General features: G+C 73.3%; 39 protein-coding genes and 2 tRNA genes (2 of these 41 only partly in view). 20 read left to right on the forward strand and 21 right to left on the reverse strand.

The window, feature by feature from the left end; translation table 11 throughout:
• Positions 1 to 266, reverse strand: the start of a protein-coding gene (locus ACIO9K_RS21395) for a fatty acid desaturase (protein ID WP_400331968.1). The gene continues 868 nt to the left of window position 1, outside the view; only the first 266 of its 1,134 coding nucleotides appear in the window; the start codon lies at positions 264 to 266; its stop codon lies off the left edge, out of view.
• A 401-nt stretch (positions 267 to 667) separates the two neighbouring features.
• Here ACIO9K_RS21395 and ACIO9K_RS21400 point away from each other — a divergent pair, with 401 nt between their 5' ends.
• A complete protein-coding gene (locus tag ACIO9K_RS21400) occupies positions 668 to 1,864 on the forward strand; it encodes a ricin-type beta-trefoil lectin domain protein (RefSeq protein WP_363622718.1) in 1,197 nt (398 codons plus the stop codon).
• 25 nt (positions 1,865 to 1,889) lie between these two features.
• Here ACIO9K_RS21400 and ACIO9K_RS21405 read toward each other — a convergent pair whose 3' ends face one another.
• Positions 1,890 to 2,354 carry a nuclear transport factor 2 family protein gene (locus ACIO9K_RS21405; RefSeq protein ID WP_400331971.1) on the reverse strand — a complete coding sequence of 155 codons (465 nt, stop codon included), beginning with the start codon at positions 2,352 to 2,354 and terminating at the stop codon, positions 1,890 to 1,892.
• A gap of 215 nt (positions 2,355 to 2,569) precedes the next feature.
• Between ACIO9K_RS21405 and ACIO9K_RS21410 the strand changes: the two genes are divergently transcribed.
• Positions 2,570 to 3,367: a DUF2785 domain-containing protein gene (locus ACIO9K_RS21410; protein ID WP_400331974.1), complete on the forward strand. Its 798-nt coding sequence runs from the start codon at positions 2,570 to 2,572 to the stop codon at positions 3,365 to 3,367.
• A 61-nt stretch (positions 3,368 to 3,428) separates the two neighbouring features.
• On the opposite strand, the gene ACIO9K_RS21415 is transcribed toward ACIO9K_RS21410, so the two are convergent.
• A complete protein-coding gene (locus ACIO9K_RS21415; protein ID WP_400331977.1) occupies positions 3,429 to 4,517 on the reverse strand; it encodes a hypothetical protein in 1,089 nt (362 codons plus the stop codon).
• A 431-nt stretch (positions 4,518 to 4,948) separates the two neighbouring features.
• Positions 4,949 to 6,133: a serine hydrolase domain-containing protein gene (locus ACIO9K_RS21420; RefSeq protein ID WP_400331980.1), complete on the reverse strand. Its 1,185-nt coding sequence runs from the start codon at positions 6,131 to 6,133 to the stop codon at positions 4,949 to 4,951.
• A 353-nt stretch (positions 6,134 to 6,486) separates the two neighbouring features.
• Between ACIO9K_RS21420 and ACIO9K_RS21425 the strand changes: the two genes are divergently transcribed.
• Complete coding sequence (locus ACIO9K_RS21425; protein WP_363622727.1) at positions 6,487 to 7,410, forward strand: hypothetical protein; 924 nt, start codon at positions 6,487 to 6,489, stop codon at positions 7,408 to 7,410.
• A 290-nt stretch (positions 7,411 to 7,700) separates the two neighbouring features.
• Positions 7,701 to 8,360: a polysaccharide deacetylase family protein gene (locus ACIO9K_RS21430; protein WP_363622729.1), complete on the forward strand. Its 660-nt coding sequence runs from the start codon at positions 7,701 to 7,703 to the stop codon at positions 8,358 to 8,360.
• A 102-nt stretch (positions 8,361 to 8,462) separates the two neighbouring features.
• Here the strand turns inward: ACIO9K_RS21430 and ACIO9K_RS21435 are convergent, their stop codons facing one another.
• A complete protein-coding gene (locus ACIO9K_RS21435; RefSeq protein ID WP_363622731.1) occupies positions 8,463 to 9,275 on the reverse strand; it encodes a hypothetical protein in 813 nt (270 codons plus the stop codon).
• Between the two features lie 194 nt (positions 9,276 to 9,469).
• On the opposite strand from ACIO9K_RS21435, the gene ACIO9K_RS21440 reads away from it, so the two are divergent.
• Positions 9,470 to 9,540, forward strand: a tRNA-Cys gene (locus ACIO9K_RS21440).
• A 386-nt stretch (positions 9,541 to 9,926) separates the two neighbouring features.
• Here ACIO9K_RS21440 and ACIO9K_RS21445 read toward each other — a convergent pair.
• From ACIO9K_RS21445 to ACIO9K_RS21455, 3 genes are all read right to left on the reverse strand, one after another.
• Positions 9,927 to 10,613, reverse strand: coding sequence for an esterase/lipase family protein (locus ACIO9K_RS21445; RefSeq protein WP_400331985.1), 687 nt, complete (start codon positions 10,611 to 10,613; stop codon positions 9,927 to 9,929).
• 338 nt (positions 10,614 to 10,951) lie between these two features.
• On the reverse strand, positions 10,952 to 13,351 hold the full coding sequence (locus ACIO9K_RS21450) for a hypothetical protein (protein ID WP_400331992.1): 2,400 nt from the start codon (positions 13,349 to 13,351) through the stop codon (positions 10,952 to 10,954).
• Positions 13,352 to 13,354: 3 nt separating this feature from the next.
• Positions 13,355 to 13,426: transfer RNA gene (locus ACIO9K_RS21455), tRNA-Gln, on the reverse strand.
• Between the two features lie 109 nt (positions 13,427 to 13,535).
• Here ACIO9K_RS21455 and ACIO9K_RS21460 point away from each other — a divergent pair.
• The 3 genes from ACIO9K_RS21460 to ACIO9K_RS21470 are packed head-to-tail and all read left to right on the forward strand — an operon-like array spanning position 13,536 to position 16,282.
• The gene (locus ACIO9K_RS21460) at positions 13,536 to 13,922 is read left to right on the forward strand and encodes a hypothetical protein (RefSeq protein ID WP_400331995.1); all 387 of its coding nucleotides are present in this window, start codon (positions 13,536 to 13,538) and stop codon (positions 13,920 to 13,922) included.
• 48 nt (positions 13,923 to 13,970) lie between these two features.
• Positions 13,971 to 14,825, forward strand: a complete 855-nt coding sequence (locus ACIO9K_RS21465) for a glycerophosphodiester phosphodiesterase (RefSeq protein ID WP_400331998.1) — start codon at positions 13,971 to 13,973, stop codon at positions 14,823 to 14,825.
• Positions 14,822 to 16,282 carry an MFS transporter gene (locus tag ACIO9K_RS21470; RefSeq protein WP_400332001.1) on the forward strand — a complete coding sequence of 487 codons (1,461 nt, stop codon included), beginning with the start codon at positions 14,822 to 14,824 and terminating at the stop codon, positions 16,280 to 16,282. The genes ACIO9K_RS21465 and ACIO9K_RS21470 overlap by 4 nt, the downstream gene beginning before the upstream one ends.
• A gap of 40 nt (positions 16,283 to 16,322) precedes the next feature.
• Here the strand turns inward: ACIO9K_RS21470 and ACIO9K_RS21475 are convergent, their stop codons facing one another.
• A complete protein-coding gene (locus tag ACIO9K_RS21475) occupies positions 16,323 to 16,988 on the reverse strand; it encodes a TetR/AcrR family transcriptional regulator (protein ID WP_400332004.1) in 666 nt (221 codons plus the stop codon).
• Positions 16,989 to 17,070: 82 nt separating this feature from the next.
• On the opposite strand from ACIO9K_RS21475, the gene ACIO9K_RS21480 reads away from it, so the two are divergent.
• Positions 17,071 to 17,970, forward strand: coding sequence for an alpha/beta fold hydrolase (locus ACIO9K_RS21480; RefSeq protein ID WP_400332006.1), 900 nt, complete (start codon positions 17,071 to 17,073; stop codon positions 17,968 to 17,970).
• Between the two features lie 201 nt (positions 17,971 to 18,171).
• Here the strand turns inward: ACIO9K_RS21480 and ACIO9K_RS21485 are convergent, their stop codons facing one another.
• Positions 18,172 to 20,127 (reverse strand): RICIN domain-containing protein, encoded by a 1,956-nt coding sequence (locus ACIO9K_RS21485; RefSeq protein WP_400332009.1) that lies wholly within the window; start codon positions 20,125 to 20,127, stop codon positions 18,172 to 18,174.
• A 351-nt stretch (positions 20,128 to 20,478) separates the two neighbouring features.
• Between ACIO9K_RS21485 and ACIO9K_RS21490 the strand changes: the two genes are divergently transcribed.
• The 11 genes from ACIO9K_RS21490 (at position 20,479) to ACIO9K_RS21540 (ending at position 30,022) form a co-directional block, all read left to right on the forward strand.
• The gene (locus tag ACIO9K_RS21490) at positions 20,479 to 20,907 is read left to right on the forward strand and encodes a hypothetical protein (protein ID WP_331744791.1); all 429 of its coding nucleotides are present in this window, start codon (positions 20,479 to 20,481) and stop codon (positions 20,905 to 20,907) included.
• 74 nt (positions 20,908 to 20,981) lie between these two features.
• Complete coding sequence (locus tag ACIO9K_RS21495; protein ID WP_400332012.1) at positions 20,982 to 21,905, forward strand: hypothetical protein; 924 nt, start codon at positions 20,982 to 20,984, stop codon at positions 21,903 to 21,905.
• A 407-nt stretch (positions 21,906 to 22,312) separates the two neighbouring features.
• Positions 22,313 to 22,696 carry a hypothetical protein gene (locus tag ACIO9K_RS21500; protein ID WP_400332015.1) on the forward strand — a complete coding sequence of 128 codons (384 nt, stop codon included), beginning with the start codon at positions 22,313 to 22,315 and terminating at the stop codon, positions 22,694 to 22,696.
• 59 nt (positions 22,697 to 22,755) lie between these two features.
• The gene (locus ACIO9K_RS21505; protein WP_400332018.1) at positions 22,756 to 23,121 is read left to right on the forward strand and encodes a hypothetical protein; all 366 of its coding nucleotides are present in this window, start codon (positions 22,756 to 22,758) and stop codon (positions 23,119 to 23,121) included.
• Positions 23,122 to 23,213: 92 nt separating this feature from the next.
• Positions 23,214 to 24,400 (forward strand): IS3 family transposase gene (locus ACIO9K_RS21510; protein ID WP_400332021.1). Its coding sequence is split into 2 segments (ribosomal slippage): positions 23,214 to 23,481 and positions 23,481 to 24,400, totalling 1,188 coding nucleotides; the frame shifts between segments, so codons are not numbered across the junction.
• Positions 24,401 to 24,490: 90 nt separating this feature from the next.
• On the forward strand, positions 24,491 to 24,685 hold the full coding sequence (locus ACIO9K_RS21515) for a hypothetical protein (protein WP_400332024.1): 195 nt from the start codon (positions 24,491 to 24,493) through the stop codon (positions 24,683 to 24,685).
• Positions 24,686 to 24,752: 67 nt separating this feature from the next.
• Positions 24,753 to 25,562, forward strand: a complete 810-nt coding sequence (locus ACIO9K_RS21520) for a hypothetical protein (protein ID WP_400332027.1) — start codon at positions 24,753 to 24,755, stop codon at positions 25,560 to 25,562.
• A gap of 49 nt (positions 25,563 to 25,611) precedes the next feature.
• Positions 25,612 to 26,343, forward strand: a complete 732-nt coding sequence (locus tag ACIO9K_RS21525) for a hypothetical protein (protein ID WP_400332030.1) — start codon at positions 25,612 to 25,614, stop codon at positions 26,341 to 26,343.
• A 22-nt stretch (positions 26,344 to 26,365) separates the two neighbouring features.
• The gene (locus ACIO9K_RS21530; protein WP_400332032.1) at positions 26,366 to 28,333 is read left to right on the forward strand and encodes a TniQ family protein; all 1,968 of its coding nucleotides are present in this window, start codon (positions 26,366 to 26,368) and stop codon (positions 28,331 to 28,333) included.
• A gap of 144 nt (positions 28,334 to 28,477) precedes the next feature.
• Complete coding sequence (locus ACIO9K_RS21535; RefSeq protein ID WP_400332035.1) at positions 28,478 to 29,062, forward strand: DinB family protein; 585 nt, start codon at positions 28,478 to 28,480, stop codon at positions 29,060 to 29,062.
• A gap of 321 nt (positions 29,063 to 29,383) precedes the next feature.
• Complete coding sequence (locus ACIO9K_RS21540; protein WP_400332038.1) at positions 29,384 to 30,022, forward strand: flavin reductase family protein; 639 nt, start codon at positions 29,384 to 29,386, stop codon at positions 30,020 to 30,022.
• 21 nt (positions 30,023 to 30,043) lie between these two features.
• On the opposite strand, the gene ACIO9K_RS21545 is transcribed toward ACIO9K_RS21540, so the two are convergent.
• From ACIO9K_RS21545 to ACIO9K_RS21595, 11 genes are all read right to left on the reverse strand, one after another.
• The gene (locus ACIO9K_RS21545) at positions 30,044 to 30,460 is read right to left on the reverse strand and encodes a hypothetical protein (protein ID WP_400332041.1); all 417 of its coding nucleotides are present in this window, start codon (positions 30,458 to 30,460) and stop codon (positions 30,044 to 30,046) included.
• Positions 30,461 to 30,690: 230 nt separating this feature from the next.
• Entirely contained in the window at positions 30,691 to 31,422 is a 732-nt protein-coding gene (locus ACIO9K_RS21550) for an SMI1/KNR4 family protein (RefSeq protein WP_400332046.1), read from the reverse strand.
• A 275-nt stretch (positions 31,423 to 31,697) separates the two neighbouring features.
• The gene (locus ACIO9K_RS21555; RefSeq protein ID WP_400332049.1) at positions 31,698 to 32,084 is read right to left on the reverse strand and encodes a hypothetical protein; all 387 of its coding nucleotides are present in this window, start codon (positions 32,082 to 32,084) and stop codon (positions 31,698 to 31,700) included.
• Between the two features lie 5 nt (positions 32,085 to 32,089).
• Positions 32,090 to 34,627, reverse strand: coding sequence for a penicillin acylase family protein (locus ACIO9K_RS21560; RefSeq protein ID WP_400332052.1), 2,538 nt, complete (start codon positions 34,625 to 34,627; stop codon positions 32,090 to 32,092).
• Between the two features lie 111 nt (positions 34,628 to 34,738).
• A complete protein-coding gene (locus tag ACIO9K_RS21565) occupies positions 34,739 to 36,055 on the reverse strand; it encodes an acetyl-CoA carboxylase biotin carboxylase subunit family protein (RefSeq protein ID WP_400332054.1) in 1,317 nt (438 codons plus the stop codon).
• Between the two features lies 1 nt (position 36,056).
• Complete coding sequence (locus tag ACIO9K_RS21570) at positions 36,057 to 37,259, reverse strand: argininosuccinate synthase-related protein (RefSeq protein WP_363627751.1); 1,203 nt, start codon at positions 37,257 to 37,259, stop codon at positions 36,057 to 36,059.
• Positions 37,256 to 39,076: a non-ribosomal peptide synthetase gene (locus ACIO9K_RS21575; RefSeq protein ID WP_400332057.1), complete on the reverse strand. Its 1,821-nt coding sequence runs from the start codon at positions 39,074 to 39,076 to the stop codon at positions 37,256 to 37,258. The genes ACIO9K_RS21570 and ACIO9K_RS21575 overlap by 4 nt, the downstream gene beginning before the upstream one ends.
• Before the next feature lie 74 nt (positions 39,077 to 39,150).
• Entirely contained in the window at positions 39,151 to 42,345 is a 3,195-nt protein-coding gene (locus ACIO9K_RS21580) for an amino acid adenylation domain-containing protein (protein ID WP_400332060.1), read from the reverse strand.
• Complete coding sequence (locus ACIO9K_RS21585; protein WP_400332063.1) at positions 42,342 to 47,849, reverse strand: SDR family NAD(P)-dependent oxidoreductase; 5,508 nt, start codon at positions 47,847 to 47,849, stop codon at positions 42,342 to 42,344. The genes ACIO9K_RS21580 and ACIO9K_RS21585 overlap by 4 nt, the downstream gene beginning before the upstream one ends.
• 100 nt (positions 47,850 to 47,949) lie before the next feature.
• On the reverse strand, positions 47,950 to 56,616 hold the full coding sequence (locus ACIO9K_RS21590; RefSeq protein ID WP_400332066.1) for an amino acid adenylation domain-containing protein: 8,667 nt from the start codon (positions 56,614 to 56,616) through the stop codon (positions 47,950 to 47,952).
• Positions 56,613 to 57,671, reverse strand: partial view of an SDR family NAD(P)-dependent oxidoreductase gene (locus ACIO9K_RS21595; protein WP_400332069.1) — the 3' portion only. Its footprint extends 3,414 nt past the window's final position; the window shows 1,059 of its 4,473 coding nt (coding positions 3,415-4,473); its start codon lies off the right edge, out of view — the gene reads right to left on this strand; the stop codon is at positions 56,613 to 56,615. The genes ACIO9K_RS21590 and ACIO9K_RS21595 overlap by 4 nt, the downstream gene beginning before the upstream one ends.

The raw sequence follows: 57,671 nt of genomic DNA on the forward strand, positions 1-57,671 counted from the left end.
GCGTGGTGGGCGACGTCGTGCCCCAGCAGCGCCAACTGGCCGAGGACGAAGGCGAACAGGGGCGCGAGGCACAGCTGCCACCAGCTCGCGCCGAGCGTGACGAACCCGGCCAGGAGCAGCGCCAGGGCGGTGAACAGCGCGGCGCTCCGGCCCGCGTAGTACAGGGGACGCCTGCGCAGCAGACCGGCGTCGGAGACGCGTCGGTGCAGCTCGGCGAAGTCGCCGCGCCGGGTGGTCCCGGTGGGCGGGGTGTCCTGAACGGTCATGCCACCATTCCGGTCTCGGGTCGCTCCGGTCGCTCCGGTCGCTCGTGCCCGCCGCGCCGCGAGGCCCCGGGCAGGGTGGCGTCAGCCTTCCGCATCCGAACCGCCGTTGTCTCGGCGCTTCGCCGTGTCGCGGCCGGAGGTGGCCCGATCGGGTGGCGGCGGGCCCGGCTGGTCCGTCATGCGTCCGATCACCGCTCGCCCGTTCGCCCGTTCGGCGTCCGGAGAGGCGGCCTGCACCAATCGCTCGAACGGGTGATCGGCGCCTGGTGAACCTCCGGGCGCCCGGTCACTCCTGGCGACCTCATCTGTTGCGGACCGTGATCGGGTGGGTGAGGGTCGCGCTGGGGAATCCGTGCGGCGCCGACGGCTTGCGGCCGCCGCTGACCTGTCAGGAGCAACGGATGTCACGCGTCTCCCGGCGCCGCGCCATGTGCGCGGTGCCGCTCGCCTGTCTCGCCCTCACCGGCCTGCCCGCCGGAGAAGCCCCGGCCGTCGCGAAACCGGCGGCCCCGGCCGCCGCGGCCCAGCCCCGTTACGGCCAGACGCCCGGTTCGTACTCCTCCTGGACCATCACCGGCGACACCGTCCTCACCGAGGTCACCTTCCGCAACACGGTGGTGACCACCCCCGGCGACGGTGACGTCTTCTGGTCGAGCCAGTTCAACTTCGACGGGAACCTCTCCTACATCGGCTTCCAGGACAAGCAGCAGAACGACGGCCTGTTCAACTGGTCCACCTGGGCCGACACCGAGCTCCAGTTCGCCGACGGCACCCAGGGCTCGCACTGCTGGAACAGCACCGGCGAGGGCCAGCACCTCCAGTGCGCCAACAGCACCGTCAACCAGGGCCGCCCGGTCACCGGCCACACGTACGCCTTCCAGGTCCGGATCGACCCCGCCACCCACTGGGTGACGGCCACCGTCACCGACGAGACCGCCGGCACCTCCTTCGTCCTCGGCTCGGTCCTGCTCCCCGAGTCGCAGCAGATCAAGCACGACTGGAACAGCTGGGTGGAGTACTTCGACTGGAACAGGCCCGCCTACGTCTGCAACGACAACGCGTACTCCGAGAACCGCTGGGGCCCGATGACCGGCAACGGCGGCACCCTCACCGCCACCAACACCGGCACCTCGACCAGCGGCGCCTGCGACGACATGATCCGCCAGCGGAAGCAGCCCGACGGCACCCTGCTCACCGAACTCGGCCTCGGCCAGTCCGCCCGCTGGCCGCTCCGGTTCGCCAACGGCGCCTGCCTCGACCGCGGCGGCACCAACGGCGCCATCAGCTACCGCTGCGCCACCACGCCCAACGCCAACCAGCTCTTCGTCTTCGCCCGCGACGGCAGCCTGCACACCGCCCAGGGCAACGAGTGCCTGGCCGCACCCGCGGCCGTCGGCGGCCAGGTGGTGCGCGCCGCCTGCGACGGTTCCGCGGCCCAGCGGTGGAGCTACGACGGTGCCCGCCGGGCCGTGGTCAACCCCGCCGGCTGGGCGCTCACCTCCAGCACCGCGGGGCGCAACGGGGACCCGGTGACCGCACGGCCCGCCGACGGCAGCCCTGAGCAGACCCTCACCGCGGTCGTGCGGACGGATGCCTAGCCTTCCTGTCCCGTGAGGTTGGGGGCTACCGGGGTGCGGCGGCCTGGCGCAGGTGGCGGCTCACGTCGCCGACCAGCGTGAGGCGCACCCGGCGCTCCGCGAACTGCCATTGGCCGCGCCGGAGTTCGAAGCGGTCGTGGTGGCGGGCGGCGGCGATGGGCTGCGAGGGGAAGCCGGGCAGGGCCTGGAGGGCGGTGACGTATGAACGCGCGACGGCCGTGCCCGCCGGTTCGTCGACCTCGATGGAGAGGTTGGTGGTGACGTGCGGGGTGCGCGGGTGCCGTCCGCGTCGACGACCTGCGGGCCGGCGTTGGTCTGGCCGGCGAGCGTGATCGGCCGCCCGTGGTCGAGCGACAGTACGTGTCGGCGTCGTCGGCCCCGCGCCACACCTGGATGAGGTCACTGTCGTCGGCGCGCGCCTCGCCCGTGATGCCGCTCGCCGCGACGGGGACGTCGTCCTCGATCTCGTCGGCCCACCTGCTGCTCTCACCGGGCGCCTCGGCGTACGCCGAGGAGTTCGAGAACACCAGGACGGCGAGCGCGGTCGTCACGGTGACGGCGGCCAGGCGCCACGTGGACGGGGGAGTGGGGGCGGGAGGCCGGGGCGATGGGCGTCCGACGTCCCGCGGCACTGTCGGTCACAGCAGCGGGCGGATCCGGATAATCGCTGGTCACGCCGTCCGTGGCGGGCTAGCCTCGCTGCTCGTGACTGACTGGTACAAGATCTACTCCGACGCATGTGCGGTGCCCCCGGGCGGCGATCTGGACGAGCTCACCGCAGAACTGGCGGAGTGCCTGCGGGATCCGGACCCGGAGGTGCGCGACGGCTACCCGTACGTCGTGCTGCGGACCTGGATCGAGCGCGACGTCATCGACGGCGACCGGCGGCTCCGCCTGGGCGATGACATGGCGGCCCGCTTCGCGGCCGGTTCGCCGATTCAGGCCCGTACGTTCGCGCCGCTGGTCCTGGACATGATCGTCAGCCGCGGGGACCTCCGGCAGGAATGGCTGGACGCGTTCGTCCGCTGGTACCCCGCGGAGAGCGATCTGCGCGGCCACGACGCGCAGTTGGGCTGGCTGCACGCGGTGGCGCACGGCGCCGACCTGCTCGGTGCCCTCGGCTGCCACCGCGAGGTCGAACCGGTCGAGATGCTGGACCTCGCGACCGCCCGGCTCCTCGCGCCCACCGACTACCTGTACGCCGAACGGGAGGACGACCGGCTCGCCCGTGCGATCGCGCTGACCCTCACCAACCCGAAGCTCACCGCGGACCGGTCCGTCGCCTGGCTCGACGGCATCGGCGCCGACTTCCGGGCCGTGGCCCGGGGCACCACCCCGACATACGTGTCCAACGCGCTGCGCACCCTGCGGATGCTCTACCTCCTCACCGACCTCGGCGTCCCGCCGAAGCCGGGGCAGCCGCCTCGTCAGGTCCCGCATCGCGACGCGGTCAAGCGGCGGCTCGTCGAAGTACTGGCGGACGACGCGAAGTCCATCGGCTGACAGCCCCGTGCCGCGAGCCGTCCGGGCCTCCACGCCGTCGCCCGCCGGTGCCCTCCTCCCGCTACCGGATCCTCTTCTCGACGATCGCGTGGTCGGGGAAGAGACCGCTGCGGGCTCCGTTCCAGTTGATGTCGATGCTGAACTCGTTGACGGTGGCGTTGATCGCGGGGGTGTCCGTCGACGGCGCCAGGGCGCCGGCGGGCTGGCGCCACCCGTCCCAGGTGTCACCGCCGGTGGAGGAGGTGTTGATCCAGACGTAGCCGTCGGCCCCGATGCAGGCGAGCATCTGCCGGCGCTGGTTGGCGTACTGGGGGTCGCCCGGGGCGACGGTGTAGTCCTGGTACCCCATCCGCGCGGCCGACACCCCGGAGATGCACACGGCCCCGCCCGGCACCTGGCTCGCGGTTCCGGTCGCCCCGGTGGCGGGGTTGCGCCAGATCTGCCAGACGTGGTTGTCGGTTCCGACCAGGTAGATGTGCTCCATCTCGCCGCCCGCCGCCTCGTTCCAGGTCATGATCGGGCTCGGTCGCCGGGTGCCCGTCGTGCCGCTTCCCTGCGGCCCCACGTGCCACTGGCTGTTGGGGAAGCTGATCGCGGTCTGCGAGCGGGTGCCGTCCGGGCGGGTGTGCACGCTGGTGATCCGGTAGAGGCCGTTGACGTCCGCCCAGTCGAAGAGCACCGTGCTGCCCAGGCTCTCCAGGGAGATGCCGCCCCAGGCGGCGGCGTCACCCTCGATGCGGTGCCACGGCTCCCACTGGTTCGCGGACGGGTTCTGCACGGCGGTCCAGTAGATCTGGTTGTCCACCCCTTGGTGGGCGACCATGACACGGTCCTGCCACTGCACGATGGCGGGGGAGTAGTAGCTCTGGGCCTGGAAGCCGCCCAGCGGCTGCCAGGCGCCGTTGTTGAACCGGAACCAGATGCCGTTGTCGAGGCCCCTGGTGACGTCGTAGGTGTTGCCGTTGACCGTCACCGTCTTCATGTGGGACAGGCTGCTGACGCCGACGCCCCGCCAGTCCAGTTCCACCGCCCCGGCAGGGGCCGGGGCGGCCAGGAGCAGGACGCCTCCGGCCATCGCGGCCGCGATCGTGTTCCCCACCCGGCGCAACGCCGTCGTCCGTCGCAGCGGGTGAGCAGTTGTCCGGTGCACTTCGGGCTTCCTTTCGCTGAGGATCCCTCGGCTCCCCCCGAGCGAACGTGCAGGGGCGGCAACCGGGATTCCGCGGACTCGGCCTTCTCGCCGTGCAAGAACCGTAGTTGCCGTGCGGCTCCGCAGTGTGCTCTGCGCGCACTCGTCGTTGACGGTCAACGCAGCAGTGGCCGAACCAGCCGCCGACGCGCCGCCGCACCCTGAGTTTCGGCGAAGCGGTTGAGGGCGATCGGGGCGGGCCGATCGGTGGGCGGCGGGCCGTCGGCGGACTGCTGGCAATGGAGTTGGGACTGCCGGATAATTCTTCTCCTGGGACCGATGAGTTCGGGCGGCGGCGCGTGCAGGGGGTTCGGAGAGTCGCCGCGACACCGACGCCATCCTGGAACTGGGCGACGCCAACCACGGCCACTCTCACTACGGAGCCTCGGCCGTCACCTGCACAGGGTGGCGTCGAGGAGGGCCAGGACATCGGAGGGGCCCTGCTTGGTGGGCGCCGTGTCGGCGGTGACGGCAACCGTGACGGCGCGGCCGTCATCGGTGACGCCGGTGCGCGTCTGGTAACCGGGGATGTCACCGCCGTGCCCCCACATCAGGCCGCCGCAACTCAGCGGCGTACTGGTCACTCCCAGCCCGTACCGGGCACCGGGCCACATTCCGCCGGGGACCTCGACGGTGGTCCGCATCTGGGCGAGCTGTGCGGGCTTCAGGAGCTTGCCGCCGAAGAGGGCGGAGAAGAATCGGTTCAGATCGCTCGGGGTGGAGATCACCTGCCCGGCGGCCCAGGACCAGGAGGGGTCCAACTCGGTGACGTCCTCCAACGGCCCCCCGGGCTGCGCGTAGTAGCCCTGGGGGTGTGCTTCCCGGATGCCCTCGTCGCCCGCGCCGGGGAAGTAGGTGTGGCGCAGTCCGATGCGTTCGATGATCCGGTGGGTGATCTGCTCGGCCAGCGGACGGCCGGTGACCTTCTCGATGATCAGGCCGGCCAGGAGGTAGTTGGTGTTGCTGTACGCCCAGCTGGTCCCGGGGGCGAACAGCGCCTTGTGCGCCAGCGCCAGGTCGAGCAGGGTTCGGGGCTGGAGGTAGGTGTGGCGCTCCGTGCCGACGAGGTCGCCCGCGAAGTCGACGTAGTCAGGCAGTCCGCTGGTGTGCTGCAGCAGCTGACGTACCGTGATGTGGCGGCCGTCGATGCCCTCGCCGCGCACCAGGTTCGGCAGGTACTGCTCGACCGGGGCGTCGAGGGCGACCTTGCCTTCGTCGACCAGTTGCAGGACGACCGTGGCGGTGAACGCCTTGGTGTTGCTCCCCGCCCGTACCTGCCCGTCGACCGGCACCTTCTTCCCGGTGCTCAAGTCTGCGACGCCGGCAGCGTAGTTGCGGGTGCGCCCGTCGCGGCCGAGGTCGGAGGCCAGGGCGGCGGGGTACTTGTCCTCGTGCACCAGGCGGTCCAGGCCTTGCCGCACGACCTCACCGGAGCCGCGGGGCTGCGCCGCGGACGCGGGCAGAACGCCTCCCACGGCCAGACCGGTGGCGACCGTCACCACCACCATCGCGATGCCTCGCCCCGGCCCGGACGACGAGGCGCGGGCACGTCGAAGCGGGCGAGCACGATCGGTCATGGGGGAACCCTCCTTGTGCACCCTGCCGGATGCATCGGCAATTCGTATGCCTTCAGCCTGGGTGCTCAAGATCCACCGATCCATCCGGGCAGCGGGCCCATGCGAGAGGGGGATAATCCCCGGTCGGGGCCGTCATGGAACCCTTTTCCGGGTCCAGCCGTGGAAGGCCTCGGTGGTCCTGGCCGCACTTCGTGCCGGCCGTCGGCGGGAGGATTTGAATATGATCCGGTCGCTGGCGTCAACGCGCTTGGTGTGTCGGATAGTTGTGGTACGTTCCGTGACCTAACCACAAATAGGTGACCCCGGCAGCGCGGCAACGCTCCGGGGCCCGGCAACAGGAGAAGAACCTCCCGATGCGCGTCCATCGTAGCGCCCACGTGCGCGATTTCACCGTGCTGCCCAACACCGTGCTCCAGTACCGGCGGCTGTCCTACACCGCTCGCGGTCTGCTCGCGGACCTCCTCTCCCGCCCGGACGGCTGGCGCGAGGACGGCCGGCACATGGCCGACACCAGCCCCCAGGGGCGCTGCGCCATTCGCAAGGCGCTGAAGGAGCTGGCCGAGGCGGGCTTCTACCGGGTCGAGAAGATCCGGATGCCCGACGGCACGATCATCACCGAGACCCACGTCCACGACACCCCGCAGCTGATGCCGCCGGGTGCCAACCGTCCGGCCCCCGGCGAAGGGACCACCGGCGGCGCTGACGCCCTGGTAAAGAACCCGGTGAAAGAACCCTCCCTCCCCTCCCGGCAGTCCGGAGAGCCCGGCGCCGCCCTGGGGGCGGAAAGGCGGGAGGGGGACTCCGAGAAGGACGCGCCGGACGAACGGCTCCGCGAGGCGGTCGCCACCCTGTTCCGGGTCATCCGCCCCGAACCGCGCCTGCGCCTGGGCGAGGCCGAAGCACGTGAACTCGCACCCCTGGTGGCCCAGTGGCTGGAGCGCGGCAGCACACCCGCCGACCTCGCCCGGGCCCTGCTGCCGGGCCTGCCCGCCCCGGTGTACTCGGCGGTCGCGGTGCTCCGCTACCGCCTGGAGCGCAAGATGCCGCCCGTCCGGGCCGCCGCACGGCCAGCGGCGGCCGGCTACGCCGAGTGCGCCCAGTGCCACGACCCAGTGGTCCAACCCGGCATCTGTCGCGCGTGTGCGGGCCTCGTCAGCCGCCCTGCGAGCGACAGCCGCACGACGGGAATCGCCTCCGCAGGCGCGGCGCGGGTCCGGGCCGCGCTCGATGCCGCCAGAGCCGCCGCACGGGCATCGGCCGCCGTCGCGGCCAGGTGAAACGTCGGCCGGTTCCGGACGGGGCGGAACCGGTATTCGGGCCGTGCGGGCCGGGCACTCGTCGGGCGACTTCTGGGCTGGCATCCGGGTGAAATGGGGCGGAGTCGCCTGGCGCGAATGGAAGCCGGGTACGACGCTGCCAGAATGCAATTTCCCTGAAGGCCACCTGCACAGGCGGTGCCGCCGGACAGCTGGAGCAGAACATGCGAATCATTCGACCACGCAACAGTCCGGAAGAAGCGGCCGGTGGAGGTGCGGGGCGTTTTCCGTGGACGCTGATGTACCACTCGGTGGCATCAACGAGTGAGGATCCCTATCTGATTACCGTCGACCCTGCGCGCTTTCGCCGCCAGCTGCGCTGGCTGTCCGCCCGCGGGCTGCGCGGGGTGTCGGTCGGCGACCTGATGCGCTCGCACCGGGGTGGTGGCGCGGCGGGCATGGTGGGGCTGAGTTTCGACGACGGATACCGCGACTTCGTGGAGGAGGCCATGCCCGCACTGGCGGAGTACGGCTTCACGGCGACGGTCTACGTGGTGGCCGACCGGCTGGGCGGATACAACGACTGGGACCGGCAGGGTCCGCGCAAGCCGCTGATGACGGCGTGCCAGGTCCACGAGGCCGCCGCCGCCGGGCTGGAGATCGGCTCGCACGGGCTGACGCACCGGCGGCTGGCGGGCCTGGGCGCGCGGGAGCTGGCAGCCCAGGTCGCCGACAGCCGCCGCGTGCTGGAGGACCTGACGGGGCAGGCGGTCGAAGGGTTCTGCTACCCGTACGGTTCGCTCGACGCCGCCGCGGTGGAAGCGGTGGCGCGAGCCGGCTACGGGTACGGGTGCGCGGTCAGCCCCGGGGTCCACAGCGGGGTGTACGCGCTTCCCCGCTGCTACGTCGGTGACCGGGACGGGCCGCTGCACCTGGCCGCGAAGCTGGTGCGCGACCGCTGGCGGCGCTGACGGCGCCGACGGCCGGCGAGGACCTGCCGGCGACGAAAACCTGCCGGGCACCGCGGAGGGCGGTGCCCGGCAGGTCGGCGGTAGGCGGTCGGTGGCGGAAGGTCAGTGGGCGGTGGCGGCGGGTTCCAGATGCAGCCAGGACTCGTGCCACAGCAGGGCGCAGCGGCGGTCGCAGCCGGTGGCGAGCGGCTCGCCGCCGCAGCGCAGGCCGTTGAGGATGAACCAGCGGCCCTTGGCGGGGTGCTGCCACCAGGCGAGGGAGCGGTGGCGCAGTTCGGTGGCGCTGTGGCGGGTGTCGGCATGGAGCTCCATGCCCGGCTGGAAGGGGACGCCGTCCAGCCGCCCGTCGGGGTCGAGGGTGGCGTGGATCTCCGGGAGGCTGCGCACGGTCGCCCAGAGGGCGGCGGGCCGAGCAGCGGGGACCGGCGCGGTGGCGGGCTCCAGCCATTCGTCGCGGAACAGCAGGGCGCAGTCCAGTCCGCAGCCCTGGGCCCCGTCCGCGCCGTGGCAGGTGGCGCCGGCCAGGGCGACGGTGCCGGACAGGCGCCGCACGCGGTAGTGGTCGTCGATCATGCGGCGCACGATGCGTTCGACCTGGTAGACGCCGCCGCAGAACGACCACTGGCTGCGGGTGAACCACAGGCCGCGGTGGCGGTCCTTGGCGTCGAGGGTGGCGCGCACCGTGGCCTCGTCCTTCACCCGGACCCAGTCCCCCTCGGTGAAGCGGGAGGGCCGGCCGGGCGTCGGGACGGCGGCGCGGCGCTCCCGCAGGCCTTCGCGGACGATCCGGGCGCGGCGCACGACACCGAGCGGGGGAAGGTCGCGCAGGGGGAGGCTCTTGTACTGGCACCGGTTCGCAGCGGTTCCGCAGCGCAGCTCCGTGGTACGGGTGGACCATGATTCCTCGACGGCCATCAGTGAAATCCCATCGGGTCGGAGATATCGGCACAGGCTAGCGCACCGCGACTTTTCCGCGCTGGCCCGCCGGACCCTGTCGACACCATGTCGAGAGAAATAGCACTAAACGCATTAAGGGTCTTCTGGAGTGAAAGATCGGCGTCGCCGGGTAATCCCCGTTCATGTGCGTGTAATGTTTCCCTCGTTGCCGCGGTGGAGTGGCTGAGTGGCGAGGCGACGGCTTGCAGGGCCGTTTAGATGGGTTCGATTCCTATCTCCACCTTTTCTTTCCGGCGATTTCGCCCGTATTCCTGGTCCATGGATTGTCCGGGTTCGCGCTCTGATTTATCGGAGAGTCGCGGCCGACGGCCCGAGTCGGTGGCCCGCGCAGCGCGGCCCACACTCTCCCGTTGTGGACGCCATGGAGTCAGTGATCCGCCCGGCGGTTCCGGCCGACCTGAACGCCGTGGCCGAGATCTTCGCGCACTACGTCCGCCACACCGTGGTCACCTTCGAGGAGGCCCCGCCACCGGCGGCCGCCCACGGGTTTGACCGGGAGGCGACGCAGATGTGCTCGTCGCGCCGTTGTCGCGGCGGGGCCGGCCACCGCGCCGAGGATCTGTACACGGCGGGTGGCCGGTGGTGCCGGTGCGGTGGTGTGGCTGTGTGTCAGCTGGTCAGGATCGCGGTGACCTTGTCGAGGACGCCGGGGTTCGTCAGGAAGTCGTTGTGCTTGAGGCCGTCCGTCTCGATGTTGGTGGCGCCGTTCAGCTTGGTGCTGGTGGTCGGGGAGATCTGCTCGTCCTTGGGGGACCAGAAGGTCGTGTACCGGGTGGGGCCCGGGGTCTCGGTGTCCTGGTTGAGGTGGCTGATGACCCACGAGTTGGGCGTCATGTCCTTGCATCCCTGGTCCCAGAGGGCGCAGAGGTAGCCGAGGGAGGTGCCGTGGTTGGGGCCGGCCAGGGAGATCCAGTTCGCGACCTTCTGGTTGCCGCCTCCGAACTTGAGGTACCAGCGGCTCGGCAGGCTGCCCAGGCTGTGGGCGACGATGTTCACCTTGGCCGCGCCCGTCTGGCTCAGAACGTTGTCGACGTACTGGGTCAGTTCCCCGGCCAGGACCTCGTTGGTCGACCGGGAGGTGTCGTAGCCCCAGGCGAAGGCCGGGACGTCCTTCGAACGGAGGCCGGTCATCAGGGTGCCCCATATACCGGGGTCCGCGTTGCGGCCGTGGATGAGGATGACGGGGATGTGTGCGGTGTCCGCGTGGGCCGGGACGGCGGCCCCCGGTCCGGTCAGCAGGGCCGCGGTTATCGCGGCGGTCAGGGCGGTTGCGGCGGCGGTGGTGGGGCGACGCATGTGTGCTCCGAGGTTCGTCGGCGGATGGACGGCACGGATCGCGGGGGCGCCCGCAGGATGGCGGGTGCCCCCGTGTCGCGCCAAGCGCATCATCGGCGACGGGGTGCCGAATGGGCGGAGAGCGTTCGACCTTCACTCGATCGGGTGATTTGTGGGCGCGGGTCGCACTCGTTCGAGAACCGTCCTCGGTCAGCAGCCACCCACCGACGAAGACCACCCCACCGGACGGCCGACCTGCTGGAGCTCGTTCGGGTCGCCGCCCAACCAGCCGAACCCGCCGGTGCCGACGGCTTCCTGGTTTGGCGGCGGCGGGTTCGGCCTGGGCGGTGCGCGGGTGGTCAGGTCCTGGGGGCCGGGTGGAGCCAGTGCGGTCCCGTGGTCCAGCCCAGGAGGCGGCGCCCGGCTTCCGCGTCCGCGGCGCCGCCGCGGGCGGCCTGGCGCAGGCCGGCCAGGGCGGGGGCGAGACGGGCCGCGACGTGGGCGGGGTGGCGGGCGGCCTCCCCCCGCAGTCCGGCGATGACCCGGGCCTGCGCGGCGGGCTCGCACAGGGAGAGGTGGAACACCAGCTGGCGCCACGCGTACGCCGCGTCCTTGATGGTGGACAGCGGCCGCGGGTTGTCGTGGATCCGGGCCGTCGCGCGGCACACGGTGGTGAAGCTGCGCCAGGCCAGGTCGTCCCAGCCCGGCTCGGGGCTGATGCCGACCCGGGTGACCAGGGTGGCCAGGTTGTGGGTGGTGAGGATCTGGGCCTGCTCGATGATCTTCCCGTTGGACGCGATCGACCATCCTCCGGACACCTCGGCGCGCTGCGCGCACAGCTCGGTGAACCCGGGGGAGGAGCGGGGGCGTCGGCCTCGCGCCGGGGCCTTGTTCGCCCTGCCCGGCTTGTTCGGCTTGCCCGCCTCGGCGGTCGCGAGGTCGTGGACGGCCGCGTAGTCGATGGCGTAGTAGCGCTCGTACAGCGTGCCACCGAGCAGTTCCGCGGCGGCCCGGGCCGCCGCGAGGTACTTCGGGGTGAAGGTGCCCGTGAAGATGTCCGCCGCCAGTTCCTCCACGAACGGCGCGTCGAGCTCGGCCTGCCGGGCGAGCACGCCGAGTTCGCGCACCAGCGCGTTCGGCAGGAGCGTGCCGGGGAACGCCTGCACGGCCAGTTCGCCGAGCCGGCGCAGCGCGGTACGCGCGGGTGCGCGGCCGTCCTCGCCGACGCGGTGTCCGGCCACCGCCCGTACCCAGGGCAGTTCGTCGACCCGCACCTGCCCGGTGAGGTCGCTCAGGAGCAGCGAGCGGCGGTTGCGGAACGCCCGGTAGTTCGCCGCCATCAGGGTGCGCAGCGCCTCGTCCGGGTAGGACTGGGCGCCGGCCACGGCGACGAGCTGCGGGACCAGTTCGGCCAGGACCTCGGCCGAGGGCACCATGCCGCGCTCCACGAGCGTGTCGATCGGGGCGCTGAGCGCGGCTTCCACCACCTGTCGGATCGCTGCGGGCACCGGGGTGCCTGCGGGGAGACGGGTGGTGTGGCCGGTGGGGGGCGCGTGTGCCTCGTGCGTCTCGTGCGTCTCGTGCGCCTCGCGCGCCGAGACGTCGGCGACCAGCGGGGACACGTCGGCCACGCCCGTCTCCTGGGGCAGCCCGGAGAGGCGGCGCAGTACCAGCTGGGCGAGGTCGTGGTGCGAGGGCTGGGCCGCCTGCACGGCCTGGCGGGTGCGCAGTTCGGAGTGCCGGTCGGAGCCCGGCCGGCCGCGTCGGCGCACCATGGATGCCACCGCGTGCCGCAGCAGTCCGAGGCGGCGCGCGTCCAGCGGCCGGCCGGCGGCGGTCTCCGCCAGGGCGCCGCGCAGGATGCCGAGGTTCTCCTTCGGGTCGCGGTGCTTGGTGCAGCGGGTGTGGGCCGCGGCGAGTTCCTCGTAGCGGCGGAGCAGCATCGCGCCGCGCTCCGTCCAGGCGCTGTCGGGCGTACGCTCCAGGACCCGGCCGGCCTCGGCGGTCTCCAGCCAGTGGGCCAGCAGTTGGTCGCCGAAGGGCTGCCAGACGGTGAGCGCCTCGCGCTGCGCTTCCACGGCGGCGTTCGGCCGCCGGCCCGTGAGGGTCGTGACGGCGTCGCCGACCGTGCGCCGGTGCACCGCCTCGGCGTCCGGCGCGGGCAGCGCGGACGGCCGGGGGGTGAAGCGCAGCCGGTCGGCGAACGGCGCCAGGACGTCGACGAGGTCCAGCGCGCCGGCCGCGTCCCCGGCCCGCACGAGCCACGCCACCGTCAGCAGCGCGGCCTCCTCCGGCACGGCGGCCTCGTAGCGGCCGCTGTCGAGCAGGTCGTACAGCCGGGACAGGCCGGGCTCGGTGAGGCAGTACGCGAAGAGCGCCCCGCGCTCGGCCGCCACCCCGGCCAGGGCCGCAGCCTCGCGCTCGTACGGCTGGAGCGGGCCCTCGGCGCTCGCGGCGGACGTGGCGAAGCCACCCCGTACGACCTCGGGCGTCACCCAGGCGGGCAGTCCGGCCACCGGGGTGCGCGAGCCGATGGCCAGCCGGCCGTCGGCGATCCCGGCGAGCACGGCGCGCCAGCGGGCGACCCGGGTCTCGGCGTTGCGCCGGGTCTCGGCGTCGGCGTGGGAGTCGGTGTCGGAGTTGTCGTCGGGGTGGGCCGTCGAGGTCAGGAATGCGCGGGCCAGGGCCAGTTGGCGCTGCGGGTAGTGCGCGGATATCCCGGCCCCGGTGGGGTGCTGCTGGTCAGCGTCGTCGTCCATAGGCCGACGTGGCAGGTGCCGCCCCTGCGCCCTCCGGGTCCAGAGCCCGGTGCTCTGCTGCTGAGCTACACGTCGATGGCGTGAGCCTATGCGTCAGGTCGGCGGCCGTGCAACGCACTTTCGCTGTCTCCGCCGGGCTCGCGGCGTAGCCTGGCCCTCCGGGTGTCCGATGGGGGGAGCCGTCGTGTCGATCGAGTTCGTTCGCCGCCTGGACGGTCTGGTGTACCACTTCCGCGCGGACGGCGTGTTCAACGGCCGGCCGTCGTACAGGCGGGTGGACCTGGACGTGTGGTGCCGGTGGCTGCCGGAGCGGGGCTGGTGCACCGTCGGCGCCGACGGGGTCGCCAACTCCGGGCCGCTGGCGGGGCGGACGGACGACCAGGAGCTGCTCCCTCCGCTCGGCCCTTGGCGCAGCTGGAAGGCCGGCAGGTCGTACCTCTACGATCTGCGCCGCGTCGACGATCAGGGCGGTAGCGGTACTGCTGGTGCTGATGGCACTGATGGCACTGATGGCACTGATGGCACTGATGGGACTACTGGCGGTACCGGCGGTACCGGCGTTACTGCTTGACAGGGTGCGTAATACTGTAACGCGCATCCCAGCAGCTCGGAGCACCACATGCACCCCTTCCTCGACCACCCCGGGCCGCTCGCCTTCGCACACCGGGGCGGTGACCTCGGCCACCCCGAGAACTCGCTCGCCGCCTTCGCGGCCGCCGTCGCCCTCGGGTACCGCTACCTCGAAACGGACGTGCACGCCACCCGCGACGGCGTACTGGTGGCCTTTCACGACACCCGCCTCGACCGGGTCACCGACCGCACCGGTGCGGTGGCCGACCTGCCCTGGGCCACCGTCAGGCGGGCCCGGATCGGCGGCACCGAGCCCGTGCCGCTGCTGGAGGACCTGCTCGACGCGTTCCCCGGGGCCCGCTTCAACGTCGACGTCAAGGCGGCGGCCGCCGTCGGGCCGCTGGTCGAGACGATCCGCCGGGCCGGCGCCTGGGACCGGGTCTGCGTCGGCGGCTTCTCCGACAGCCGCCTCGCCGCCGTCCGCGCCGCCGCGGGCCCCCGGCTGGCCACCTCGCTCGGCCCGCGCGAGGTGGCCCGGCTGCGGCTGCGTTCGCTGGCCGGGCCGCTGCTGCGGGGGCGTGGGGCGCGGTCCGGGGCTCCGTCCGGGGCGCAGTTCGGGGCGCGGTTCGCCGGGGCGCCGTTCGCCGGGGTGTGCGCGCAGGTGCCCGAGCGGCACCGGGGCGTCCGGGTCGTCGACCGGGCCTTCGTACGCGCCGCCCACCGCCTCGGCCTCCAGGTTCACGTCTGGACTGTGGACGATCCCACACGGATCAGGGCTCTCCTCGGCCTCGGTGTGGATGGCATCATGGCCGATCGCATAGACGTCCTGCGGGACGTCCTCGGCGAGCGCGGCTGCTGGAGCGACGGCAGCACCGGCTCCAGCACGGTGATGGGATCTCCATGACGAGCACCACGGACAACCCGCCGGACCGTCTCCCGGACGATCTGCCGGACGGCCCGCCGGAGCGCGAGGCGGCCGCCGCCGATGACAGCGCCCTGCGCCGGATACGGTTCGGCTGGTACATCAACGACTGGGCCAACGCCGCCTTCTCGGCCACCGTCCTGACGGTGTTCCTCGGGCCGTACCTGACGACCGTCGCCAAGAACGCCGCCGACGCGGCCGGCGACGTGCACCCGCTCGGAGTGTCGGTGCGCGCCGGGTCGTTCTTCCCGTACACGGTCTCCTTCTCCGTGCTGCTCTCGGTCGCGGCGATGCTGCTGACCGGCACGGTCGCGGACCGCACCGGGCGGCACAAGGAGCTGATGTGCGGCTTCGCCTACGTCGGCGCGGTCGCCACGATGGGGATGTTCCTCCTCGACGGCGACCGCTACCTCCTCGGCGGCGCACTGCTGGTGGTCGCCAACATCGCGTACGCGGTGTCGGTCGCCCTCTCCTACGCCTACCTCCCCGGCCTGGCCACCCCCGACGAGCGCGACGCGGTCTCCTCCAAGGGCTGGGCCTACGGCTACGCGGGCGGCGGACTGCTGCTGATCGCCAACCTGGCGCTGTTCCAGGGCCACGACGCGCTCGGCCTGTCCTCCGGCACCGCCGTGCGGATCTGCCTGGCCTCGGCCGGCCTGTGGTGGGCGCTGTTCACGCTCGTCCCGATGCTGCGGCTGCCCTCCCGGGCGGGCGCGGCCCCCGACCGCACCCCAGTCGTGTCCGGCCGTACCCCGGTTGCGCCGGACCGGCCCGCCGCCACGCCGGACCGGCCCGCCGCCGGCAGCCTGCGCGAACTCGCCCGCACCCTGCGCGGGATGCGTCAGTACCCGCTCACGCTGCTCTACCTGGGCGCCTTCCTCTGCTACAACGACGGCATCCAGACCGTCGTCTCCCAGGCCTCGCTCTACGGCAGCGAGGAACTCGGCATGGACCAGACCTCGTTGGTCGCCGCCGTGCTCCTGGTCCAGATCGTGGCGATCGGCGGCGCGCTGCTCCTCGGCCGGATCGCCCGCCGCTACGGCGCCAAGCGGACCGTCCTCGGATCCCTGGTCGGCTGGGTGGCCACCCTCGCCCTCGGGTACCTGATGCCCGCCCACCAGCCCGTCTGGTTCTTCGCCCTGGCCTGCATGATCGGACTGGTGCTCGGCGGCAGCCAGGCGCTCTCGCGCTCGCTGTTCTCCCACCTCATCCCGGCGGGCCGGGAAGCCGAGTACTTCAGCGTCTACAAGGTCAGTGACCGCGGCACCAGTTGGATGGGCCCGCTGGTCTTCGGCCTCGCCTACCAGATCACCGGCAGCTACCGCTCGGCGATCATCTCCCTGCTGGTCTTCTTCCTCATCGGCTTCGTCCTCCTGCTGAAGGTCCCCGTCCGCCGCGCCATCGAGGCCGTCGGCAACCCCGTTCCCGAACGGCTCTGACGCCCCGGCCGGGGGCGCTCACTCGGTCGCCGTCGAGGGTTTACGGGCCGGGGAAGAGCCGGCCGAGGTGGTAGTGCAGGACCGCCACCGCGTCGTCCGCCGTCCGCTGGCCGAGGAGGACGCTCAGGCCCAGGCCGGCGGAGACCGCCAGGAGGACGACGGCCTCCTGGCGGGCGTCCATGCGCGGATCGGTGTCCCCGGCCTGCCGGGCGGTGGTCAGCTGGCCGACCAGGAAGTCCTCCATCTCGTTGGGCGCCGCGAGGAACGACTGCCCGGCGAGCGCGGGGTCGGTGATGGAGAGCACCGCGTACTCGGTGTAGACGAGGTGGAAGGTCCGGCTCTCCTCGTCCGTCGGCACGGACTCCAGCAGGACCGCCTCGACGATGTCGCGCGGTGACGCCGAGGGCCCGGCCGCCCCGGCGCGGTCGCGGACCCGTTCCTCGACCCGTTCCTCGACCCGTCCCTGGATCCGTTCCTGGACCCGCTCTTGGATCCGCTCGCCCATCCGTGCGGCCAGGCGGGTGAGCGCCGCGAGCAGCAGCTGCTCCTTGGTGTCGAAGTAGTACTGCACGAGCCGCACCGAGACACCCGCCTCGATCGCGACGGACCGCATGGTGACGGCGTGCAGCCCGGTGTCCGCCGCCGTGCGCAGCAGGGCGTCGATGATGTGGGCCCGCCGCTCCTCGTGATCCACCAGCTTCGGCATCGGGTTCCTTCCAGACATTTTTATGGTACAAACATACCATCAAGTGCTGCTGTTTCATGCATTCCGAGCACCGGGAGGGACCATGACCAGGACCAGCGTCGGACACTTCGTCAGCGAGAAAGCCCGAACGAAGTTCCTTGAGGCCTACGACCGCGCGATGGAGCTGTGGCCGTCCCCCCGCCGGGAACTCGATGTCGAAACCAGCTACGGCACCGTCCACGTCCACCACTACGGACCCGAAACCGGCGAACCGATCGTGCTCCTGCACGGCCACGCCGGACACCCGTCCAACTGGTACCCGCAGATCGCCGCCCTGGGCGAACACCACCCGGTCTACGCGATCGACACGCTCGACGACCCCGGCCGCAGCGTCCAACGCGCCGTCGCGGCCGGCTCCGAGGAGAACGCGGCCTGGCTCGGCGAGGTCTTCGCCGGGCTCGGACTCGACCGCATCCACCTGGTCGGCCTCTCCTACGGCGGCTGGCTGACCCTCAACCAGGCCATCCACGGACCCGAACGCCTCGCCTCGATCGCGCCGATGGACCCCGGCGGCATCGAGAAGGTCCCCGCCCGGTTCTACGCCCACATGATCGGCGGCCTGTTCGGCATGCTCGCCCCGCGGCCGCTGCGCCCCGCGCTCGGGCGCCTGCTCGCCAACCCCGCACTCAGCTCGCCGCCCGAGATGATCGCCCCCCTGATGCTCGGCATGCGCAGCTACAAGCCGAACACCCGCCCCGCCGCCAGGCCGTTCACCGACGAGGAACTGAGTTCCATCCGCCTGCCCACCCTCGTCCTGCTGGGCAGGCGCAGCGCCCTGCTCCGCCCGCGCCACGTCCTCCAGCGGGTCACCGCGCTGATCCCGGGAGTCCGGGCCGAGATCGTGCAACGAGCCGGCCACGGCCTCAACCTGGAACGCCCCGACCTGGTCAACGAACACCTGCTGCAGTTCATCACCTCCTCCCGGCAGGAGACCCGGAGCTGACGGGCGGCCTCCCTCGCCGGGTTGGCGGCTGACGCCGAATCCGCAGAATCCACAGAAGGGCTGCCCTCGTCGGGCCGGCCCTCCTGCTTGCCGCACGGGCCTGAACAGGGTGTTCGCCGACCTGCCACCGTGGCCAGGGGGAGAGGCGGGTCGCCCGGGCGGTCTGCCACCCGGCCGTGCGGGCCGGCGAGGACTGCTTTGCTACCGGCGTGGGCCGTAGCTCCAGTAGTGGTCCGGGTAGTTTCCGCACGGGTACTGCATCAGTGGGGCGTGCGGGGCACTGCTGCCGTAGGAGACGGCGAGACACTGGTGGCTGTTGCCGTTGACGAAGCGGATGCCTTTCGGCCACTTCTCGATTCTCCAGGACTGCCCGGGGTCGTTCTTGCACGCGGACTGGATCACCCGGGCGTCGGCCTCGGTGCTGGAGTCCTGGACCGCGAGGCACAGGGCACTGTTGTAGCTGACGAGCCGGTAGTAGGTGTTGCCTTCGGCGTCCGTGAAGGTCTTCTGGCTCTCCCAGAAGTGGTCGGGGTAGTCCCCGCAGGGGAACTGCTGGGCTTCCTGGCCTTCCTCCCGGGTGCCGCCGGATGTGGCCACGCACTGCAGGCTGTTGCCGTTCTTGATGGAGACGGGCCCCGTCGGCGGGACCATGGGGGTTCCGCCGAGCCGGTCGGGCGTCCAGGGTTCCGCCGTCGGCGGCGATACGGAGCTGGGCGACGGCGAGGACTGCATGGGCGCGCGGTTCCCGGCCGAAGGGGAGGGGACGACGGATTCCGGTGGGGTGCTGGACCCTGCGGTGGGGGTCGGTGTACCGGCCGGTGCCGGTACCAGTGGCGCGCTCCCCGGTCCGGCGGTCCGAGGATCGGCCGGTGAGGCGGGCGGCGGGACGGGCGGCGGGACGGGCGGTGGGACGGCCGGTGAGGCGGTCGGTGAGATGGACGGCGAGGCGGTCGGAGGCGTGCTGGGTGCCGACGGCGAGGGGCTGTCCCCCGCCGGCGCCGAGGGGCCTGCGCCCGCGCCGGCCGCCCGGGTGAGCGCGTCGACGGGGGCGGGCGCCGCGCCGAGCCGTATGCCCACCAGCACCCTGGCCAACACCAGTGCCCCGGCCAGGAGCACCGCGGTCGCTCCCATGGCCGCACCGGTCCGGGCCGTACGCCGCCGCCGCGCATCGGCGGGCCCTCCTCGCAGCGGCCCTCCTCGCAGCGGCCCCACGAGCGGCGGCCCGATGACCGTGGGGCTGATGACCGCGGGGCCGGTGGGCGGGGGGCCGAGCGCGAGCGGGCTGGTCGGCGGGTTGTCCGGCGCCCGGACCAGTTCGCCGCGGACAATCCCGGACCCGGCCGCGGTGGGCCGGACCATCCGGCTCACCTCCCGGCACTGGTCGGCCAGTGCTTCCCGTACCTCCACGAGGTCGGCCTCCAAGCGCCGCAGCACCGGCAGGTGCGCCTGGACCCCGCCGTCCACCACCAGCTCCGCACCCGGCTGCTGACCACCGTCTTCCTGGGCCCGCGCCCGCTCCTGGTCGACCAGGAGCCCGACGGTGTCCTCCTCCCAGCCCGCCGTCCGCTGCACCTGGCGCGCGTTCTCCCTGATGCGCCGCACCTCGGCCAGGCAACGCGTCGCCTCCCGCAGCCGGGAGCGCCGCGACTGCGCCGCGTACCCGCCGTCCGAAACCCGTCCGCCGGGAGCCGTCCCGTCCTCCGTGCCGGCGCTCAGCTCGCCCCGCAGTTCGGCCACGATCGCCACCAGCACGCGGATCAGTTCCTCGGCCTGGGCCACGCCCGCCTCGGCCTGGCGCTGCGCCTGCCGGGCCCGTTCCAGGGCCTGCCGCGCGGCCGACCGCCCTTCCGCGTGCGAGGGGGCTGTCCCGGCCGCCGCCCGGCCGGCCTGCTCGTGCAGGGCGCGGGCGCGGACGAGCAACACCGTTCGGGCCTGTGGGTCCACCGCGCAGTCGTGGACCAGCCGTTCGAGCAGGTGCCACGGAATGTCCTTCTCCGCGGAGCGGTACTCGCTCCAGCTGGTCTTGCCGGCCGGGTACCGCTGAGCGAGCTCGCGGACCGTGGCCCCGCCCGTCACCTCCCGTACGAACCGGGCCAGGGCGTTCGCCTGTTCCGTCTCTCCCTTGAGCTGTCCTTGCGGTCGTCCAGCACCACCCACCGTGCCTCCTGTCCTGTCGGACCCTTTGTCCGGTCCTGTCCGGCGGCCGAAGCGGGATTGTCCGCCGCTCACCTGGGCCGTCTCGGTTTTTTGTTGATGGACAATCAAATTAGCCCGCACGGTGGAGTCTCCATCGGATCTTCGGACACTTCAAGGTCCCGTGACGCGGCCCCCCACGGCGGCGTTCCGGACCGGGAACCCGAAGACGGAGCCGGGGGCCGACGGCACCACCGCCACGAACGGGGGACGTGGCGGCACCGATGGACCGGCCCCCCCGTACCCGTCGCACCGAAACGCACCCGAACCGGGATCCGCCCCGCCTCGGGGCGTTCGGACTCCAGGAGGAAGACCATGAAGACTCGACGCATCCTCACCACCCTGCTGCTCGCGGGGACGGTGGCCACCGCGACGCTGGCCGTGTCGCCCGCCGCGCAGGCCGCGCCGAACAACCCGAACTGCCTCGGCGCCAGGGCCTTCTGCCTCTGGTACAACGCCAACCAGAGCGGCTCGGTGGCCGGTTGGGACCTGAGCACCGGGTTCAAGGGCTTCGACAACCTCGCGAACGCCGGCGCGTTCCTGACGCCCGGCCCCGGACAGGGCACCGCGGTGAAGAACAACGCGGCCTCCGCGACCTACCAGTACCCGGGCCACTGCGTCGGCAACGTCCAGGTGTTCTACAACGAGAACTGGTCCGGGCCCTCGGACCTCATCGTGGCCTGCGGCAACGGCAACCTGGTGAGGACGAAGAACGAGGACGCCTCGTTCCTCGTCAACGGCTGACCGCAGCAGCACCCCGCCGGGCCGTCCGACTGGTCGGACGGCCCGGCGGCGCAGAGATTCGAGGCCACGTCACCATGAACGCACCACGGCTCGCCGCCCCGCTCGTAGCTGTCGTCACCTGCTGCCTGTTGCTCGCCTCCTGCTCCACTTCCACGAGCGGAGGGGGCGCCACCGGCACGCCGCCCTCCGCCGGCGCCGCCGTCACGTCGGAGGCCGTACCCGGGGTCACACCTGAGGTCACACCTGATTTCACACCTGATTTCACACCCGGGGCCGCCACCGACGGCCCCGCCGTCATCTCCCTGCCGCTGGACCCGTACTTCCTCCCGCCCGCCGACGAGGCCCGGTTGCACACCGCCCTGGACCGATTGGTCGCCGACTGCCTGCGAAGCGCCGGCCTCCAACCGCCCGCCCCGGCCGGCGTCCAGGCACCCCTGCTGGGCCGGTACGAACGGCGCTACGGTCTGACCAGCGCCACCGGCGCCCGCACCGTCGGCTACCACCTGCCCGACCACCCGGCCCCGACACAGGCACCGCTCTCCCCGGCACAGATGAAGGCGCTCACCGGCCCGCAGGGCTGCCAGGAATCCGCCGCGCGGCGGATCACCGGCACTACCGGCTACCCGGGAGACGCCTACGTGGTCCGGTCGGCCAACCAGGAGTCCTTCGAGCAGTCGGCGAAGACGCCGGAGGTCGTGGCCGTCGTCACCGCGTGGTCCCGGTGCATGAAGCGGGCGGGGTACGACTACGCGACACCGCTGCAGACCGGCACCTGGCCGTCCGAACGAGCCACCGGCGAGGAACGGACGACCGCCCTCGCGGACGTCGCCTGCAAACAGGAGACCGGGCTCGTCCGGATCTGGAACGAGGCCGAGACCACCGTCCAGCGCACCCTGATCCAGCAGAACGCCACCGCGTTCGACGGCGTTCTGGCCGAACGGCGGCGCATGCTCAGCGAAGCGGACGCCGTCCTCGGCCGCCCCGAACCCGGACCATAGCGTCGTCGCTGCCGTTGTCGCTGCCGTCTGTGACTCCGATCGATAGATTGCGAATCCGAGCTGTAGTTTGCGAGCGGCGGTCCGGTGGCCGGTCGAGTCACTGTGACTCAGCACGCTAACTGTCGTGTCAGCACGACATCTGTCGTCCAGGGCGAGCATCGATCTCGCGAGCGATTGAGCCCTGACGCGGTGGTTGGAAACGCTCGTGGTCTTCGCCGGAGCCCGTAATCCCCCAGGTGCTGGCTGCAAGAGCCGCTAGGTTGGTGTGCGTGGAGACGCGGGGGCAGAGGTATCGATATGTAGGTCCGGCGGAGCTGAAGGCGCTCGCCCGGACGGGTAGTGAGGGTCGGAGTATCCGTTCGTCGGCGGACTTCGGCGAGTGGGTCTCTGCGCTGACCCTGGATGAGTTGGCCGAGCCGATCACGTTCGTCGTCGACAGCCGTGGGGTGCTGCGCCTCGCCCCGCGCCGCAGCGAGCACGTGGTGTGTGCTGGCGGCGGAGAAGTGCTGAGCGCTGGCGAGATGAGCTTCCGTGAGGAGTCCGGGCGGTGGGTGGTCGAGGAGGTCAGCAACCAGTCGACCGGCTACTGCCCGGACGTCAGCTCATGGCCGGCCGTGGCCGAAGCCCTGGACCAGATCGGAATCCATCACCCGTCCGGGTTCACGCACGAGCTGGTCTTCCGCCGCTGCTGCTCCTGCCGGGAGCTCAACATCGTGCGGGACGAGGACTTCGTCTGTGTCTTCTGCGGCGAGGATCTGCCGCGGGAGTGGAACGCCGGGGAGCCCGGGTGACCGGTCAAACAGCGAAGATCGCCTCGCGGTGCGAGTGCGGCAGCATGGCGAGGCGACAGGTGAACCAGTTCATCCTTCACGAAGAGTTGTGGTGGGAGTCGGAGTTCTCGTGCGACGCCTGCGGCACCTACATGTGCGAACACACCGGCCCGGGACGGGCACCTGATGATGTCCGGGAGGCCCTACTCGCAGCGCACGGACCCGTCAGACTGCAGTTGGCCGGTCCGATTCCCAGTCTCGTCCCAGCTTTGAAGGTCGTTCGGGAGGTCTCCGCGGCCTCGTTGCCGCAGGCTCGCGAGCTGGTCGGGGAACTCTGCCGCGACGGCCTGGTGGGGACGTTGTCGGAAATGGAGTTCCTGAAGGCCCGGTTGCAACTGCGCGGGGTTCACGCCGACGTCGATCGGCAGATATCCCGGCGAGACTGACAAGGTTCCAACAAGCGGTGAGCTGAACCGGATTTTGTAGAGGCCCTGAAGCCAGGCATGATCGCCCTGGCAGATGGGAGAACACAGGTCCGATGCCTGCTCCACGTAAGTACCCCGACGAGCTCCGCGAGCGTGCGGTCCGCGAGGTCCGATCCTCCGGACGTCCGGTCGCGCACGTCGCTCGTGACCTGGGCATCCACAAGGAGGCCCTGCGCAACTGGGTGCGCCAGGCCGAGGCCGACCAGGGTGAACGGTCCGACCTGCTGACGAGCGCCGAGAAAGCCGAGATCGCGCAACTCCGCAAGGAGAATGCCGAGCTGAAGCGATCGGTGGAGATCCTCAAGGCCGCCTCCGTGTTTTTCGCGAAGGAGTTCGACCGGCCCCGCACGAAGCCGACGCGGTGATCGACCACCTGCGCGAGGACTTCGGGGTCGAGCCCGTGTGCCGGGAACTCGATCTGTCCGTCTCCGCCTACTTCGCCCGCCGCTCCCGGCCGCGTTCCGCCCGATCGGTGCGGGACGAGGTGCTGCTGGAGCGGATCCGCGCAGTCCACGAGGACTCCGCCGGGACCTACGGGGTCAGGCGGATCCACCGCCAGCTGCGGCGCGAGGGCATCCATGCGGCCCGCTGCACGGTTGAGCGGCTGATGCGCGAGGACGGCCTCGAAGGTGTCATACGCGGCCGGCGCCGCCGCACCACCGTCCCCGAACCGGCCGCTCCCAGGCCGCCGGACCTGGTCAACCGCGCCTTCATCGCCCACCGGCCGAACCAGCTGTGGGTGGCCGACCTGACCTACGTGCGGACCTGGGCCGGCTGGGTCTACGTGGCGTTCGTGCTGGACGTGTACTCGCGGATGATCGTCGGATGGCAGCTCGCCACCCATATGCGCACCGATCTGCCCCTGGACGCGCTGGAGATGGCGCTGTGGCGGCGGGGCATCAACCAGGGCTCCGGTCTGATCCACCACAGCGACAGGGGGAGCCAATATGTGTCAATTCGCCACACCGACAGACTCGTTGAGGTCGGCGCGGTGGCGTCGGTCGGCTCGGTCGCGGACTCGTACGACAACGCGGTGGCCGAGGCACTGAACGGCACTTTCAAAGCCGAGCTGATAGAGAACCAGGGGCCATGGCGGGACGCTGACCAGGTCGAACGGGCCGTCGTCCAGTGGATCGGCTGGTACAACTCCGAACGCCTCCACTCCTCGCTGGACTACGTCCCGCCCGAGGAGTTCGAAGCCATGTACTACTGTTCGTTGAACACCCCGAACGCCGCATAGATCACACAATCCGGCCTCTACGAAACTCGGGGCAGCTCAATCCTCGCCCAGCGCACAAGCATTGGCGAACTCATCGGCCAGGTCCGCGACTTGGAAGCCGAGTGGACCCAGGAGGCCATCCAGCGGATCACCACCGAGAACGCCACCCTCAAGCAGCGCGTCCGCCAGCTAACCGCCGACAACCGGTCCTTCGACGAACGGCTGAAGGCCGCCCGCTCCAACCTGTGGTTCCAGGACCGCCGCGTCGCCGACCTCGAAGCCCAGATCGCCGACCCTGTCACATGAACTCGACCAAAAGATCTGCGGCTGGCGCGGCAAACCACCACCAGGATCACCCGATAACCTGCTGGTCATGAACGGAGAACTCGCTCAGTACTTTGCGCTGGCCACCCACGGCAGCGCTTGGCTTCACCAGCGTGATGCCAGTGCGCCGCCGGAACTCGATCGCATCAGCAGTGCCTTCCAGTTCGTCAGGAACGTGGACTTCGCGGGGGCGCCGGGTGTCGGTGCGTGGCTGAGTGAGCTTTCCGCCACCGGGGTGGACCGGATATGGCTGGCTGTTCCCGGCCTGCAGACACCCGTCGCTGACGGCCGACTGGAACCGCACCACAGGGCGACCTTCGCAGGCGGTCTCGCGGCAGGGCTACTGACCACCAGCGCTACGGGCAACCAGCTATGGCGAGCCTCCTGGGGCGTCGGCGATCAAGGTGCACAGGACCGCCGTATCTGGGACGTCTCCTATCAACCCACTCAACCCACCACCGTCGGATTCGGTCCGACTCAGCTCGCCATCACCGTCGACCACGCTGTCGCGGTCCTGGACGGGGCACTGGAGCACGCAGCCAGGTTCTCCCGCGACCACGACCTCGATCCCTGGCAAGCGCACTTCGCCAAGGCCAGGAACCTCCGCTCCGCCGAGGACTTCACCACCGTCTACCACCAGGACCTATTCCCCGACCGCGGTTACGACCTGCCCAGCCGCCAGCTCGTGGCGACGGTTCAAGCGGCCTGGGTGTTCGGCGGCATGGGCTCCTGGAACGACCTGGGCTTCCTCGATGCCCACATCCAGACCGAGTACGAGGAACTGACCCGCGATCTGTTCTCAGCCGTCATGCAGGCGTGCGTTGCAGCCGCCAACACGCACCTCATCAGTGCAGGCTGAAGACGACCACGGCACAGCACTACAGAACCACTCTGATGGATGACGGGACATGGCCCTGCAGTCCCGTCGCGGACATGTAGGCTATGAATCGTCGCAGTTCAGAGCCGGTGTCCGAGCTCCTGCGGTCGGTAAACTCGACGACATCAGTCGGTTGAGGATGCACCGCGCCGACGACCAGGACGTGCTCGACCTGATCCGCGCGTTCATGAGCCTGGGCGTCACCTTGATCCTGACCGGGGTGAACATCCCCGGCACCGGGCTGCTGCGCGAGGCGAAATGGAACGCGCGCCAACAGCATTGGGTGCTGCCCTCGCTGGAGTCCACCCGGGTCAACGGCCTGGAGCCCACGCAGACCGAACACCGCTTCGAGCTGGTGGAGATGGACCGCTTCCGCTACACCACCAGCGAGCAGATCAACGCGTTCCTGCAGCACCTGCGCGGCATCGAGGTCCATCTGCGGCTGCTGAACGCCAAGCCGGGCATGCTGACCGAGAGCACGATGCCGGAGTATCTGATGCGCCGCACGAACGGCATCGTCGGGCTCCTGAGCCGTCTCATCGAGGACGGCTGCCAGGAAGCCATGGACAGCGGCCGCGAAGTGCTCGACGAGGGCACGCTGGACGAGATCGTGATCCGCCGCGACGACCCGCAGCTGGCCCCGGAAGAGGTCGACCCCACACCACCAGCCACCGCGCCGCAGACACCCGCCCGCCGGCGCCGCGGCCGCAACACCGTCTTCGACGACCACGGCCCCGCCTCGGCGGCCGGCTCGGCAGGCTGACATGCCCGCCCCCGACCACCGCATGGCCAGGTGCTTGGTCCCGCTGCCGGACGAATCGCTGCCCGGCTTCGCACTCCGCCTCGGCCACCGCCTCCACCTGCCCCCCCCCGGACACATCCTCTGGCGGCTCGGCCTCGTCGGCACCCAGACCACCGCGACCCTCGCCCCCATCGGCCGCCTGTTCTTCATCGACCCGGTCAAGGGCGAGCGACTCGCCCAGGTCATCGGAACCACCCCGCAGACCGTCGACCAGCTGACCCTGCACCCACTGGCCAGTCGGTTCCCGCCAGTGGCCCACGCGCTGGGTTTGCCCCGTCCCCCGGGCGAACTGCCCAAGCCCCGCCAGATCGCCCCGCCCTGGATCCTGTCCTCCTTCAGCCGCTACTGCCCCCACTGCCTGGCCGGGGACGGCTCAGCCATCCAGCAACGGCACGGCGGTCCCTGGCTCCGCCGCTGGCGACTGGCCACCAGCTTCGCCTGCGTCCGCCACCGCGTCTTCCTGGACCACGAGTGCCCCGGCTGCCACCGGCCGTCGAGCCTCACAACCACCGGGAGCTGGCCCAGTTCCCTCCTGATCGGCCACCCCGGGCTGGAAGGTCTCCACCCGGCCGCCTGCCGCAGCAACGAGGCCGGACGACCCGGCGTGATCTGCGGCCACCGACTCGACCGGCTTTCCGACACACCGCCGCGGCCCCTGCCGCAGAACCTCGCGGATCTGCAGACCCGCCTCGACCACCTCTTCGACGAGGAGACCTCGCCGGAAGACGCCTTCGCGGCCTTCGCCGACCTCCAGACGATCACCGCGGTCGTCCTCGCGACCTGGCCCGCGATGGCGGACATGGTCACCACCGACCAGAAAGCCGCCGTCGACGAGCACCTGGCCGCCCAGGAGAAGCGACTGCCCGGCTTCACCGCCCAGAGCGCGCCGCACGACGACGGCATCTACTGGACCTACCTGCCCCGCGCGTCCATCGGCGCCGCCGCAGTCCTGACCGTCGCCGACCAGCTGCTGAGCCTTCCGGACCGGGAACTCCTGCAAGAGCTCGGCCGGCTCACCCAACGCTGCCCCCCGCACGACAACAAGCGCTGGGGGGCCACCTGGAAGCTCCTGAGCAAGGACGCCACACTCGCCCGCCGCGCAATCGTCCAGCAATCGCTGCGCAGACGTCCTTCCGATTCGCGGCCGCGCACCCCCTCCACAGCCTGGTCGTGTCGCCAGGTCATCCCCTCGCTCTTCACACTCACGATCGAACGCCGCCACGGTTTCGCTCCCGAGAACATCCCCCAGGAACTACCCGACCAGTGGTTCCGGATCTTCTGGGCGGACGCGGACTGCCCGTTCCCGCCTCACTCGCGCAGGTTCCGGCGCACGGCCGCGATCCTGCTCGTCCAGGCCGTCGAAGACATGAACGCTCAACAGGCAGCCGAGTATCTCGGCTTCCCGCCCGGCACCAACTTGCTGACCACCCCGGCCCAGCAGCCGGTCGCCGCCGGCTCTGACGAACGCACGGACGAACTTCGCGAAAGCCTCTACCGGCTCGCCGACCACCTCGCCGCCATCCCCGCGGCCGACCACATTGACTACCGGCATCGCCGCCGGCAACACGAGTCCTGGCACCTCGGCGACGAGGCGTTCGCCGAACTCGTCAAGCGCTTCGTCGCGGTCAACGAGCGGAAGCCGGCAGCCCCGGCGGACCAACTGCACGAGGCTCTCTCCGCACTCATCTGGTCACAGGTCACAGGCAGCGAGCCCTGCCTCGCCCCCTGTTTCCGCCCGCCCTTCGCCGCACCGGGCCGCAGCACCACCAGAACCGATCCGGCTATCCATCTCGCCAACCGGCTCAGACGCGACAAGCCCCGCTCTCCCTACTCGGTCCTCCTGCCGCTGTTGGCCGACCACGCCGCCCACCTCCTTGCAACCTGCCAACAGGCAGCGTCATCCATGGCTCCGGTGCCATTCCCGCAAGTCAGAGCCGTGATCATCGAATAGGAGGTTGTCTCACGTGGCAAGTATTCGAGAGCTTCTTGCAGCGAGTCAGGGCGGCGGCCCTGGCGATGCCTCGGCTCTGCCAGTCGTCGCGGACCACGTACGGGATCTTGAGACAACGATCAGCCCATGGCAGGCTCATGCCGCATGATCGATGAATTCGCGAAGAACAACCTGCACGGGAGACTGCGGCGAGACCGCGAAGCGCTGCTCTGGAAACTTGACGGCTTGTCCGAATACGACGCCCGCCGGCCTCTGACAGCGACCGGGACCAACCTCCTCGGCCTGGTCAAACACGTGGCCACCGTCGAGGCCAGGTACTTCGGCGAGGTCTTCGATCGTCCTTCCCCGGAACCGCTGCCCCGGTGGCAGGACTCCGACGGCAGCGATCAGTGGGCGACCGAGGACGAGACTCGCGCTCAGATCATCGGGTTCTACCAGCGCACGTGGGAACACTCGGACGCGACGATCAACGAGCTTCCCCTCGACGCCCCCGGCCACGTGCCTTGGTGGCCGGAGCCCTATTCCAACACGAACCTGTTCGCCATCATGGTCCATGTCCTCGGCGAGTCCATCCGGCATGCCGGGCACGCCGACATCCTGCGTGAGGGCCTCGACGGCCGGACCGGGTTGCGCGCCGAACACGAGAAGCAGATCGACGAGGAAGCCCGCGCAGCCTACCGCGCGAAGATCGAGCAAGTCGCCAGGTCGGCCGCACCAATCAAGGCTTAGCTGTCCGCAAGGTGGTGGGAGACCGCTCGGTGTGACAATGCGTCACACTCCGATCAAACCCTTGCCAGCGGTCACCACTGCCGGACGGCACCTCGCAAAGTAACCCTCGGAATGGCTCGCAAACTACAAGTCGAAACCCAAGGTCACAGACGGCGGACTCGCAATCTATCCGTTGAAGTCACACCGTCTTCGACCGCACTCGGCCGAGACGCGGTGTCGCATTTCCGCCAGCGCAGGTGTCTCGCCCACGACAGAGTCGGCGACGGTTCGTGTTCCTGATCGCGGACCTGTTCGTCCGGCACTTCGCGAAAGGCACAGCGCATGCACGTCGTCCCCGGGCTCAAGGTCCTGTACTTCGGAACTCCGGTGGTGCTGATCAGCTCACTCAACGAGGACGGCACGGCGAACCTCGCGCCGATGTCCTCGGTGTGGTGGCTGGGCCAGTCCTGCATGCTCGGTCTCGGCAACAACGGCCAGACCACCGCGAACCTGCTGCGGGAAGGCGAGTGCGTGCTCAACCTGCCCTCGTCGGCGATGGTCGATGCCGTCGACCGGATCGCGCTCACCACCGGGAAGCCGGTCGTGGCGGACTACAAGGTGAAGCAGGGCTACCGGTACGAGCCGGAGAAGTTCTCGGTCGCGCAGTTGACCGAGCAGGCGTCGGACCTGGTCCGGCCCCCCAGGGTCGCGGAATGCCCGGTCCAGCTGGAGTGCAAGGTCGTCTCGGCCCACCCCTTCGGCGGTCCCGAGCCGCACGCCACCGCCTTCGAGGTCGAGGTCCTTCGCGCCCATGTCGAGGAGAGCCTCGTCATCCCCGGGACGCACTACGTGGATCCGCTCGGCTGGGACCCGCTGATCATGAAGTTCTGCGAGTTCTTCGGCGGGGGAGCCAACGTTCACCCGTCGAGGCTCGCCGAGGGCTGGAACATGCCGCACCAGTTCCAGTCGACGACCGTCTGAGCTGCGCTTCTGCTCGTCCTCCTACCAGAGGGTGGCAGGCCCGGAGAGGACCCAGCCGGCGTCGGTGGGCTTGACCCAGAAGCTCAATGACACCTCGATGATCCGCGCGCGGTAGGTGATCTCGACGTAGAAGCCGGTGCCCTCGTGGCCCCAGTGGAAGTCCGCGAGATCGAGTTCGCGGAGCCAGGACAAGTCCTGCTCCCACTCGTCGACAGCAGGGCTGCCGCTCGCCTCGCTCTCGCTCTCGTCCTCATTCTTGTCATCGTCGGCGTTCGCCTCGACCGAGCCGGCCCATAGCGACCTGAGCACGTGCCGGACCGAGGTGTGATCGACGAGTTCCTCGGCCTTGGGGATCCGGCCGGCTCGGAGCAGACTGAAGTAGCGACAGACGACCGCTTCGACATCGGCTTTGGCAGGGCGCTCCGTCCAGATCTTCACCGTGGGATCTTAAGGGAGCGCCTTACGGATCCCGCTCGCAGCACGGGAAGTCGGCCGGTCCGACTTCCCGTGCTGCGAAAGCCCCAAGCGCCGCTGCCAAGCCCTGTCCCGGAGTTCGTCACTCCAGTCTGCTCACATCACTGCCGCCTGGTGACCGTTCCCTGCCGATCACCACTGCCGTGGCCACTGCCATGGCCTCGGCGATGACCGGCGCCTTCGGGGCCGGTGGGCTACCGACCGCGGCGGTTGTCCTCCCAGTCGTCGAACCAGCGGAGCCAGATGGGCGTGTCGACACCGCGGTGCCACTGGTCGCGAGCGGCTTTCCCCAGCTCCGGGGTCGTCAGACCCTCCTCGTGTTCCAGCCAGTCGATGTACCACTCACCGAAGCCGGCCGGTCGTCCCGCATCCGTCAGCAGTGGGTTGAGGCGATCGCAGGTCGGCCGCCCGTCGAACCACATACTGCCGCGATCCGGACCGCTGACGATGAGCAGGGTGCTGAAGTTGTGGCCATGGCCCGCCAGAAACACACCGCCCGTGACCCGGTCCCGCTCCGCCGCCTCCACGGCCTCGTTCCGAGCGTCCCGGGCGGCTTCGAAGTCGGCAGGGTCGGCGTAGTCCTCTTCCCGTACGAACTTCTCCCACACCTCGTCACTCGCCGCCAGCGCGGTGTCGTGATCGGGGAACGGCACGTGCAGCCGCTCCAGTTGGGTGTCCGCGTCCTCTGCCCAGTGCCATCCGTCGGGTCCCCGCCGCAATTCCCTGGGCCACCGTCCACCCGCACTCACCCGTAGCAGGAACTCCCGGTAGTCCGCCGGAAACGTGATCCCGAACTGCCGCTCCGCCTCCACCACCTGGATCTCGGTCAGCGGCGCAGCCAGCTCAGCCCCCGGCCCGCTCCACCCCTGCTCCTCGCGCACCGCGCGTACCCGCTCCCGGACGCCGTCCCAGTCAATGCTCTGCATGATCGGCCAGGATATGACCTTGGTGTTTCAAGGCCCTGGCGGCCGGGGGTGCTGCTGAGGATCTGATTCAGGCGGTGATTCGAGGCACTGCTGAACACCTGGGACGGGGGGTTCGACCTCAGCTCCGTCTGGGCGGATGTGGGCCCGGAGTCCCGTGGATACGTCGGCCGAGGCCGTCGACTTGGTCGGCAAACCGAAACCGAGACCACGGAACGACGATGGCCCGGGCCGCTGAGCGGGCCGGGCCATCGTTTGCGGTGGGTGGGTAAGTGGGGTCAGGGGGTGGGGCGGAGGGTGGCGGTGGTGGTGCGGGCCAGCCAGACGCCCAGGAGGGCTTGGAGGAGGCTGATCAGGAGGGTTGCGGTGATCATCAGGGAGGCGAGGGCCGGGAGGCCGGCGAGGGCGGCGAGGGTGCGGGCGGTGCCGGCCACGGCTTCGCCGGTGGCGGCGCGCCAGAGGAGGGGGGCGGCCCAGCCGGCGAGGGCGGCTGTGGTGGCGGTGAGGACGGCGGTGCGGGCTCGTTGGCCGCGCAGGGCCGTGGTGGTGCCGAGGGCGAGGCCGCAGAGGAAGGGGAGGTACCAGAGGGACCAGAGGGAGCCGAGGGCTATGACCACGGTGGCGAGGAGGGCGGGGAGGAGGGTGCGGAGGTGGGGGGTCGTCATGGTGGTCAGGCTCCCGGTCGCAGGGTCCACACCTTGGTGGAGGCGGGTTGGTCGGCGGCCATCAGGAGCGGCGGGTTTCGGCCCTCCCACCAGTACGGGATGAAGTTCCGGTACCAGGGTGAGGCCGGGTTCTCGCTCTGGCCGCCGGGGTAGACGGCCTGCGCGGTGGCGGTGTCCGGGCCCTTCCAGTCGACGACCATGCGCCAGCTCGGGCCGAAGGTGGAGTTCATGCCGCCGTCGGCCGCGTTGACGGTCCAGCGGTCGCCCTCGGCGGGCTTGGGGCCGTAGCCGAGGGCTTCGGCGCCGGTGAGGGAGGGGATCTGTCGGGTGTGGACGCGGTCCCAGGTCCAGGTGGCGGGGTCGTTGCCGAGGTCCTGGGACAGTTCGGAGACGGCCTGGGCGAATGCTGTGCGCATGGCGTCCGTCGCGGTGCGGGTCGGGCCGCCGGGGGAGGTGAAGGCCGGGTTGGTCGGGTCGTGCAGGGTCCAGGCTTCGAGGTTCTCGTCGAGGCTGGGCAGGGCGCTGGAGACCTTGAGGTACAGGCGGTCGCGCTCGACCGGCACCTTGGCGTGGTCCCACCAGGGCTGGAAGGTGGTCTCCAGGTAGTCGTTCCAGAAGGTCCACCAGATCGGGCCGCCGGCGACGCCGGGTTTCATGGTGTGGTCCCAGCGGTTCAGGACGTCGAGGGCGGCCTGTTGGCGGGGGTCGAGCTTCTGGTCGGCCAGGGCGGTCTTCAGGTGGGGCAGGATGACGGTGGCGAGGTAGTCCGTGACGTCGTTCTGCAGGGTGGTGAAGTCCGCGCTGGTCATCGCCTGGTGGCTCTCCAGGTACTGGTAGATCCGGCTGGCCCGGTAGCCGTTGTCGAAGGCGTTGAGCGTGGTGCCGATGTAGTACGGGTAGTCGGCGGAGACGGGGCGCTGGTTGGCGGTCGCGACCACGTGGTTCGGCGGGTTGTAGACCTGCGGGGTGGCGTCGAAGGGGATGGCGCCGACCACGTCGTACTCGCCGGTGCCGGGCAGCGGGAACCAGGGGTTGCCGCCCTTGGTGAGGGGGAAGTACCCGGCGGCGACCACGCCGATGTTGCCGCCGCCGTCGGCGTAGGCGAAGTTGAGCGTGGGGGCGTGCCAGTCGGCGAGCGCGGTGCGGAACTCCTGGTAGTCGCGGGCCTTGTTGACGGAGAGCAGGACGGCCAGGTCGGGGGAGGGGATGTTGCCCATCCAGCTGACCGAGGTGGTCTGCCCGGCCCGGGTCAGGACCGGCCCGTGCACGGTGAGGTCCACGGCGAGGTGTTCGGTGTCGCCGCCCCGGACCGGGATGGTGTACTCCACCCGCTGCATCGGGTGCCACGCGTTGTTCCAGAAGTACTGGCCGGGGTGGTCGGGGCTGGTCTGCTCGCTGTAGAAGACCGTCGACTGGTTCTGCCCGTCGGTCAGGGACCAGGAGATGTTGGCGTTGCGGCCGATCAGCACGCCGGGCATGCCGGCCATGCTGGCGCCGGTGACGTCGGTCTCCGGCGAGGACAGCGCGATCTGGTACCAGTACGAGGGCAGGGTCATCGGCAGGTGCGGGTCGCCGGCGAGCATCGCGTTGCCGCCCGCCACGGCCGGGCCGTTCGCCGCCCAGGCGTTGCTGTCCGGGAAGGTGTGGACCTGGGTGGCCGGGAGCGCGCGGATGGTGTCCAGCAGGGTGTGGGCCGCGGTCGCCTCCCCGGCGGGGTCGGGCTTCCCGGTGGGGGCGACGGGCGCGGGGCGCGGCTCCGACCGGTTGGCGGCGGCTTGGCCGTCGGGCCCGGCGGTGTTGACGTTCGCGGGCAGCGGCGCGATGCCGAGGTCGCGGTACGGTCCGACGTCGTACGGCCGTTGGTCGTTGGGCGCGTGCACCGGGAACCAGTCCATGGTGCGCTCCTCGCCGAGGGACTCCCGGAAGATCGCGTAGTCCAGCGGGGTGCTGGTGAAGTCCATGCTCTGGGTGAGGAGTTCCTGGATGACCAGGCTGTCGACCGGGGTCCAGTCGGCCGGGTAGACGCCGGTGAGGGAGAAGATCGCCGGCCACTGCCCGTTGTGGCGCAGCTCGGAGATCCAGGCGTTGACTCCCCGGGTGTAGCTGGTGAGGGCGCGGCCCGCCGGGCTGTCGGGCGCGGTGGCGGCCCACGTGGCCTCGGCGGTGCGCAGGAGTCCCATCTGGAGTTCGAAGCGGTCGGACTCGACGCTCCCGGGCCCGTTGAGTTCGGCCAGGCGTCCGCGTCCGGCGCGCCGCTCCAGGTCGAGCTGGGCGAGCCGGAAGCGGGCGTGCAGGTAGCCCTGGGCCTGGAACAGGTCGGTGTCGGAGGCGGCCTTGACGGTGGGGACGCCGTTGTCGTCGAAGGCGACCGTCACCGGCGCGTTCAGGCCCGCCAGGGTGAGGGTCTCGGTGTGCGGGAGTTCGGCGCCGGCGGCGGAGTCCCACGCACCGGCCCCGGGGACGAGGGCGGTTCCGAGGGCCGGGACGGGCCCGATGCCCAGCGCGAGCAGCGCGAGGACCAGGCCGGAGACTACGGCTGCCACCGCCGCGTGGGTGGCTGTGCGTATGCGCCGCGGCAAGTTGACTCCAGGGGTGCGAGGTTGGGCGGGTGCGGTGGGGTCGGGGGTAGGGCTGAGGGCCGGGGCTCGGGGCCGTCAGGACCAGAAGTCGGCCATCGTGCGGTGGATGCCCTCGACGGTGGCCCGGAGCTCGGGGTGTCCGGGGACCGAGCCGTAGACCGTGCCGATCAGCCACTCGGTGCCGGCCCGCCAGTCGGCCCGCCAGGACGGGTCGATCGTGGCGTCCACCAGGTCCACCCCGGGGAGGTGGTGGAGGCCGTCGAGCACCTCGCCGGGGCCGGGGGCGAGGCCGTCGGCGGGCGGGGAGAGGAAGTACTGGAACGCCACCTTCGGGCAGCCCGCGCCCAGGGCGAGCACCGGCTCGGGCGGGTCGAACGCGCCGAGTGCCAGCCGGAGGGCGAGGGCGAGCAGGTCCGTCCCGGCGGAGCGCTTGAGGACGTCCGAGACGTGCCCGCCCAGGCGGCCGTTGACCTCGATCAGCCGTGGCCCGGCGGGGGTGAACTTGATCTCGGTGTGGGTGACGCCCTCGCGGATGCCGAGCGCCCGCAGCGCGCGCTGCTCCAGGGCCACGACCTCGTCGGCCAGGCCGGCGGGGAGCAGGGCCGGGGTGAAGTAGCCGGTCTCCCGGAACGGGGGGGCCAGTGGCAGCTTGCCGGTGACCGCGAGGGTGCGGATCTGGCCGTCGCGGATCGCGGACTCGACCGAGACGTAGTCGCCCCAGAACTCCCCCACCACGGTGGGGTCGCTCACCAGGTACTCCTCCAGCACGAACACCGCCGGGCTCGCCACGCCCTCGGTGAACTCGGCGTACCGGTCGGCCAGTTCGGCGGCGCTGCGGACCAGGCAGGTGTCCACGCTGCCGGCGCCCGAGCGGGGCTTGAGGACGGCGGGCAGCCCGGTCGCGGCGAGGGCCGGGCCGAGGTCGGCGGCGGAGTGGACCGTCCGGCAGGCGGTGCTCTGCACGCCCGCCGCCGCCAGGGCCTCGCGCTGGCGGAACTTGTCGACCAGGACCTCGACGGTGGCCCGGTCGTGGAACGGCACGCCGCACCGCGCGGCCACGGCGGCCGCCGTCCGGAGCAGGTGGTCACTGAAGGTGATCACTCCGGCGGCGCCGAACTCGGCGGCCCGGTCGCACAGTTGCTCCTCGGTCAGGCCGGACGTGTCCACCACGGTGGCCGACTTCGGCAGCTGGGCCAGGTCGGCGGCCACCTTCGGGTCGCCGAGGTCGCCGAGGAAGACCGCCGTGCACAGCCGCCGCCCGGCGGTCAGGACCCCGCGCGCGGTGGCCGAGCCCCGGCCGTAGACGACCAGCAGCACCGGGGGCGTCGGGGGCGCAGGAGGCGTAGGGGACTCCGGGGGCGCCGGGTGGTCCGTCGGGTTCGAGCCGCCCATGTCAGCGCTCCCGCGGCTGGTTCGGGCTGAACGCCGCGCGCTCGGCGGCGACGGACCGGTGCTCCCAGGCCTCCCGGTCGCGCAGGTAGAGCGGCCGGTCGGCGACGACGGCCCGGGTCTCGGCCGAGCCCGCCGAGAGCCGCCACCGCACCGAGCCGGTGACGTGCGCCGAGCAGACCTCGATGAACGCCTGGCTGGCGCGGCGCAGTTCGCCGAACCAGCGGCCCTCCAGCGCCTCGCGGACCCACAGCTGCTCCTGGTTCAGCTTCTCCCGCAGCAGCTCGGCGGAGAGGGTGGCCGTCTCCAGGTGGCGGCGCGAGCGCAGCAGCAGCCAGGCGGCGGGCATCTCGCGGATCTCCAGCACCTTCGGCCCGTGGCCCAGGTGTTCGAGCCCGCTGTACCGGCCGAGGCCGTGCGCGCCGACCAGGTGGTTGAGGGTGTCGATCAGCTCGGTCAGCGGCAGCCGGCGGCCGTCCACCGCGACCGGACGGCCGGCCTCGAAGGCGACCTCGACGGCCTCCGGGGCCTCGGCGGGGCGCAGCGCGCTCCACTGGTAGAGCCGCTCGGGCACGGCGTGGTCCTCGGGGTCGTCGAGGATCCCGGACTCGAACTCCCGGCACCACAGGTTGGAGTCGCCGCTGACCAGCCGCTCGCTCAGCTGCTCCAGGCCGGCTTCCTTGAGCTCGCGCATCTTCTGGTCCCGGTCCACCGGGTCCAGGTCGTACGGGCTGCCGTAGCGCCCGGCGAAGCCGAGCAGTTCGAGGGCGCCGTTGAGCCGGCGCAGGGTGTTCTGGGAGCGGTTGGCGGTGTGCAGCACGGTGGTGGCGCCGAGTTCGCGGGCGGTGTCGACGGCGACCTTGGCGATCAGCGGGCGGCTGAGCGAGGAGCTGACCGGGTGGGTGTCGAGGTAGACGGCGTGCGCGGCGATGGCCGGGCGGACGTAGTCCTCGGCGAACTCCTGCCGGCCGTCGACCAGGTGCAGCCGGATGCCGAGCCGGTCGGCGATCCGCTGCTTGTGCTCGCTGCTCTCGTCCTCGCCGAGGTCGACGCTGACGGCGTGGACGTTGCGGGCGCCGGCCCGGGCCAGGCGGTGCAGCAGGTAGCTGCTGTCCAGCCCGCCGCTGAACAGGGTGACGACGGGGGCCGACGGATCGCGGGCGATCGCGTCGAGCTCGCCGAAGGAACGGACGACCTGGGCAGTCACCGCGATCCCTCCGGTCCCTGCTCGGCCAGGGCGGCGGTGAAGGCCGTCACCGTGGGCTCGTCGTACATCAGGTGCATCGGGACCTCGACGCCGAGCAGCGCCTCCAGCTTGCGGGTGGCGCGGACCACCTTGAAGGAGTCCCCGCCGATCTCGAAGAAGTCGTCGTCCGGGCCGATGGCGGGCAGTCCGAGGACCTCGCACCAGACCGTGGTGACGGTGGCGGCCACGCCGTCGCCGGGCGGTGCTTGCGGTTCGTCGGTGACGGCGGGCAGGACGGCCCCGGCCCGTTCGGTCAGCAGGGCGCGGTCCAGCTTGCCGTTGGCGGTCAGCGGCATCGAGCCGACGGTGGCCAGTGACGCCGGGACCATGTACGAGGGCAGGGCGCCGCGCAGGGTCTCGCGCACGGCGGCGGTGACGCTCGCGGGCTCGGCGCCGGGTGCGAGCACCAGGAAGCCGACCAGCCGGGCGTCGCTGCCGCGGCCGTGGGCCACCACGGCCGCCTGCCGGACCTCGGGCACCCGCAGGGCGGCGGACTCGATCTCGCCGAGTTCGATCCGGTAGCCGCGGATCTTCACCTGGAGGTCGACCCGGCCCAGGAACTCCAGGCCGCCCACCGGGTGGGTGCGGACCAGGTCGCCCGAGCGGTAGAGCGGGCCGGGGCCGTCGCCGAGGTGGTCCGGGACGAAGCGCTCCGCGGTGAGTTCGGGCCGGTTGAGGTAGCCGAGGGCGAGGCCCTCGCCGCCGATGTAGAGCTCGCCGGGCTCGCCGTCCGGTACGGGCTTGCCGTCCTCGTCGAGGATCCACAGGGTGGTGTCCTCGATGGCCGGGCCGATGTAGACGGTGTCCAGGCCGGGGTCGCGCGGGGGCACCCAGGCGGTGCAGTAGATGGTGCACTCGCTCGGCCCGTAGAGGTTGGTGAGCGGCGCGGTGGACTGGGCGTGGAAGCGGCGGACCAGCTCGGGCGCGAGCGGCTCGCCGCCGGTGAGCACGCGCCGCAGGCCGTCGAAGCGCTCCTCGGGCCCGCGGGCCAGCAGGAACAGCTCCAGCAGCGAGACCACGCAGTAGAAGACGGTGATGTCGGCGGCGCGGATGGTCTCGGCGAGGTAGTCGGCGTCGCGCTGGCGGCCGGGGGCGGCGATGACGATGGTGGTGCCGGTGATCAGCGGCCAGTACACCTCGATCAGGAACATGTCGAAGCTGCACGCGGTGTGGTGCAGCATCCGGTCGTCCGGGCCGAGTCCGTGGCTGCGCTGGAGCGCCCGCAGGCGGGTGGTCACCGCGCGGTGCGGGATCAGCGAGGCCTTCGGCCGGCCGGTGGAGCCGGAGGTGTAGATGACGACCGCGGGCTGCTCGGCGAGGTCGGCCGCCGGCTCGAACGGGACGGCCGGGCGGGCGGCCGCGCACTCGTCGACGGTGGCGACCTCGGTGCCCGGCAACTCGGGGAAGCGGGAACGCAGTTCGTGGGTGGTGATCAGCAGCCGGGGCGTGCAGTCGGCCAGCATGTCGAGGGTGCGGGCGACCGGGTCGTTGACGTCGAAGGCGACCTGGGCGGCGCCGGCCAGGATCACCCCGGCCACGGCGACCACGAAGTCGGCCGAGCGCTCCAGGTAGACCGCGACCCGCTCGCCGGGGCGCACCCCCCGCTCGCGCAGCAGCGAGGCGACCCGCACGGTGCGGTCCCTGAGCTCGCCAGCGAGCAGGACCCGGTCGCCGTCGACCACGGCGGGCTGCGCCGGGTCGGCCTCCCAGCGGGAGAGCAGCAGGGTGTCGAGCCGTCGTTCGCCGTCGTCGAGAATCGTGGCCGTAGGGCTAGCCATGGAGGTTGTGTCCAATCGGTGTGGTCGGTGCAGGGGCGTCCCGGCGGCCGGGGCCGGCCGGGACGCCGGTTGGTTCACTGGTCGGCGTCGGAGCCCGGGGCGTCGGAGCCGGCCGGTGCGTCGGCGTCGGCGTCGGCGTCGGTCAGGGCGGGGCCGATGGCCGCGGTGAGGTCGCGGACCGTGGAGGAGTCGAAGAGCAGCTCGATGTCGAGCGAGCAGCCGAGTTCCGCCTCCAGCCGGGAGACCAGTCGCAGGGCGCGCAGCGAGTCGCCGCCCAGCTCGAAGAAGTCGTCGTCCAAACCGACCTCCGGCAGTGCCAGGACCTCGCGGAACAGCCGGGCCACCAGCGCCTCGTGGTCCGCCGTGCCGCCGGGCCCGCCGCTCGGCGCGGCCTCGTCCGCGAACCCGGCCGGGGTGGGTAGGGCGAGCAGGTCGGTCTTGCCGGCCGGGGTGAGCGGCAGCTCGGCGAGGACGGTGACCGCCTCGGGGACCATGTACGAGGGCAGCGAGCGCCGCAGCCCGGCCTGGACCCCGGGGGCGTCGAGCGGGGCGCCCCGGTCCGCGGGCACCACCCAGGCGACCAGGCGGCCCTCCCGGACGGCGACCGCGGCGGCCGCCACCTCGGGCAGGGCCAGCAGGACCTGCTCGATCTCGCCGGGCTCGATCCGGTAGCCGCGCAGCTTGAGCTGGCGGTCCATCCGGCCGAGCAGTTCGATCCGCCCGTCGGGCAGGCGGCGGGCGTGGTCGCCGGTGCGGTACATCCGGCCGCCCGTGAACGGGTCGGTGACGAACCGCTCGGCCGTCAGCTCGGGCCGCTGCCAGTAGCCCTGGGCCACGCCGTCGCCGCCGATGCACAGCTCGCCGACGCAGCCGACCGGCAGCAGCTCGCCGTCCACGGTGTCCAGCACGTGCAGCACGGTGTTGGCGATCGGGCGGCCGACGGTGACCCGGGTGGTGTCGGCGGTGATCCGCTCGACGCTGGAGTACACGGTGGTCTCGGTCGGCCCGTACATGTTCCACACCGACTCGCCGCGCTCGGCCAGCGGCGCCGCCAGGTCCGCGGGGAAGGCCTCGCCGCAGCTGTAGAGCCGGGGGCGGCCGGCGCCCTGCCAGTCGGAGTCCAGCAGCGCCCGGTAGCGGGACGGGGTGGCCTGGAGCGCGGTGATGCCGTGCTCGACGCTGTAGCGGTCGAGTTCGCGGCCGCTCAGCCCGAGGGCCTGGCCGCCGACGTGCACCGTCGCGCCGACGGCGAGCGGCACCAGCAGCTCGGCCAGCGAGGTGTCGAAGCCGAGCGTGGTGAGGGCGAGGAAGCGGGTGTCGCCGTCGAGGCCGGGGTGACGGCGGGCCAGGCTGTCCACCAGGTTCGCCAGCGCGCGGTGGCCGACGGCGACGCCCTTGGGGCGGCCGGTGGAGCCGGAGGTGAACATCAGGTAGGCGAGGCCGTCCGGGGCTGCGCCCGGCAGCTCGGCGGCGGCGGGGTCGGCGGCCTCCTGGAGCGTCAGGTCGAGGTCGGCCAGGTCCAGGGAGGCCAGGTCGACGGCGGTGCCGTCCCAGCCGGCCAGCGCGGGCGCGCCGGTCGCGTCGGTGAGCACCACGGCCGGGGCCGCGTCCGCCAGGACGAGGCCGATCCGCTCCACCGGGTGGGCCGGGTCGAGCGGGACGAACGCGGCCCCGGCCCGGGCGACGGCCAGCATCGCGGTCACCAGGTCGGCGCTGCGGCCCAGGCAGACGCCCACCCGGTCGCCGGGGCGCACGCCGCGCGCGGCCAGCTGCCAGGCCAGGGCGTCGGCCCGCCGGTCGAGTTCGCGGTAGCTGTACCGGGTCTGCTGGTCGACCACCGCCGGGTGGTCCGGGCGGCTGCGGACCGCGTCGTCGATCAGCCCGGACAGCAGGGCCGACGGCTCGCCGCGGTCGATCTCGCTGCCGTTCCAGGTGTCGAGCTGGCGGGCGCGGGCCGCCTCGGGGACGGCGAGCAGCTCGCGGACCGGGCGGCCGGGCTGCGCGGCGATGCGGGTCAGCACCGCGACGACGTGGTCGAGCAGCGCGCCGGTCTCCTCCGGGGTGATCCGCCCGGCGTCCACCACCGCCTGGAGCTGCATCTCGGCGGCGGCCCGCACGACCAGGGTGACCGGGTAGTTGGTCCGGGTCTCGTAGCGGACGTCGCTGACCGTGACCGCGCCGTGGGAGAGCACCGCCTCGGTGCGGTCCGGGTAGTTCTCGACCACCACGACGGTGTCGAACAGCGGCACGCCGGGCGCGGTGTCGGCCCAGCGCTGGATGTCGGTCAGCGGGGTGTGCTGGTGGTCCAGCAGCGGGTGGCGGGTCGCGGCGTGGCGGGCCAGCCACTCGTCGCCGGGCAGCTCCCGGTCGATCCGCACCCGCACCGGGACGGTGTTGATGAACATCCCGAGCATCTGGTCCGCCCGGTGCAGGTCGACGGGGCGGCCCGAGACGGTCACGCCGACCACCACGTCGTCGCGGCCGCTGTGGCGCGCGACCGTCCCCGCCCAGGCGGCCTCGACCAGGCTGCTGAGCGTGGTCGCCCTGCCGGCGGCCAGCCGCCGCAGCGCGGTGACGGTCTCGGCGGGCAGCTCGGCCCGCACCGTGCGGAAGTCGCCGGACGGCTTGGCGCCCGGGCGCACGCCCGGCAGGCTCAGCGTCGCCGGCTCGCGGTAGCCCGCCAGGTAGCCGGTCCAGAACGCGCGGTCGCGCTCGGCCTCCTGACGGCCCAGCCAGGCGATGTACTCGCGGAAGGCGGGCGGCGCGGGCGGCTCGGCGGCGTCACCGGACAGTCCGGCGGTGACCTCGGCCAGCAGCAGCGCGGCGGACCAGCCGTCCAGCAGCAGGTGGTGGTACGTCCACACCACCAGGTGCTCGTCGGGCAGGCGCAGCACCAGCAGCCGCATCAGCGGCGGCCGGGCCAGGTCGAAGCGCTCGCGGGCGCGCTGCTCCAGCTCCTCGGCGACGGCGCGCTCCCGGGCCGGCTCGTCCAGCCCGGACAGGTCGCGGAACTCGATCGGCAGGTCCGCCTTGGGCAGCACCACCTGGTGCGGGGTGCGGATCCGCTCGCGGACGAAGGCCGTGCGCAGCACCGGGTGCCGGGCGATCGCCCGCTGCCAGGCTGCTCCCAGCTCCGTCAGGTCCAGTTCGCCGCGCACCCGGAAGGTGGTCAGCTCGACGTACAGGCCGTGCTCGGGGGAGGTGGTGCTGTGGAAGAGCATCCCCTCCTGGGTCGGCGAGAGCGGGTAGATGTCCTCGATGTCGTTCACTTGGTGTCCTCTCCTGACCGGAACAGGGCGAATACCCGGGCCAGGTCGTCTTCGCTGAGGTCCGCGTCCGAGAACGCCTCGCCCGACCCCTTCGCGGGGGCCGGATCGGGCTCGGTGGGAGCGGTGGGCGGGGCGGGGGTGTCGGACGCCGGGGCGGCGGCGGGCGCGCGGTCCGCGCGCAGCCGGGCGGCGAGCTGTCCGACGGTGGGGTGGGCGAAGAGGTCGCCGGGGGAGACGGTCAGGCCTTGCCGCTGGAGTTCGGCGGTGATCTGGACGATCAGCAGGGAGTCGCCGCCGAGTTCGAAGATGCTGTCCTCGGGGCCGATCCGGGGGACGCCCAGCAGCCGGGACCAGACCGCGGCGATCTGCTCCTCCAGCCCCTCGGGGCCGGTCGCCGGTGCGGACGCCAGGGCGGCCTCCGGCGCGGCCTGCGATGCGGTCGGGACGGGCGTGGCCGGCCCGGCCGCGCGGGGGCTGACCAGCACGTGCGGGAGGTGACGGTTGGCCAGGATCCGGTCGAAGGCCAGCAGGCCCTCCCGGGTCGGGATGCCGCCCTCCGCGTCCGGGCCGGGAGCGTCCGGGCCGGGGGCGGCCGGGGCCGGGCGCAGCACGAAGCCCTCGACGAGCACGGCCGGAGCGCCGTCCGGCCCGGCGACGACCACGTCGACGACCAGCGTGTCGCCCGCCCCGGCGTCACCGGAGCGGCGGTCGACCCGCACCACGGCTTCGGGGCCGAGCGGGCCGAGCACCACCAGGCGGCGGTAGGCGACCGGCAGGTGGCTGCCGGTGCGGGCGGTGACGGCGCCGGTGGCGGTGTCCAGCAGCGCGGGGTGCAGCGGGTGCGCGGCCAGGTCGCCGTGGAACGCCTCGGGCAGGCGCAGCCGCAGCATCGCCCCGCCGCGCCCGTCCTCGCGGACCTCGGTGACGCTCTCCCAGCGCGGCCCGGTGCGCAGCCCGCTGGCGCCGCCGGGCCGCTCCCCGGCGGCGGCGGACACCGCGACCTGCGGCACCGGGGCGCAGCGGGCCGCGAGGCCGTCGAGGTCCAGGCGCCCGGGGGAGTCGCCCCCGTACGGCGCGATCCGGCCCTGGGCGTGCGGCCTGGACGGCACGGCGCTGGAGCGCACCTCCCACAGGTGCCCGCCGTCGGGCGCCGGACGCAGCCGCAGGGTGACCTCGGGCGGGGCGTCGGCGGGCATCCGCAGCGGGTGGGTGAAGACCGCGTCCAGCTCGACCGGCCCGTCCCCGACCGCCAACCGGTGCCCGGCGAAGGCGAGTTCGAGCAGCGCGGTGCCGGGCAGGACCGGGACGTCGCCGATCCGGTGCTCCTCGGCCGGCCAGGCGCTCTGCCCGGTGCGGCGCAGCCGCAGCTCCACCGTGCCGTCCGGCTCCGCCCGGCGGGCGTCGAACAGGGCGTGGTCGAGCACCTCGCCGCCGTCGAGCCAGTCGCGCCGGCCGGACCGCAGCGCCATGCCGGTCTGCGACCACCGGTCCCAGCCGATCGACACGGCGGCCCGGGAGCCGGCGGCGAAGCTGTCCAGGAAGGCGTTGGCGCCGGTGTAGTCGGCCTGGCCGACCGCGCCGGTGACCGCCAGCACCGAGGAGCAGAGCACCAGCACCGGCCGGTCCACGGCCGTCAGCCGCTCCAGCAGGACGGTGCCGAGCACCTTGGGGGCGAGCACCCGCGCCATCTCCCCGGCGCTGCGCAGGGCGGTGACGCCACCGCCGGGCACCCCGGCGGCGTGGACCACCCCGGAGATCGGGCCGTACGCGGCCCGCACCCGGTCGAGCGCGGCGCCGAGCGCGGCCTCGTCGGTGACGTCCGCCTGGACGAGGCAGAGCCGGGCGCCGTGCGCGGTCAGCCCGGCGAGGGCCTCGGCCAGCTCCGGCGGGCAGCTCGCGGCGGGCGCCGCGCCCTCGGGGCGCAGGCTCCGCCAGCCGGCGCCGTCGGGGACGGCACGGCGGGTGAGCAGGACGAGCGTCCGGTCGGCGTCCTCGGCGAGGTGGCCGGCCACGGCCAGACCGATCCCGCCCAGGCCGCCGGTGACCAGCCACACGCCGGACGGCGCGGCGGGCTGCGGCCCGGCCGGGTCGGTGAGGACGGGCCGCTCCGGGACCGGCACCAGGTGCGCCCGGCCGCGGACGGCGGTCAGCGGCGCCGCAGCGTGCCCGGCGCGCAGCTGCGCCACCACGGTCTGCGCCGCCAGGGCCAGTTCCTCGGGTTCCCGGGTCGGGCAGTCCAGGTCGAGGGCCTGGACGGTGACGCCGGGCAGCTCCTGCGGCAGCACCCGCACCGCGCCCAGCCCGGCGGCGGCCTGCGGGGTGCGGGCGGGCTGCCCGTGCACCCCGTGGGCGGCGTCGGTGACCAGCAGCATCCGCAGCGGCCGGCCGGGGAACGCCTCGCCCAGGGCCCGGGCCAGCTGGACCGGGACGGTGAGGGCGCGCAGCGCGCCGTCGGCCGCCTCGCCCGGGGTGGCCGAGCGCAGCGGCGGGGTGTCCAGGGCCCAGCAGGAGAGGACGGCGTCCGGCACGGTGCCGCGCGCGGCCAGGGCGGCGGCCAGCGCGGGGAAGGCGGCGGGGTCGTCGGCGTCGAGCGTGAACGGGGTGCCGTGCGTGAGCGCGGTGGACGCCCCGGCGCGGACCAGGCTGACCTGGGCACCGGCGGCGGCGAGCTCTCCGGCGACGGCCTCGGCGAGGCCGGACTCGTCGGCGAGCAGGAGCACCGACGAGGGGAGCGGCCCGGTGCCGGACGGCGGCAGGGCCTGCGTCCAGGACACGACGCGCAGCCAGTCGTCCACGCCGCTCGCACCGTCGGAAACCTGCGCGGGCCCGGCGGGGCCCTGGACGGTGACGGCGGCGGGCTCGGCGGCGGCGGGCTCGAACCAGTGCCGGGTGGGCTCGAACGGGTAGCCCGGCAGCGAGACGTGCCGGCGCCCGGCGCGCTCGCCGAGGGCGGACCAGTCGACCTCGGCGCCCCGCTCCCACAGCCGGGCCAGCGCGGTGAGCCGGGCCGGCGGCTGGTCCGGGGCGGGAACGGCGCCGCCGAGGGTGGGCAGCGCGGGGCGTCCGGTGCCCAGGGTCCGTACGGCGAAGCCGCTCAGCCCCCGGCCGGGGCCGAGCTCCAGCAGCGGGCCGTCGCCCGGCAGCGCGACGAGCGCGTCGGCGAAGCGGACGGTGTGCCGCAGCTGGCGCGCCCAGTACTCCGGCGACGCGGCCTCCTCGGCGGTGAGCTCACGCCCGGTCAGGCCGGAGACGAGCGGCACGGCGGGCGCCTGGACCGGGACGGTGGCGACCAGCCGGGCGAACTCCTCCAGCAGCGGTTCGGCGTCCCGGGAGTGGAAGGCGTGCCGCACGGCCAGCTGCCGGGCGGCCACACCGCGCGCGGCCAGCCGCTCGGCGAGCCGCGCGACCGCCTCGGGGGCGCCGGCCACCACGCAGCGGTCGGGCGCGTTGACGGCGGCCAGCTCCGGCCCGGCCGGGTCGTCCAGCAGGGCGCGCAGCTCCGGCTCGGGCAGCGGGACGCTGAGCATCGCGCCGGGCGCCATGGTGCCCATCAGCCGGCCGCGTTCGGCCACCAGCCGGGCGGCGCCGGGCAGGTCGAAGACCCCGGCGGCGCAGGCGGCCGCGAACTCGCCGACGCTGTGCCCGGCGAGTGCGACCGGCCGGACGCCGAGCCCCGTCCACCACGCGGTGAGCGCGTACTCCACCGCGAACAGGGCCGGCTGGGCGGTCTCGGTCCGGTCGAACAGGTCCGGGTGGGCCGGGTCGAGCAGCAGCTCGCGCAGCGGCGCCGTGGTCCACGGCCGCAGGGCGTCCAGGCAGCGGTCGAGCGCGGCGCGGAAGAGCGGCTCGGCGCGGTACGGCTCGGCCGCCATGCCGGGGTGGCCGGCCCCCTGCCCGGGGTAGAGGAAGGCCACCTTCCGGCCGGTTCCGACGGCCTGGACGGCCTGGGCGGCGGGGGGCGTCTCGCTCGAACGCCCGGTCAGGACGGCGCGCCGCCACGGGTGGTGGCGCCGCCTGGTCTGGAGGGTGAACGCGGCGTCGCCCGCGCCGGGCGCACCGGGGGCGGCCAGCGCCGCGCCGATCCGCTCGGCGGCCCGGTCGAGCGCCCGCTCGCTCCTGGCGGACAGCGGCAGCAGCTCCCACTGCGCGGGCTCGGCGGCGGGCGCCGCGGGCAGCGGCGGCGCGTCCTGGAGGATCAGGTGGGCGTTGGTGCCGCCGATGCCGAAGGAGCTGACGCCCGCGATCCGGGTGCCGTCGCGGCCGGACCACGGCTCGGCCTCGGTCAGCACCCGGAACAGGCCCGGGGCCAGTTCGGGGCTGGGGCTCTCGAAGTGCACGGTCGGCAGCAGCGTGCGGTGCTGGAGTGCGAGCACCGTCTTGATCAGCCCGGCCATCCCGGCGCAGGTGTCCAGGTGGCCGACGTTCGACTTGACCGCGCCGAGCACCCGGCGGGAGTCCGGGGCGTCCGCGAACACCCGCCCCAGCGCGGCGAGTTCGATCCGGTCGCCGAGCGCGGTGCCGGTGCCGTGCGCCTCGATGCAGGAGACCTCGCCGGGCGTGACCCCGGCCACGGACTGGGCCGCCGAGACGACCCGGACCTGTCCGTCCAGGCTCGGCGCGGTGAAGCCGACCTTGCGGTTCCCGTCGTTGTTGACCGCCGAGCCGAGCAGCACGGCCCGTACGGTGTCGCCGTCGGCGACCGCGTCGGCCAGCCGCTTCAGCACCACCACGCCGACGCCGCTGCCGAAGACCGTGCCGGTCGCGTCGGCGTCGAAGGGGCGGCAGTGCCCGTCGGCGGAGAGGATGCCGCCCTCGGCGTGCAGGTAGCCGAGCCCCTGGCCGATCCCGGCGGAGACGGCGCCGGCCAGCGCCACGTCGCACTCGCCGCTGAGCAGCGCCTCGGCGGCCAGGTGGACCGCGAGCAGGGCGGAGGAGCAGGCGCTCTGCACGCTCAGGCTCGGGCCGGTCAGGCCCAGCCGGTAGGAGGTCTGGGTGGCGAGGTAGTCCTTGTCCCCGGCGGCCAGCCACTGGACGTCGGCCCGGTCGGCCAGGTGGGCCGCGTTGGGCAGCAGGTGGTGCGTCAGGTAGGAGTTGAAGCCGGCCGAGGCGTAGACGCCCACGCCGCCCTCGACGCCGTCGGTCAGCTGCCCGGCGTCCTCCAGCGCGGTGACCGCGCACTGCAGGAACAGCCGGTGCTGGGGGTCCATCAGCTCGGCGTCGCGGGGCGGGATGCCGAAGTACTCGGCGTCGAACTCCGCGAGGCCCTCCAGCACGCCGCCCGCCCCGACGAACCGGGGGTCGGCCAGCCGTTCGGCGGGGACGCCCAGGGCCGCCAGCTCCTCGGGGCTCCGGAAGGTGACGCTCTCGCGGCCCGCGACCAGGTTGGCCCAGAAGGCCCCGGCGTCGGGAGCTCCGGGGAACCGGCAGGCGAGGCCGGTCACGGCGATCGCGTCCGGCAGGTCCGGCGGTGCGGCGGCCGGGCCCCCGGGGGCGTGGGTGGTCATCGGGCTTTCTCCTCATGGGTGGTGATGCGACGCGGCTCGCGGGGGTCCGGCGGCCGACACCCGGCACGGGGTGCGGGGTGTCGGCCGCCGGCCGTCGGGGTCAGCCGGTCGGGCCGGTGCCGGAGCCGCCTCGGCGGGCGGCGCGGCGCCGTTCGTGGTGCTGCCGGCGGTCGCCGCCGGCGGGCTGCGCGGTGTCGGATGCGGCGGTGTCGGGTCCGGCCGTGTCCGAGGCGGGCTCGGGTGCTGATGCAGCCGGTAGCGCCTGCGGCGCCGGGGCGGTGGCCGGCCGGTCCAGCAGCTCGGCCAGGTGACGGATGGTCGGCCGGTCGAACATCTCGACCACCGAGAGCTCCTGCCCGAAGTCCTCGGCGATCCGCCGCTGGACCCGGACCAGGTGGATGGAGTTGGCGCCGGCCTCGAAGAAGTTGGTGTCGACGTCGACCTCCGCCCCGTCCATCACCTCCCGCCACAGCTCGGTGAGCCGCTCCATCGCGCCGAGCGTGCTCGGCCGGTGCGCCACCGGTCGCGCCGCCGGTGCCGCCGGTGCCGCCGCGAGGGCGGGGGCGACGGGGACGGCGGAGACGACGGCGGGGGCGGGCACCGCGGCGCCCAGCCGGGCGAGCGCCGCCCGGTCGACCTTGCCGTTGGCGGACAGCGGCAGCGCCTCGACCGCCCGCACCCGCTGCGGAACCATGTAGCCGGGCAGCCGCTCGGCGAGCGCGTCGCGCAGCGCGGCCGTCCAGTCGGTGCCGGAGCCGGGCTCCTCGGCGGCCGCGTTCAGCGGCCGGCCGCCGACGAGCGTGTGCAGCACGCGCTGGCCCTCCTCCAGCCGCAGCGCCTCGCGCAGCGGCTCCGGGAAGACGTCGCCGATCGGGCAGAGCGCCACCGCGCAGTCGGCGGCGCGGTGGCGCAGCAGCTGCGCCATCGCCCCGGCCTCCAACAGGCAGAAGCGGTCGGCGAGTTCGCCGTACACCGGGGCGATCGCGGCGGTCCGGGAGACCAGGAAGACGGCGAAGCCGGCCTGGTCGAGCAGCGGCCCGTTGGCCTCGCTGTAGAGCGCCCGGTCCAGCGCCCGGGCCGAGCCCGGTGCGCCGTCGAGGGCGACCAGTGCCGGCCCGGCCGGGTCGACGTAGTAGGTGCCGGCCGGCAGGCCCGCCACCCTGCCGGGGGCGACGGCCAGGTAGGTCTGCACCGGGTACAGGCCGCCGGCCGAGCCGTAGGCGTACCGGGGCACGCCGTCCTCGTCCTGGCGGGCGAGCACGGTCAGCAGCGCGTGCAGGTCGGCCAGCCGCACGGGGGCGTCGGCGAAACCGGTGGCGGCGCCGCGCAGGGCGGCGGCCCGGCGCAGGTCCAGGGTGTCGGTCGGCAGGGCGAAGGGCAGGACCTCACGGCCCGCCAGGTCGGCGCGGCGGCCGGGCTGGCGCAGCCGCGCCTCCAGCCGGCGGACCCGTTCGGCGTCCAGGGCCGGGGCCGCCGCGGGAGCGGGGGCGGCGGGTTGCGGCCGGGCGGCCTCGCGGACCACGAAGGCCGCGAGCCGGGCGTCGAGCCCGTTGCCCTCGACCAGCGCCGCCGCCTCCCGGACGCCGTCCATCCGGACCAGCGCCGATTCGATCTCGCCCAGCTCGATGCGCATGCCGCGCACCTTGACCTGGCAGTCCTCCCGGCCGAGGAACTCCAGCTCGCCGTCGGGCAGCAGCCGGGCCAGGTCGCCGGTGCGGTACAGGCGCTCCCCGGTGACCGGGTGGGTCGGGAACGCCCGGGCGGTGAGCTCGGGGGCGTTGCGGTACCCGACGGCCAGGCCCACGCCGGTGATGAACAGGGCGCCGGCGACGCCGACCGGGCGCGGCCGGAAGGCCTCGTCCAGGACGACCATGCCCTGGTTCCGCATCGGCCGCCCGTACGGGATGCTCGGGCGGCCCGGCTCGACCGCGCCGATCGGGTGCAGCACGGACCAGATCGACGCCTCGGTGGCGCCGCCCAGGCTGATCACCTCGGCCTTGGGCGACAGCGCGCGGACGTGGCCGGGCATGCCGACGGGGATCCAGTCGCCGCTGAGCATGACCAGGCGCAGCGACTCCAGGTCGGCGGCCGGGTTGCCGCCGGCGTACGCGAGCAGCATCTCCATCAGCGCGGGGACGGAGTTCCAGACGGTGACGCCGTGCTCGGCGACCAGCCGGGACCAGCGCGCGGGGTCGCGCTCCTCCCCGGGCCCGACCAGCACCAGCGCGGCGCCGGCGGCGAGGGTGCCGAACAGGTCGTACACCGAGAGGTCGAAGCCGAGCGAGGAGAGGCCGAGGACGCGGTCGGCGGGGCCGACCCGGAACCGGTCGTTGACGTCCACCACGGTGTTGAGCGCGCCGCGGTGGTCGATCATCACGCCCTTGGGGTCACCGGTGGAGCCCGAGGTGTAGATGACGTACGCGAGGTCCGCCGGGGTGGTGGGCACCGGGGCGGGCTCGGCGCCGGCCGGGGCGGCCAGCGCCTGTTCGAAGCCCAGCAGGGTGACCCCGGCCGGCACCGCGCCGGCCGCGTCCCAGGACTCCCGGGCGAGCAGCGCGGTGGCGCCGGCGTGTTCGAGCGAGCGGGCGACGCGGGCGGCCGGCAGGCCGGCGTCCAGCGGCAGGTAGGCGCCGCCGGCCCGGATCACGCCGATCGCGGCCGCGACCTGCTCCCAGCCCCGGTCGGCGCGCACGCCGACCAGGTCGCCGGGGCCGACGCCGGCCCCGCGCAGCGCGTGGGCCACGGCGGCGGAGGCGCGCTCCAGCTCGCCGTAGGTCACGGTGCCGGTGGCGGAGACCACGGCGGTCCGCTCGGGGGCGGTGCGCGCCTGGGCGAGGAACGGCTCGTGCAGCAGCCCGTCGGGCCGCGGGCCGTCCGTGGCGTTGAGCGCGCGGTAGGCCTCGGCGTGGGCGGCGGGCAGGGCGGCCAGGTACGGGTCCGTCCAGGCGTCGGGCCGCTCGGCGAGGGCGGTGAGCAGGCCGGTGTAGGCCTCGAACATCGCGTCGAGCAGGCCCTCGGGGAAGAGCTCCTCGAAGGCGTCCCAGGTCAGCCGCAGCCGGCCCTCGTCCTCGGAGATCTGGTGGTCCAGCCAGACCTGGGGGGTCTGGGTGATGGTGTGGGCGACCTTGGCGCCGAGCTCCCGCAGCACCCGGCTGCCGCCGACCTCGCCGGCGCCGAGCTCGCTGGTGAAGACGACCGGCATGGCGGCGTCGGCCACCCCGCGCCGGCGGGCCAGGTCGCCGCCGACCCGCACGCCGCTGACCAGCTGGTGGTCCAGGTCCTCCCAGAGCCGGTCCTGGAGCCGGCGGGCCCGCTCGGCGAAGGAGCCGGCCGTCGCGCCGTCCACCTCGAAGAGGCTGAGCGCGGTGAAGTCGCCGACCATGGCGGCCAGGTCGGGGTGGTCGCCGACGCGGTTGAACAGCGTCAGGTTGAGGGTGAAGCGGTCGGCCGCCGCCCAGGTGCCGAGCACGGTGGCGTAGGCGGCCAGGGCGAGCGCCGAGGGCGTGACCCGGCCGGCGGCGGCCCGGCTCTTCAGCCGCTCCCACAGCTCGGCGGGCAGGTGCGCCTCGCGGCGGTGGAACCTGGTCTGCGTCAGCTCCTCGGGACGCCGCGCCAGCGGCAGCGCGGGGGCGGGCGGCAGGGTCTCCAGGCGGCCGTGCCAGTAGTCGAGGTCGCGTTGCAGCGCGGGGCCCTCGCGGCGGGTCCGCTCGGCCAGCACGTAGTCGCGGAACGAGAGCTCCATCGGACGCGGGTCGAGCGAGCCCTGGTAGATCGCCAGCAGCTCGCGCAGCAGGATCTGCACGCTGCCGCCGTCGGCGATCAGGGTGTCGATGCTCAGGTGCAGCCGGGCGTCGGTGCCCCCGGTCCGGCTGGCGTGCAGCTCGAACAGCGGCCAGGTGTCGGCGGGCAGCACCTGGTGCGACATCCGGGCGCGGGTCCCGGCGAGGGCGGCGGCCCGCTCGGGCTCCGGCAGCCCGCGCAGGTCCTCGACGGCCAGCTGGTACGCGGGCACCTCGGGCAGGATGCGCTGGGTGCCGTCCTCGGCGAAGACCAGGCGCAGTGCGTCGTGCCGCCGCACCAGGGCCTGCCAGGCGTCCTGGAGGCGCAGCGGGTCGACGTCGGCGACGTCCACTTCGAGGTAGAGGTGGCAGGCGACGTCGCCGCCGACGGCGCCGCTGCGGCCGATCCAGTACGCGCGCTGCACGTCCGTCAGCGGGAAGGGCTCGTGGCGGTGGGCCGGGTCGGGCAGCAGCTCGACCGGTTCGGCGGGCGCCGCGGTGGCCCCGCCGGCGCCCAGCGCGTCCACGGCCCGGGCGAGGGCGGCGACGGTCGGCGAGTCGAACAGGGTGCGCAGCGGCAGCTGGACGTCCAGGTCGCGGCGGATCCCGGCGACCATCCGGGCGGCCAGCAGGGAGTGGCCGCCGAGCTCGAAGAAGTCCTCCTCGGTGCCGACCTCGTCGAGCGTCAGGGCCTCGCGCCAGATCGCGGCGATCCGCTCCTCGGTCGGCGTGGCGGGCGCGGTGCGGTCGCGGCCGGCGGTGGGGACGGTCTCGGGGGCGGGCAGCGCCGCGCGGTCGACCTTGCCGTTGCTCGTGAGCGGCAGCGCGTCGAGCGGGATGAACCGGGACGGGATCAGGAAGCCCGGCAGCTGCCCGGCCAGGGCGGCCCGCAGCTCGGCCGGGGCGGGCGGCGCGGCCGGGTCCTCGGGCACCAGGTAGGCGGCCAGCGCGGCCCGGGCGGTGCCCAGGCCGTAGGCGGTGACCACGCACTGGCGGATGCCGGGCAGCGCGGTGAGCGCGGCCTCGACCTCGCCGGTCTCGATCCGGAAGCCGCGGATCTTGACCTGGTGGTCGTTGCGCGAGAGGTACTGGAGGCGGCCGTCGGGCAGGGTGCGGACGAGGTCGCCGGTGCGGTACAGCCGGGCGGCGGGGTCGGCCGAGCCCGGGCCGGCCGACTCGGAGCCGGCCGACCCGGGGCTTGCCGAGGCGGGGTCGGTCGCCTCGGGGTCCGCGACGAAGCGTTCGTCGGTGAGCCGGGGCAGCCCGAGGTAGCCGGCCGTCACCCCGGCGCCGCCGATCAGGAGTTCGCCCGGCACGCCGACGGGCACCCGCCGCCCGTACGGGTCGAGGACGCGCACGGTGGTGCCGGCGATCGGGCCGCCGATGGTGACCAGGCCCTCGGCCGGGTCGACCACGGCGGTGGTGGACCAGACGGTCGTCTCGGTCGGCCCGTACATGTTGCGGATCGGGCCGCCGAGGTGCTCGGCCAGCCGGCGCACCAGCTCGGCGTCGAGGGCCTCGCCGCCGAGCAGCAGCTGCCGCAGGCCGCGCAGGGCCTGCGGGTCGGCCTCGTCGAGCAGGGTGCGGGCCCGCGACGGGGTGCACTGCAGGTGGGTGACGCCGTGGGCGCGCACCAGCGCCGTCAGCTCGGTGTCGGCCGCGACCGCGAGGGCGGCCGGGGCGGGGGCCGGTGCGGCGGCCGCGGTGCGGCGCAGCTCGGCCAGCCGGGGCAGGGCGGCCAGCGCGACGTCGGTGTCGACGCCGAAGTCGACCAGGCAGCCGATCTCGTCCACGCCGGCCGCGGCCAGCCGGTGCACCAGCGGCAGGCACTCCTCGGCGGTGCCGATCAGCGAGCCGTGGCCCAGGTAGCGGGCGCAGGCGTGGTCGAGCAGGGCCTTCTGGTCCTCCGCGGTGAAGTCGCTGCTGCGCACGTCCATGCCGAGGCCGCGGGCCAGGTTCTCGATCAGGCCGACCGAGCTGCGCAGGTAGTCGCGGAACGGCTGCCAGGCGTGCGCCCGGACGTCGGCGGCGTCCGCGCCGACGTAGCTGTGCAGCATCAGGGTCACGTGCGGCTCGCCCGGGTGGCCGGCCTCGTGCCAGGCCTCCCGGTAGAGGGCGATCTTCTCGCCGAGTTCCTCGACGCTCTGGCCCAGCAGGTGGGTCAGCAGCCGGGCGCCGACCCGGCCGGCCGTCCGGCAGGTCTCGGGGTTGCCCGAGGAGGTGAGCCAGTACGGCAGCTCGGCCTGGACGGGGCGGGGCAGCACCTGGACGTCGACGGCGCGGCCGCCGGGCCCCTCGAAGGGGAGCCGCTCGCCGCGCCACAGCCGGCGCACCTGCTCGATCCCGCTGACGGTGAGCGCCTGGCGGTCCTGGTAGGCGTCCTTGGCGAGGACGAAGTCGTCCGCGTGCCAGCCCGAGGCGAAGGAGAGCCCGACCCGCCCGCCGGACAGGTTGTCGACGACCGACCACTCCTCGGCGACCCGGACGGGGTGGTGCAGCGGCAGCACCACGCTGCCGGCCCGGATCCCGATCCGCTCGGTGGCCTGGGCGATCGCGGCGGCCAGCACCGAGGGGGCCGGGAACGGCCCGCCGAAGGCGTGGAAGTGCCGCTCGGGCAGCCAGACGGCGGAGAAGCCGTTGGTGTCGGCGAAGCGGGCGCCGTCCAGCAGCAGCCGGTACTGGTCGGGGCCGGGCTCGGCGCCGGCGGTGTCGCTGGCGAAGTAGAAGAGGCTGAACTCGGGGACGGCCGGGGCGTCCTGAGAGGCCGCTGCGGCCGGGGCGGGGGCCGCCGTGCCGGGGTCGGGGTTGACCACGACGCGGTGGCCCCGGCTGAGCGTCCAGAGCAGTTCCAGGACGGAGATGTCGAAGGAGACGCTGGTGACGGCCAGCCAGGTGGCGGGCTCCCCGTCGTCCGCCAGCACGCGGTCCATCGCCGCCAGGAAGGCGGTGAGGTTGCGGCGCAGCACGACGACGCCCTTGGGGCGGCCGGTCGAGCCGGAGGTGTGGATGACGTACGCGGGGGCGTCCGGATCCACGGGTGCGGCTGTGGGCGCGGGTCCGGTGGACTCGGCCGGGGCGTCGAGGTCGAGCAGCGGGGCGCCGGCGGGCGCGGCGTCCCGGGTCGCGGCGTGCACCACGACCACGGCGGGCTCGGCGTCCTCGACCACGTGGCGCAGCCGGGCCGCCGGGTAGTCCGGGTCGAGCGGCAGGTAGGCGGCGCCGGCCCGGAGCACGGCGAGCATGGCGGCGGGCAGGTCGGTGCCGCGGCGCAGGCACAGGCCGACCCGGTCGCCGGGGCGCACCCCGGCGGCCCGGAGGCGGGCGAGCAACTCGTCGACCCGGGCGTCCAGTCGGGCGAAGGTGAGGGCCAGCTCCGGGCGGCCGCCGGGCAGCACGGCCTCGGCGTCCGGGCGGGTGCGCACGGCCTCGGCGAAGGCCGTCACGACGTCCGGCGCGTCCTCGGGCAGCGCCGGGCCGTCGCCGGCCGAGGCCAGCAGGGCCTGCTCGACGGGGGTGAGCGCGAGCAGTTCGGAGAGCCGCAGTCCGGGGTCGGCGGCGCCGCGGGCCAGCACCCGCTGAAGCGCCTCGGTCAGCGTGCGCACGGTGTCGTCGTCGAACAGGTCGCCGCTGAACTCGCAGACGCCTGAAGTGAGTTCGCCGTCACGGGCGAGTTCCAGGCTCAGGTCGGTGCGACACAGGCCGTTGTCCAGCTCGACCAGCTCGACCGTGACGCCGGGCAGGGCGATGTCGGGGGCGGGGACGTTGCGGTAGCCGAACTGGACCTGGTAGAGCGGGGCGTGGCTGAGGTCGCGGTCCGGGCGCAGCTCGCGGACCAGGCGCTCGAAGGGCACCTGGGCGTGGGCCAGCGCGCCGAGCGAGGTCTCCCGCACCCGGCCGAGCAGTTCGCCGAAGGTCGGGTCGCCGGAGAGGTCCGATCGCAGCACCAGGCTGTTGACGAACATGCCGACGAGCCCGGCGAGTTCGGGCCGGTCGCGGCCCGCGGTGGGCACGCCGACCACGACGTCCTGCTGGCCGGAGTGGCGCATCAGGACGGCTTGCCAGGCGGCCAGCGTGACCATGAACGGGGTGGCCCGGGCCGCCCGGGCCGCGCCCTCCACGGCCTCGGTGGTGGCGGCGTCCAGGGTGAAGTGCACCCGGCCGCCCCGGTGGCCGGGCACGGCCGGCCGGGGCCGGTCGGTGGTCAGCTCCAGGACGTGCGGGGCGCCCTCCAGCCGCTCGCGCCAGTAGCCGAGCGGCTCGGCCAGCGCGGTGTCGGTGAGTTCGCGGCGCTGCCACTGCGCCCAGTCGGCGTACTGCACGGCGAGCGGCTCGGGGGCCGGGCCGCCCTCGCGGAAGGCCCGGTAGCGGGCGCAGAGCTCCTCCACGAGCACCGCGCGGGACCAGGCGTCGCCGACCAGGTGGTGGTTGACCACGACCAGCAGGGCGCGCTCGGGCGCGGAGCGGATCAGCAGGGCGCGCAGCAGCGGGCCGTGCTCCAGGTCGAACGGCAGGGCCGCCTCCCGCTCGGCCAGCGCGCGCTCCTCGGCCTCGCTCCAGCCGGCCTCGCCGCCGGCCGGCTCGACCACCCGCAGCACCGGGGCGGTGCGCTCCAGCACCCGCTGCACCGGGCCGTCCTGGCCGGCGGCGATGACGGTGCGCAGCGCCTCGTGCCGCTCCACCAGGCCGTCCAGCGCGGCCTCCAGCGCGGCGACGTCCAGCGGGCCGCTCAGGCGCAGGCCCACGTACTCGTTGAACACCCCGAGCCCGGGGGTGAGCTGCTCCAGGAACCAGAGCCGCTCCTGGCCGAAGGACAGCGGCGCCGGCAGCGCCGGGTCGCGCGGCGGCACGGCGGGGGCGGTGGCGGCGGGGCCGGCCGTGGCGGCCGGGGTGGTGCCTGCGCGGCCCCGGGCGCGCGCCTCGAAGGCGGCGCGCTGCTCGGGGGTGAGCCGGGCGAGGCGGTCCTCGCGGCGGCCTGCGGGGTTGGTCACTGGTTCTCCAGGTCGGCGAGGATGCGGTCTTCGATCTCGGTGGCGAGGTCGGCGACGCGGCCGCCCTCGAAGAAGACCCGGGCGGGGACGTCGACCTCGAACTCGGCCCGCAGCCGGGCCGCGATCTGGGCGGCCAGCAGCGAGTGCCCGCCGAGCTCCAGGAAGTCGTCGTCCACCCCGACCCGGTCGAGGCCGAGCAGCTCGGCGTAGATCTCGGCCAGGCGCTCCTCGGTCGGGGTGGCCGGGGCGGTGTACGGCGTGGCGAGCTCGGGGCGGGGCAGGGCCGCCGTCCGGGGGGCCTCGGCGGCCGGGGCGGCGGAGGTGCGCAGCGTGCCGTCCGCGATCGCGGCGCCGGCCCGGGCCACCACGGCCCGTCCGGGCGGGCCCTCCAGCAGGGCGGCGAAGGCGCGGGCGCCCTGCTCGGGGGTGAGCGCGCCGGCCAGCATGTCGGCCTGGAAGGCCCGCAGGGCCTCGGGGACCTCGGCCCGGCTGGCCATGCCGACGCCGGCCCACATGTCCCAGTCGACGGCCACCGCGTGGCGCTCGCCGCGCGCGGCCTCGGCCTCCGCGACGGCGGCGAGGTAGGCGTTGGCGGCCGCGTAGTCGGCCTGGCCGTAGGTCGGGATCAGGGTGGCGAGCGAGGAGCAGAGCACCAGCACCTCGGCCTCCCCGGGCCGCAGCGCGGCGAGCAGGTGGCGCAGGCCGGCGGTCTTCGGGGCGAGGACCGTGCGCATGCTGTCGTCGGAGCGCAGCTCGATGGAGCCGCCGCCGGGCACGCCGGCCGCGTGGACGACGCCGTCGATCCGGCCGAAGGCCGAACGGGCCTGTTCCAGCGCCCGGTCCAGCGATTCGGCGTCGGTGACGTCGGCCTGGACGGCCAGCACCTCGGCGCCGCTCTCGCGCACTGTGGCGAGCGCGGCCTCGTCGGCGGCGCCGCGGCCGAGCAGGACGAGCCGGGCGGCGCCGGCCCGGGCCAGGGCCCGGGCGAGGGTCAGGCCGATCCCGCCGAGGCCGCCGGTGAGCAGCCAGGTGCTGCCGGCCCGCACCCGGGCCGG

Origin of the sequence: Kitasatospora sp. NPDC087271 (assembly GCF_044744605.1) — a bacterium.
Classification (GTDB): domain Bacteria; phylum Actinomycetota; class Actinomycetes; order Streptomycetales; family Streptomycetaceae; genus Kitasatospora.

Coding starts and splice junctions, on each gene's coding strand:
- ACIO9K_RS21400 (WP_363622718.1), top strand. CDS start 668: ATGTCACGCGTCTCCCGGCGCCGCGCCATGTGCGCGGTGCCGCTCGCC.
- ACIO9K_RS21420 (WP_400331980.1), bottom strand. CDS start 6,133: ATGACCGATCGTGCTCGCCCGCTTCGACGTGCCCGCGCCTCGTCGTCC.
- ACIO9K_RS21425 (WP_363622727.1), top strand. CDS start 6,487: ATGCGCGTCCATCGTAGCGCCCACGTGCGCGATTTCACCGTGCTGCCC.
- ACIO9K_RS21435 (WP_363622731.1), bottom strand. CDS start 9,275: ATGGCCGTCGAGGAATCATGGTCCACCCGTACCACGGAGCTGCGCTGC.
- ACIO9K_RS21445 (WP_400331985.1), bottom strand. CDS start 10,613: ATGCGTCGCCCCACCACCGCCGCCGCAACCGCCCTGACCGCCGCGATA.
- ACIO9K_RS21450 (WP_400331992.1), bottom strand. CDS start 13,351: ATGGACGACGACGCTGACCAGCAGCACCCCACCGGGGCCGGGATATCC.
- ACIO9K_RS21465 (WP_400331998.1), top strand. CDS start 13,971: ATGCACCCCTTCCTCGACCACCCCGGGCCGCTCGCCTTCGCACACCGG.
- ACIO9K_RS21470 (WP_400332001.1), top strand. CDS start 14,822: ATGACGAGCACCACGGACAACCCGCCGGACCGTCTCCCGGACGATCTG.
- ACIO9K_RS21475 (WP_400332004.1), bottom strand. CDS start 16,988: ATGCCGAAGCTGGTGGATCACGAGGAGCGGCGGGCCCACATCATCGAC.
- ACIO9K_RS21480 (WP_400332006.1), top strand. CDS start 17,071: ATGACCAGGACCAGCGTCGGACACTTCGTCAGCGAGAAAGCCCGAACG.
- ACIO9K_RS21490 (WP_331744791.1), top strand. CDS start 20,479: ATGAAGACTCGACGCATCCTCACCACCCTGCTGCTCGCGGGGACGGTG.
- ACIO9K_RS21495 (WP_400332012.1), top strand. CDS start 20,982: ATGAACGCACCACGGCTCGCCGCCCCGCTCGTAGCTGTCGTCACCTGC.
- ACIO9K_RS21520 (WP_400332027.1), top strand. CDS start 24,753: ATGAACGGAGAACTCGCTCAGTACTTTGCGCTGGCCACCCACGGCAGC.
- ACIO9K_RS21525 (WP_400332030.1), top strand. CDS start 25,612: ATGGCCCTGCAGTCCCGTCGCGGACATGTAGGCTATGAATCGTCGCAG.
- ACIO9K_RS21530 (WP_400332032.1), top strand. CDS start 26,366: ATGGCCAGGTGCTTGGTCCCGCTGCCGGACGAATCGCTGCCCGGCTTC.
- ACIO9K_RS21535 (WP_400332035.1), top strand. CDS start 28,478: ATGATCGATGAATTCGCGAAGAACAACCTGCACGGGAGACTGCGGCGA.
- ACIO9K_RS21540 (WP_400332038.1), top strand. CDS start 29,384: ATGCACGTCGTCCCCGGGCTCAAGGTCCTGTACTTCGGAACTCCGGTG.
- ACIO9K_RS21550 (WP_400332046.1), bottom strand. CDS start 31,422: ATGCAGAGCATTGACTGGGACGGCGTCCGGGAGCGGGTACGCGCGGTG.
- ACIO9K_RS21555 (WP_400332049.1), bottom strand. CDS start 32,084: ATGACGACCCCCCACCTCCGCACCCTCCTCCCCGCCCTCCTCGCCACC.
- ACIO9K_RS21565 (WP_400332054.1), bottom strand. CDS start 36,055: ATGGGCGGCTCGAACCCGACGGACCACCCGGCGCCCCCGGAGTCCCCT.
- ACIO9K_RS21575 (WP_400332057.1), bottom strand. CDS start 39,076: ATGGCTAGCCCTACGGCCACGATTCTCGACGACGGCGAACGACGGCTC.
- ACIO9K_RS21585 (WP_400332063.1), bottom strand. CDS start 47,849: ATGACCACCCACGCCCCCGGGGGCCCGGCCGCCGCACCGCCGGACCTG.